Origin of the sequence: Isoptericola sp. b515 (assembly GCF_030588125.1) — a bacterium.
Taxonomy (GTDB): Bacteria; Actinomycetota; Actinomycetes; order Actinomycetales; family Cellulomonadaceae; genus Isoptericola; species Isoptericola sediminis.
The window spans coordinates 471,644-527,103 of the sequence record NZ_JAUQYR010000001.1; the positions used below are offsets into that span (position 1 = coordinate 471,644).

General features: G+C 74.0%; 55 protein-coding genes, 4 tRNA genes and 1 pseudogene (2 of these 60 running past the window's edge). 31 read left to right on the plus strand and 29 right to left on the minus strand.

Annotated features, from left to right (window positions below):
• The 4 genes in view from Q6350_RS02190 to Q6350_RS02205 are tightly spaced (at most 34 nt apart) and all read left to right on the plus strand, a layout consistent with a single transcriptional unit that may run on beyond the window.
• A protein-coding gene (locus tag Q6350_RS02190; RefSeq protein WP_305064940.1) for a carbon starvation protein A crosses the window boundary here: on the plus strand, positions 1–713 show its end. The gene continues 1,012 nt to the left of window position 1, outside the view; 713 of the gene's 1,725 nt are visible here — the last part of the coding sequence; the start codon falls outside the window, past its left edge; the stop codon is at positions 711–713.
• Position 714: 1 nt separating this feature from the next.
• On the plus strand, positions 715–972 hold the full coding sequence (locus Q6350_RS02195; protein ID WP_171246506.1) for a cory-CC-star protein: 258 nt from the start codon (positions 715–717) through the stop codon (positions 970–972).
• A complete protein-coding gene (locus Q6350_RS02200; RefSeq protein WP_304602666.1) occupies positions 963–1,922 on the plus strand; it encodes an ArsA family ATPase in 960 nt (319 codons plus the stop codon). Before Q6350_RS02195 ends, Q6350_RS02200 begins: the two co-directional genes overlap by 10 nt.
• A gap of 34 nt (positions 1,923–1,956) precedes the next feature.
• Entirely contained in the window at positions 1,957–3,264 is a 1,308-nt protein-coding gene (locus Q6350_RS02205) for a M18 family aminopeptidase (protein WP_304606683.1), read from the plus strand.
• Positions 3,265–3,283: 19 nt separating this feature from the next.
• On the opposite strand, the gene Q6350_RS02210 is transcribed toward Q6350_RS02205, so the two are convergent.
• On the minus strand, positions 3,284–4,084 hold the full coding sequence (locus Q6350_RS02210) for a transglycosylase family protein (RefSeq protein ID WP_305064943.1): 801 nt from the start codon (positions 4,082–4,084) through the stop codon (positions 3,284–3,286).
• A 146-nt stretch (positions 4,085–4,230) separates the two neighbouring features.
• Here Q6350_RS02210 and Q6350_RS02215 point away from each other — a divergent pair, with 146 nt between their 5' ends.
• A complete protein-coding gene (locus tag Q6350_RS02215; protein WP_305064945.1) occupies positions 4,231–6,789 on the plus strand; it encodes a DEAD/DEAH box helicase in 2,559 nt (852 codons plus the stop codon).
• A 19-nt stretch (positions 6,790–6,808) separates the two neighbouring features.
• Entirely contained in the window at positions 6,809–7,678 is an 870-nt protein-coding gene (locus Q6350_RS02220) for a CoA ester lyase (protein ID WP_369810797.1), read from the plus strand.
• A gap of 60 nt (positions 7,679–7,738) precedes the next feature.
• Here Q6350_RS02220 and Q6350_RS02225 read toward each other — a convergent pair.
• From Q6350_RS02225 to Q6350_RS02255, 7 genes and pseudogenes are all read right to left on the minus strand, one after another.
• Positions 7,739–8,077 (minus strand): annotated as a pseudogene (locus Q6350_RS02225) (Rv3654c family TadE-like protein); the annotation flags it as partial.
• On the minus strand, positions 8,074–8,424 hold the full coding sequence (locus Q6350_RS02230; RefSeq protein ID WP_304606681.1) for a TadE family type IV pilus minor pilin: 351 nt from the start codon (positions 8,422–8,424) through the stop codon (positions 8,074–8,076). The gene Q6350_RS02230 and the pseudogene Q6350_RS02225, both read right to left, overlap by 4 nt.
• On the minus strand, positions 8,421–8,651 hold the full coding sequence (locus Q6350_RS02235; RefSeq protein ID WP_304602671.1) for a DUF4244 domain-containing protein: 231 nt from the start codon (positions 8,649–8,651) through the stop codon (positions 8,421–8,423). Before Q6350_RS02235 ends, Q6350_RS02230 begins: the two co-directional genes overlap by 4 nt.
• A 104-nt stretch (positions 8,652–8,755) precedes the next feature.
• Entirely contained in the window at positions 8,756–9,367 is a 612-nt protein-coding gene (locus Q6350_RS02240) for a type II secretion system F family protein (protein ID WP_305064949.1), read from the minus strand.
• Positions 9,364–10,011 (minus strand): hypothetical protein, encoded by a 648-nt coding sequence (locus tag Q6350_RS02245; protein WP_305064951.1) that lies wholly within the window; start codon positions 10,009–10,011, stop codon positions 9,364–9,366. Before Q6350_RS02245 ends, Q6350_RS02240 begins: the two co-directional genes overlap by 4 nt.
• The gene (locus Q6350_RS02250) at positions 10,008–11,174 is read right to left on the minus strand and encodes a TadA family conjugal transfer-associated ATPase (protein WP_305064953.1); all 1,167 of its coding nucleotides are present in this window, start codon (positions 11,172–11,174) and stop codon (positions 10,008–10,010) included. The genes Q6350_RS02245 and Q6350_RS02250 overlap by 4 nt, the downstream gene beginning before the upstream one ends.
• Positions 11,171–11,953, minus strand: a complete 783-nt coding sequence (locus tag Q6350_RS02255; protein ID WP_304606676.1) for a pilus assembly protein FlpE — start codon at positions 11,951–11,953, stop codon at positions 11,171–11,173. The genes Q6350_RS02250 and Q6350_RS02255 overlap by 4 nt, the downstream gene beginning before the upstream one ends.
• 139 nt (positions 11,954–12,092) lie before the next feature.
• Between Q6350_RS02255 and Q6350_RS02260 the strand changes: the two genes are divergently transcribed.
• Positions 12,093–12,923 carry an HAD family phosphatase gene (locus Q6350_RS02260; RefSeq protein ID WP_305064954.1) on the plus strand — a complete coding sequence of 277 codons (831 nt, stop codon included), beginning with the start codon at positions 12,093–12,095 and terminating at the stop codon, positions 12,921–12,923.
• A 444-nt stretch (positions 12,924–13,367) separates the two neighbouring features.
• Positions 13,368–15,365: an acetate--CoA ligase gene (gene acs, locus Q6350_RS02265; protein WP_304602677.1), complete on the plus strand. Its 1,998-nt coding sequence runs from the start codon at positions 13,368–13,370 to the stop codon at positions 15,363–15,365.
• A 141-nt stretch (positions 15,366–15,506) separates the two neighbouring features.
• Here the strand turns inward: acs and Q6350_RS02270 are convergent, their stop codons facing one another.
• On the minus strand, positions 15,507–16,271 hold the full coding sequence (locus Q6350_RS02270; protein ID WP_171246517.1) for an AraC family transcriptional regulator: 765 nt from the start codon (positions 16,269–16,271) through the stop codon (positions 15,507–15,509).
• A gap of 75 nt (positions 16,272–16,346) precedes the next feature.
• Between Q6350_RS02270 and mshD the strand changes: the two genes are divergently transcribed.
• From mshD to Q6350_RS02285, 3 genes are all read left to right on the plus strand, one after another.
• Positions 16,347–17,294: a mycothiol synthase gene (gene mshD / locus Q6350_RS02275; protein WP_305064956.1), complete on the plus strand. Its 948-nt coding sequence runs from the start codon at positions 16,347–16,349 to the stop codon at positions 17,292–17,294.
• A 172-nt stretch (positions 17,295–17,466) separates the two neighbouring features.
• Positions 17,467–19,701, plus strand: coding sequence for an RNA degradosome polyphosphate kinase (locus Q6350_RS02280; protein WP_304606674.1), 2,235 nt, complete (start codon positions 17,467–17,469; stop codon positions 19,699–19,701).
• An 8-nt stretch (positions 19,702–19,709) separates the two neighbouring features.
• The gene (locus Q6350_RS02285; RefSeq protein ID WP_304602679.1) at positions 19,710–20,756 is read left to right on the plus strand and encodes an NUDIX hydrolase; all 1,047 of its coding nucleotides are present in this window, start codon (positions 19,710–19,712) and stop codon (positions 20,754–20,756) included.
• 22 nt (positions 20,757–20,778) lie between these two features.
• On the opposite strand, the gene hutI is transcribed toward Q6350_RS02285, so the two are convergent.
• The 5 genes from hutI to hutH are packed head-to-tail and all read right to left on the minus strand — an operon-like array spanning position 20,779 to position 27,835.
• Entirely contained in the window at positions 20,779–21,963 is a 1,185-nt protein-coding gene (hutI, locus tag Q6350_RS02290; RefSeq protein ID WP_305064959.1) for an imidazolonepropionase, read from the minus strand.
• Positions 21,960–23,312: a formimidoylglutamate deiminase gene (locus Q6350_RS02295; protein ID WP_304602681.1), complete on the minus strand. Its 1,353-nt coding sequence runs from the start codon at positions 23,310–23,312 to the stop codon at positions 21,960–21,962. Before Q6350_RS02295 ends, hutI begins: the two co-directional genes overlap by 4 nt.
• Positions 23,309–24,517 carry an allantoate amidohydrolase gene (locus Q6350_RS02300; protein ID WP_304602682.1) on the minus strand — a complete coding sequence of 403 codons (1,209 nt, stop codon included), beginning with the start codon at positions 24,515–24,517 and terminating at the stop codon, positions 23,309–23,311. Before Q6350_RS02300 ends, Q6350_RS02295 begins: the two co-directional genes overlap by 4 nt.
• Positions 24,514–26,187: a urocanate hydratase gene (gene hutU, locus Q6350_RS02305; protein WP_304606670.1), complete on the minus strand. Its 1,674-nt coding sequence runs from the start codon at positions 26,185–26,187 to the stop codon at positions 24,514–24,516. Before hutU ends, Q6350_RS02300 begins: the two co-directional genes overlap by 4 nt.
• 28 nt (positions 26,188–26,215) lie before the next feature.
• Positions 26,216–27,835, minus strand: a complete 1,620-nt coding sequence (hutH, locus tag Q6350_RS02310; protein WP_304602684.1) for a histidine ammonia-lyase — start codon at positions 27,833–27,835, stop codon at positions 26,216–26,218.
• A gap of 105 nt (positions 27,836–27,940) precedes the next feature.
• Between hutH and Q6350_RS02315 the strand changes: the two genes are divergently transcribed.
• Positions 27,941–28,714 (plus strand): IclR family transcriptional regulator, encoded by a 774-nt coding sequence (locus tag Q6350_RS02315; protein WP_304602685.1) that lies wholly within the window; start codon positions 27,941–27,943, stop codon positions 28,712–28,714.
• A gap of 3 nt (positions 28,715–28,717) precedes the next feature.
• Here Q6350_RS02315 and Q6350_RS02320 read toward each other — a convergent pair whose 3' ends face one another.
• The 3 genes from Q6350_RS02320 to Q6350_RS02330 all read right to left on the minus strand — a co-directional run bounded on the left by Q6350_RS02320 (position 28,718) and on the right by Q6350_RS02330 (position 31,198).
• Positions 28,718–29,725: an inorganic phosphate transporter gene (locus tag Q6350_RS02320; protein ID WP_304603086.1), complete on the minus strand. Its 1,008-nt coding sequence runs from the start codon at positions 29,723–29,725 to the stop codon at positions 28,718–28,720.
• Between the two features lie 2 nt (positions 29,726–29,727).
• The gene (locus Q6350_RS02325; protein WP_171246526.1) at positions 29,728–30,348 is read right to left on the minus strand and encodes a DUF47 domain-containing protein; all 621 of its coding nucleotides are present in this window, start codon (positions 30,346–30,348) and stop codon (positions 29,728–29,730) included.
• A 250-nt stretch (positions 30,349–30,598) separates the two neighbouring features.
• Entirely contained in the window at positions 30,599–31,198 is a 600-nt protein-coding gene (locus tag Q6350_RS02330; RefSeq protein ID WP_171246565.1) for a hypothetical protein, read from the minus strand.
• Between the two features lie 122 nt (positions 31,199–31,320).
• Here Q6350_RS02330 and Q6350_RS02335 point away from each other — a divergent pair, with 122 nt between their 5' ends.
• From Q6350_RS02335 to Q6350_RS02345, 3 genes are all read left to right on the plus strand, one after another.
• Positions 31,321–31,773, plus strand: coding sequence for a MarR family winged helix-turn-helix transcriptional regulator (locus Q6350_RS02335; RefSeq protein ID WP_305064962.1), 453 nt, complete (start codon positions 31,321–31,323; stop codon positions 31,771–31,773).
• Positions 31,770–33,431, plus strand: a complete 1,662-nt coding sequence (locus tag Q6350_RS02340) for an MDR family MFS transporter (protein WP_305064963.1) — start codon at positions 31,770–31,772, stop codon at positions 33,429–33,431. The genes Q6350_RS02335 and Q6350_RS02340 overlap by 4 nt, the downstream gene beginning before the upstream one ends.
• Positions 33,432–33,540: 109 nt before the next feature.
• Entirely contained in the window at positions 33,541–34,080 is a 540-nt protein-coding gene (locus Q6350_RS02345) for a MarR family winged helix-turn-helix transcriptional regulator (RefSeq protein ID WP_171246529.1), read from the plus strand.
• Positions 34,081–34,119: 39 nt separating this feature from the next.
• On the opposite strand, the gene msrB is transcribed toward Q6350_RS02345, so the two are convergent.
• Positions 34,120–34,524: a peptide-methionine (R)-S-oxide reductase MsrB gene (msrB, locus tag Q6350_RS02350; RefSeq protein ID WP_304602687.1), complete on the minus strand. Its 405-nt coding sequence runs from the start codon at positions 34,522–34,524 to the stop codon at positions 34,120–34,122.
• 40 nt (positions 34,525–34,564) lie between these two features.
• Positions 34,565–35,980: a DEAD/DEAH box helicase gene (locus tag Q6350_RS02355; protein WP_305064966.1), complete on the minus strand. Its 1,416-nt coding sequence runs from the start codon at positions 35,978–35,980 to the stop codon at positions 34,565–34,567.
• A 168-nt stretch (positions 35,981–36,148) separates the two neighbouring features.
• On the opposite strand from Q6350_RS02355, the gene Q6350_RS02360 reads away from it, so the two are divergent.
• Positions 36,149–36,901: a M50 family metallopeptidase gene (locus tag Q6350_RS02360; RefSeq protein ID WP_171246532.1), complete on the plus strand. Its 753-nt coding sequence runs from the start codon at positions 36,149–36,151 to the stop codon at positions 36,899–36,901.
• Between the two features lie 9 nt (positions 36,902–36,910).
• Here Q6350_RS02360 and Q6350_RS02365 read toward each other — a convergent pair whose 3' ends face one another.
• Complete coding sequence (locus Q6350_RS02365; protein WP_304606667.1) at positions 36,911–37,735, minus strand: DUF1206 domain-containing protein; 825 nt, start codon at positions 37,733–37,735, stop codon at positions 36,911–36,913.
• A 139-nt stretch (positions 37,736–37,874) separates the two neighbouring features.
• The gene (locus Q6350_RS02370; protein ID WP_304602690.1) at positions 37,875–38,159 is read right to left on the minus strand and encodes a Fe-S cluster assembly protein HesB; all 285 of its coding nucleotides are present in this window, start codon (positions 38,157–38,159) and stop codon (positions 37,875–37,877) included.
• Between the two features lie 246 nt (positions 38,160–38,405).
• On the opposite strand from Q6350_RS02370, the gene Q6350_RS02375 reads away from it, so the two are divergent.
• Positions 38,406–38,481 (plus strand) — tRNA-Lys (locus Q6350_RS02375).
• 91 nt (positions 38,482–38,572) lie between these two features.
• The gene (locus Q6350_RS02380; protein WP_305064969.1) at positions 38,573–39,073 is read left to right on the plus strand and encodes a hypothetical protein; all 501 of its coding nucleotides are present in this window, start codon (positions 38,573–38,575) and stop codon (positions 39,071–39,073) included.
• A 36-nt stretch (positions 39,074–39,109) separates the two neighbouring features.
• On the opposite strand, the gene Q6350_RS02385 is transcribed toward Q6350_RS02380, so the two are convergent.
• A complete protein-coding gene (locus Q6350_RS02385) occupies positions 39,110–40,024 on the minus strand; it encodes a F510_1955 family glycosylhydrolase (RefSeq protein ID WP_305064971.1) in 915 nt (304 codons plus the stop codon).
• Between the two features lie 233 nt (positions 40,025–40,257).
• On the opposite strand from Q6350_RS02385, the gene Q6350_RS02390 reads away from it, so the two are divergent.
• The 4 genes from Q6350_RS02390 (at position 40,258) to Q6350_RS02405 (ending at position 44,904) form a co-directional block, all read left to right on the plus strand.
• A complete protein-coding gene (locus Q6350_RS02390; protein ID WP_304602693.1) occupies positions 40,258–40,959 on the plus strand; it encodes a response regulator transcription factor in 702 nt (233 codons plus the stop codon).
• Positions 40,956–42,104 carry a cell wall metabolism sensor histidine kinase WalK gene (locus Q6350_RS02395; protein WP_305064973.1) on the plus strand — a complete coding sequence of 383 codons (1,149 nt, stop codon included), beginning with the start codon at positions 40,956–40,958 and terminating at the stop codon, positions 42,102–42,104. Before Q6350_RS02390 ends, Q6350_RS02395 begins: the two co-directional genes overlap by 4 nt.
• Before the next feature lie 100 nt (positions 42,105–42,204).
• Positions 42,205–42,519, plus strand: coding sequence for an SHOCT domain-containing protein (locus Q6350_RS02400; RefSeq protein WP_304602695.1), 315 nt, complete (start codon positions 42,205–42,207; stop codon positions 42,517–42,519).
• A 339-nt stretch (positions 42,520–42,858) separates the two neighbouring features.
• Positions 42,859–44,904 carry a multicopper oxidase family protein gene (locus Q6350_RS02405; protein ID WP_305064975.1) on the plus strand — a complete coding sequence of 682 codons (2,046 nt, stop codon included), beginning with the start codon at positions 42,859–42,861 and terminating at the stop codon, positions 44,902–44,904.
• A gap of 17 nt (positions 44,905–44,921) precedes the next feature.
• Here the strand turns inward: Q6350_RS02405 and Q6350_RS02410 are convergent, their stop codons facing one another.
• Positions 44,922–45,335 (minus strand): hypothetical protein, encoded by a 414-nt coding sequence (locus Q6350_RS02410; RefSeq protein ID WP_171246537.1) that lies wholly within the window; start codon positions 45,333–45,335, stop codon positions 44,922–44,924.
• A 164-nt stretch (positions 45,336–45,499) separates the two neighbouring features.
• On the opposite strand from Q6350_RS02410, the gene Q6350_RS02415 reads away from it, so the two are divergent.
• Positions 45,500–46,294 (plus strand): glycerophosphodiester phosphodiesterase family protein, encoded by a 795-nt coding sequence (locus tag Q6350_RS02415; RefSeq protein ID WP_305064978.1) that lies wholly within the window; start codon positions 45,500–45,502, stop codon positions 46,292–46,294.
• Here the strand turns inward: Q6350_RS02415 and Q6350_RS02420 are convergent.
• Positions 46,291–47,958, minus strand: a complete 1,668-nt coding sequence (locus Q6350_RS02420; protein WP_305064980.1) for a mechanosensitive ion channel family protein — start codon at positions 47,956–47,958, stop codon at positions 46,291–46,293. The two genes, Q6350_RS02415 and Q6350_RS02420, sit on opposite strands and share 4 nt — an antisense overlap.
• A gap of 49 nt (positions 47,959–48,007) precedes the next feature.
• The gene (locus tag Q6350_RS02425) at positions 48,008–48,607 is read right to left on the minus strand and encodes an antibiotic biosynthesis monooxygenase (RefSeq protein ID WP_304602700.1); all 600 of its coding nucleotides are present in this window, start codon (positions 48,605–48,607) and stop codon (positions 48,008–48,010) included.
• Positions 48,608–48,861: 254 nt separating this feature from the next.
• Here Q6350_RS02425 and Q6350_RS02430 point away from each other — a divergent pair, with 254 nt between their 5' ends.
• The gene (locus Q6350_RS02430) at positions 48,862–49,911 is read left to right on the plus strand and encodes a M15 family metallopeptidase (protein WP_304602701.1); all 1,050 of its coding nucleotides are present in this window, start codon (positions 48,862–48,864) and stop codon (positions 49,909–49,911) included.
• Positions 49,912–49,917: 6 nt separating this feature from the next.
• On the opposite strand, the gene Q6350_RS02435 is transcribed toward Q6350_RS02430, so the two are convergent.
• A complete protein-coding gene (locus tag Q6350_RS02435; RefSeq protein WP_304603087.1) occupies positions 49,918–50,262 on the minus strand; it encodes a metallopeptidase family protein in 345 nt (114 codons plus the stop codon).
• Between the two features lie 76 nt (positions 50,263–50,338).
• On the opposite strand from Q6350_RS02435, the gene Q6350_RS02440 reads away from it, so the two are divergent.
• The 6 genes from Q6350_RS02440 to Q6350_RS02465 all read left to right on the plus strand — a co-directional run bounded on the left by Q6350_RS02440 (position 50,339) and on the right by Q6350_RS02465 (position 52,532).
• A tRNA-Glu gene (locus Q6350_RS02440) sits at positions 50,339–50,411 on the plus strand.
• Between the two features lie 179 nt (positions 50,412–50,590).
• Positions 50,591–50,664 (plus strand) — tRNA-Asp (locus tag Q6350_RS02445).
• 49 nt (positions 50,665–50,713) lie between these two features.
• Positions 50,714–50,786: transfer RNA gene (locus Q6350_RS02450), tRNA-Phe, on the plus strand.
• Positions 50,787–50,982: 196 nt separating this feature from the next.
• Positions 50,983–51,564 (plus strand): carbonic anhydrase, encoded by a 582-nt coding sequence (locus Q6350_RS02455; RefSeq protein WP_305064983.1) that lies wholly within the window; start codon positions 50,983–50,985, stop codon positions 51,562–51,564.
• Positions 51,565–51,789: 225 nt separating this feature from the next.
• Entirely contained in the window at positions 51,790–52,206 is a 417-nt protein-coding gene (locus tag Q6350_RS02460) for a phage holin family protein (RefSeq protein WP_171246541.1), read from the plus strand.
• Entirely contained in the window at positions 52,203–52,532 is a 330-nt protein-coding gene (locus tag Q6350_RS02465) for a DUF3618 domain-containing protein (protein ID WP_304602703.1), read from the plus strand. The genes Q6350_RS02460 and Q6350_RS02465 overlap by 4 nt, the downstream gene beginning before the upstream one ends.
• A 61-nt stretch (positions 52,533–52,593) precedes the next feature.
• Here Q6350_RS02465 and Q6350_RS02470 read toward each other — a convergent pair whose 3' ends face one another.
• Complete coding sequence (locus tag Q6350_RS02470) at positions 52,594–52,848, minus strand: BldC family transcriptional regulator (protein ID WP_171246542.1); 255 nt, start codon at positions 52,846–52,848, stop codon at positions 52,594–52,596.
• A 373-nt stretch (positions 52,849–53,221) separates the two neighbouring features.
• On the opposite strand from Q6350_RS02470, the gene Q6350_RS02475 reads away from it, so the two are divergent.
• Positions 53,222–53,422, plus strand: a complete 201-nt coding sequence (locus Q6350_RS02475; RefSeq protein WP_304602704.1) for a DUF3073 domain-containing protein — start codon at positions 53,222–53,224, stop codon at positions 53,420–53,422.
• A 99-nt stretch (positions 53,423–53,521) separates the two neighbouring features.
• Here the strand turns inward: Q6350_RS02475 and purM are convergent, their stop codons facing one another.
• Both purM and purF read right to left on the minus strand, forming a co-directional pair.
• The gene (gene purM / locus Q6350_RS02480; protein ID WP_305064986.1) at positions 53,522–54,625 is read right to left on the minus strand and encodes a phosphoribosylformylglycinamidine cyclo-ligase; all 1,104 of its coding nucleotides are present in this window, start codon (positions 54,623–54,625) and stop codon (positions 53,522–53,524) included.
• Between the two features lie 43 nt (positions 54,626–54,668).
• Positions 54,669–55,460: the 3' portion of an amidophosphoribosyltransferase gene (purF, locus tag Q6350_RS02485; protein WP_171246545.1), read on the minus strand. 756 nt of this gene lie beyond the right edge of the window; the window shows 792 of its 1,548 coding nt (coding positions 757–1,548); its start codon lies off the right edge, out of view; it ends in the stop codon at positions 54,669–54,671.

The window sequence follows — 55,460 nt, forward strand, 5'->3', positions numbered from 1 at the left end:
TGGCGCTCGGTGCGATCATCGCCGCCACCGCCGGGTTCCGGACGCTGGCCGACTGGGAGGCCGTCTACTCGGCGTTCAACGAGGGCGGCGTCTCCGCGTTCATCGACGGCGGCGCGTCGATCGTCAACACCGGCCTGGGCATCCCCGTGTCGCTGTCGGCGACCATCCTGGCCACGATGGCGGTGCTGTTCGCCGCGACGACCATGGACACCGGCGTGCGGCTGCAGCGCTTCGTGGTCCAGGAGGCCGGCGAGGTCATGGGTGTGACGGTCCGCAAGGGCCTGGCCACGATCGTCGTGCTCGTCGTCGCGGTCGGTCTGACCTTCAGCGCGGGCGGCGACGGCGCGGGCGGCCTGCTCATCTGGCCGCTGTTCGGCACGACCAACCAGCTGCTGGCCTCCCTGACGCTGTCGATCGTGGCCGTGATGCTGCTGCGCCGGAAGCGCAACCCCGTGGTCGTGCTGGTCCCGCTCGTGTTCGTCCTGGCGATGAGCGTGTACGCGCTGATCGTGCAGCTCGGCACGTTCTACGCCGACCAGAACTGCTTCCTGCTCGGGCTCGACGTGGTGATCCTCGTGGCCTCGGCCTGGGTCGCCGTCGAGGCCACGGGTGCGATGATCGCCGCCCGCCGCGGCGAGTTCGACCCGGAGACCGACGAACCGGTGGCCGCCGGGCAGTCCGCCGGGACCACCGCCACCACGCGGGAGTCCTGACGTGGCCGGCACCCTGAGCGCCCTGTCCGCCGGGCTGCGGGAGTTCTACGAGGCGCCCTACCGGCGCACCCTCTCCCGTGCCCGGCGCGACGAGGACGACCTGTTCACGATCGTCGTCCTCGCCGAGGCGCTCGGGGTGCCGAACCCCGCCACGTACTACACCGTCGAGCTGCTGCCGCTGCTGGCCGACCGCGTGCACGAGTGGCACACGCGGCTCGGCATGGACCGTTCCCCGCTGGAGGGAGTCTCGTGCTGCTAGACCTCGCCGCCCGGCGGCAGGTGCTCTTCCTCGGCGGCAAGGGCGGCGTCGGCAAGACCTCCGTCGCCTCCGCCGTCGCCCTGCACCAGGCGCGCCAGGGCCGACGGGTCCTCGTCGTCTCCACCGACCCGGCGCACAACCTCGGCCACCTCTGGATCCGCGAGGTGGGCGACGAGGTCGTGCGGCTCGCCGAAGGGTCCGATGGGCACCTCGACGGCGTGGAGGTCGACCCCGAGCGGACGACGGCGGCGCACCTGTCGGCCGTGCGCACCACCCTCCGGCGGCTGGTGCCCGAGCACCTCGGAGGCGAGGTGGACCGCCACCTCGACCTCGCCCGCGACGCCCCCGGGATGCACGAGGCGGCGGTGCTCGAACGCGTCGCCGACCTCGTGGAACAGGGGACGCAGGAGTACGACCTCGTCGTCTTCGACACCGCGCCGTCGGGGCACACCACCCGGCTGCTGTCGCTGCCGGAGACGATGGGCGCGTGGACCGACGGGCTGCTGCGACGCCGCGAGCGCTCCGAGCGCTTCGGCGCAGCGGCCCAGATGCTGGGCGGGCGCGCCGAGCAGGCCGCCCGGCGGGACGCCGAGATCCGGGCGGTGCTCACCCGTCGCCAGGAACGGTTCGCGCTGCTGCGCGAGGTGCTCACCGACCCCGCCCGGTGCGCGTTCGTCGTCGTGCTCGCGGCCGAGCGGCTGCCCGTGCTGGAGTCGGTCGAGCTGGTCGGCACCCTGGAGGGCATCGGCGTGCCCGTCGGCGGACTGGTGGTGAACAAGCGCTCCCCGGCCGACGCCGGGGACCTGCTGGCCGCCCGCCGGGTCGGCGAGGAGGCGCACCTGGCCACGCTGGGTGAGCACCTGGGACACCTGCCGCGCGACGAGGTGCCGCTGCTGGGCGACGACCTGGTCGGCGCGAGCGCGCTGACCACCCTCGCCGGCCACCTCTGATCCGGCCATCCGCCACCGTGGCAGGATGCGGACCATGCAGGACACCACTCGCACCGTCCCCGACGCCGCCCGCGTACACGCCGAGGACCTCGGCCGGTTCGTCAGCGCGTCCCCGTCCTCGTACCACGCGGCCGCCGAGACGGCCCGCCGCGCGCAGGAGGCCGGGTTCACCCGCCTGACCGAGACCGACGTCTGGGAGGTCACGCCCGGCGGCCGCTACGTCGTCGTCCGGGACGGGTCCGCGATCGCGTTCGTCGTCCCGCCGACGGCGGGCCCGACGACGCCGTTCAGCATCCTCGGCACGCACACCGACTCCCCCGGGTTCAAGCTCAAGCCGAAGCCGACCACGGGTCGCGGCGGCTGGGTGCAGGCCGGTGTCGAGGTGTACGGCGGCCCGCTGCTGAACTCGTGGCTGGACCGCGAGCTCGAGCTGGCAGGACGCGTCGTGACCCGCGACGGCGCCGAGCACCTGGTGCGCACCGGGCCGTTCGCGCGCATCCCGCAGCTCGCGATCCACCTGGACCGCAGCGTCAACGACGGCCTCACCCTGGACAAGCAGCGCCACACCCAGCCCGTGCTGGGGCTGGGCGAGGTCAGCGAGCACGACGTCCTCGGCGAGCTCGCCGCCCGCGTCGCGGGCGGCGCCGTGGACCCGGCCGACGTCCTCGGGTACGACGTGGTCGTCGCCGACACCCAGGAGCCGCGGGCGTTCGGGGCCCGCGGCGACCTGTGGGCTTCCGGTCGCCTGGACAACCTGCTCTCGACGCACTCCGCCCTGACCGCCCTGCTCGCGGCGGAGCCGGACGCCCTCACCGGGGTGGCCGTCGTCGCCGCCTTCGACCACGAGGAGATCGGCTCGGAGTCCCGCTCCGGCGCGGCCGGCCCCTTCCTCGCCGACGTGCTGGACCGCGTGTCCCGGTCGCTCGGTGCGAGCGGCGAGGACCGCCACCGTGCGCTCGCGGCGTCGCTGTGCATCTCCTCCGACGTCGGTCACGCCGTGCACCCCAACTACCCCGAGCGGCACGACCCGGCGAACCAGCCGGTCGCCGGCGGCGGCCCGATCCTGAAGATCAACGCCAACCAGCGCTACACGACCGACGCCCACGGGGCCGCGACCTGGCAGGCCGCGTGCGACGCGGCCGAGGTGCCGACCCAGGAGTTCGTGTCCAACAACACGATCCCGTGCGGCTCGACCATCGGCCCCATCACGGCGACGCGCCTCGGGATCCGGGTCGTCGACGTCGGCGTGCCGATCCTGTCGATGCACTCGGCCCGCGAGCTGACCGCCGTCGTCGACCCCTGGTACCTGATGCGGGCGATGGGCGCGGTGCTGGTGCGCTGACCCGGCCCGGGCGGGTGGCTCAGCGCAGCCCGAGCTTGCTCGTGCAGTGCGGCCACTGCCCCCAGCCGGCGCGCCGCTGGAGGATCTGCGCGCGCTTCGTCTGCTCCTGCGCGCCGTGGTAGTGCGGCAGTCCCGAGCCGCCGACGGCGCGCCAGGTGCTGGACGAGAACTGGTACATCCCGTAGTACCCGTTGCCGGTGTTCAGGCGCACCCGGCCCCCGGACTCGCACTGCGCGAGCTCGCCCCACACGTCGCGCTTCGTGAAGCGTCCCTCGCGCACCCAGCCGGTGCGCCCGCCGGGCAGCTTCACCTTGATCCGGTCCACGTCGCGCTGCGTCGTGCGGGCGCGCTTGACGACCCGGGTCCCGAGGTCGGCATAGGTGATCGTGCGCGACGTCGTGCGGATGTCCTTCGTGACGCGCAAGCGCTTGGTCGTGTAGGTCCGGCCGATGATGTCGCGCAGCGGGACGGACGTGACCCGCTTCTTGCCGACCCAGCCGACCCGGCCGTCGGGGAGGCGGACCTTGAGCCGCTTCGGGTACCGGTCGAGCACGACGAGCCGGGTGCCGTCGTCGGGGCGCGCGATCGTCCGGCTGCTCGGGCTGCGCTTCACCGTCGTGCGGGCACGGTCGGCCTTGACCCAGCGGTACGTCGTCGTGGTGGCGGTCGGCACGGGGCCGACGGCGGCGGGCGCCGCGGTGGCGGTGGACGGCGCCGCGGCGGCCGAGGCGGCCGTCGCCGGGAGGCCGGCGACGGGGACGAGGGCGACTGCGGTCGCCGCGGCCACGGTCGCGCCGAGCCGCCGAAGGGGTGTGGTCATGGCGACCAGGAAACGATGATCACGATCTGATAACAGCCCCGCGCCGTGTTCCTTCACACAACCCTCGCCGCCACTACGCACCCGTGCTCGGGCGAACCGGACGCCTCCGCACAGACCGACCAGGCCGCGGGTGCCACACTGTCGGCGTGCCGTCCCGCGACCCTGCCGCCGTCCCCGGGGACAACCATCCCCTCGTGGACGTGCTGACCGCGCACGGCGCCCGGGCCGACCGCCTGACGCACCTGCGCACCCTCCCGGCGCGCACCGGGGAGCACGCCGACTGGCCCGCGTGGGCCGACCCCGACCTCGTCGCCGGGTGTCGCGCGCTCGGGGTCGAACGGCCCTGGACCCATCAGGTCACCGCGGCCGAGGCCACCTGGCGCGGCGAGCACGTGGCGCTGGCCACCTCGACCGGCTCGGGCAAGTCCCTGGCGTTCTGGCTGCCCGCCCTGACCGCCGTCCGCGACGCCCGGCGGGCCGCGACGCCCGACGCCGGACGGATCGAGGCACGGCACCGGGGCGCCACCGCGCTGTACCTGTCGCCCACCAAGGCCCTCGCCGCGGACCAGCTCTCCGGTCTCACGGGGCTGCTCGACGCCGCCGGCATCCGCGACGTGCGCACCGCCACCTGCGACGGCGACACCTCGACCGAGGAGCGGCGCTGGGTCGTCGACCACGCCGACGTCGTCCTGACCAATCCCGACTTCCTGCACTTCGCGCTGCTGCCCCAGCACCGCCGGTGGACGCGGCTGCTGCGGGGACTGCGGTACGTCGTCGTCGACGAGGGGCACACCTACCGCGGCGTCTTCGGCGCGCACGTCGCGCTCGTGCTGCGACGCCTGGCCCGGCTGGTCGAGCACCTCGGGGGCGCGGCCCCGACCGTCGTCGTCGCCAGCGCCACGACCGCGGACCCGGCGGTCAGCGCCGCCCGGTTGATCGGCGTCGACCCGGACCAGGTCACGGCCGTCACCCGCGACTCCTCGCCGTCGGGGCGGCGCACCGTGGCGCTGTGGCGCCCGCCCGAGATCACCGGACCCGCCGTGGAGCGGGTCGGCGCCGACGGCCTCGACCCGGCGGCGGACCCGTGGGCACTGCCCGACCCCCTGGACCGGGAGGCGCACGAGGCCGACGCCGTCCTGACCCCGTCCGGCGAGGCCGAGCACCCGCGCCGGTCCGCCACCGCCGAGGTGGCGGACCTCCTGGCCGACCTCGCCGCGCACGGGGCCCGGACGCTGGCGTTCACGCGGTCACGGCGCGGCGCCGAGTCCGTGGCGCAGCAGACCCGCGACCACCTGCGCCCGGTCTCCACCGAGCTGGCCGGCCGGATCGCCGCCTACCGTGGCGGCTACCTGCCCGAGGAGCGCCGCGAGCTGGAGCAGGCCCTGCGCTCGGGAGCGCTGCTCGGCCTGGCGACCACCAACGCCCTCGAGCTCGGGGTGGACATCTCGGGTCTCGACGCCGTGCTCGTCGCCGGCTGGCCCGGGACCCGGATGTCGCTGTGGCAGCAGGCCGGACGCGCCGGACGGGCCGGCGCCGACGGGCTGGTGGCCTTCGTCGCGCGCGAGGACCCGCTGGACACCTACCTCGTCACGCACCCCGAGGCCGTGTTCGACGCGCCCCTGGAAGCCTGCGTGTTCGACCCCGCCAACCCGTACGTGCTCGCTCCCCAGCTCTGCGCGGCGGCGCAGGAGCTGCCGCTGCGCAGCGAGGGCCTGGCCCGGTTCGGCGACCCGGCCCGGGTCCGCGAGATCCTCGACGTGCTCGTGGCCCGCGGGGCGCTGCGGCGCCGCCCCTCCGGCTGGTACTGGACGCACGCCCAGCCCGCCGCGGACCTGGCCGACCTGCGCGGCAGCGGCGGGCGTCCGGTGCGGGTGGTCGAGGCCTCGACGGGTCGGCTCCTCGGGACGGTCGACGCCGCGTCCGCCGACGGTCAGGTGCACGACGGAGCCGTCTACGTGCACCAGGGCGTGACGTTCGTCGTGGACCACCTGGACCTCGCCGAGCACGTGGCGCTCGTCGCGCGCCGGGACGTCGACCACGCCACCTGGTCGCGCGAGCTGATGGAGATCAGCCTGGCCGAGCCCGGCGACGCCGAGCACCCCGCACCCGAGGGCGCACCACCCGCCCGCGGCCGTGAGTGGGGACCCGTGACCTGGGGTCTCGGCCCCGTGGAGGTCACCAGCCAGGTCGTCAGCTTCCAGCGCCGGCGCATCCCGGACATGCAGGTCCTGGACACCGAGGCCCTGGACCTGCCGGCCCGCACGCTGGGCACGACGGCCGTGTGGTGGTCGGTGCCGGACTTCGTGCTGCGTGCGGCGGGGGTGGACGAGGAGACGGCACCCGGCGCGCTGCACGCCGCCGAGCACGCCGCGATCGGCCTGCTGCCGCTGCTGGCGACGTGCGACCGCTGGGACCTGGGTGGCGTCTCCACCGCCCGGCACCCCGACACCGGCGAGGCGACCGTGTTCGTCTACGACGCCTACCCGGGCGGTGCGGGGTTCGCCGAACGCGGGTACGAGCTCGGGGCGCAGTGGCTGCGGGCCGTCCGGGAGGCCGTGGCCGCCTGCCCCTGCGCCGACGGCTGCCCGGCCTGCGTGCAGTCCCCGAAGTGCGGCAACGAGAACTCCCCGCTCGACAAGACGGGGGCCGTGCGACTGCTCGACGCCGTGCTGTCCCACGCCCCGGCGGGCGCCCCGACGTCGTGAGACCCCCTACGATCGAGGCGTGACCCCCGAGGACGAACTCACCGCACGCCGTGACCGGCGCGAGAACACCCGTGTCGACCCGGCGAACGCCCGCTCGTGGCTGCTGCTGTCCGCGCTGCGCGCCGACGACTTCGACGCCGCGCAGCTGTCCCGGGCGGACCAGCTCGTGCTGGACTGCGAGGACGCCGTCGACGAGTCGCGCAAGGACGAGGCCCGCCGTCTGGTGCTGGACTGGTTCCGCACCGGCGGACGCGCCTGGGTGCGGGTCAACGAGCGCGGCGCGGCCGCCTGGGCCGACGACATGACCGCGTTCCGCGACGCCGAGGGGCTGTGCGGCGTGATCCTCGCCAAGTGCGAGAGCCCCGACCAGGTGGTCGACACCGTCCAGCGGCTGGGCGGCCACGTCCCGGTCGTCCCCCTGGTGGAGTCCGCCCTGGGGATCGAGGACGCCGTCCGCATCGCGCGCGCGCCGGGCGCGTTCCGGCTCGCCTTCGGCTCCGGGGACTACCGCCGCGACACCGGTGCCGCCAACGAGCCGCTGGCGATGGCCTACCCCCGGTCGCGTCTCGTCAACGCCTCCCGCATCGGCGAGCTGCCCGGACCGATCGACGGCCCGACCGTCGGGTCCAGCCACCCGCTCCTGCGCGAGCAGTCCGGCGACGCCGTGGCGATGGGGATGACCGGACGCATCTGCCTCGACCTGGAGCAGCCGGCGGTCATCAACGAGGTCCTGTCCCCGGCACCGGCGGACGTCGCCTGGGCCCAGGACTTCCTGGCGGAGTTCGAGGCCTCCGGTTCCGTGATCCGCGACGGGTCGGACAAGCCGCGTCTGGCCCGCGCCCGCCTGATCTCCGAGCGCGCGCGACTCTTCCGGGTCGAACCCTCCTGACCCTCGCCGGCCGGCACCCCGCCGGCGCGCTCGCCGCGGCGCCCCGGCGGGTCCGGCCCGGGCGCTCGCCGTGGCGGCGCCGAGACCGAACCGGGAGCCGGGACCGCTGACGGGCCGCCGGACGACCACTTCCACGACGCCGCCGTCGTGCTGCTCGCAGCGGGCGAGCCGGGCACCGTGGTGCACCACCGTCCGGCGGGCCACCGGGCAGGCGTCGTACCCCCACCGGCGCGCCTCGGCACCGGCGATCGCGCCGAGGTCGGCGGCCGTCCGCGCTCCCGCCCGAGCCTGCTGCGTCTCCACCAGGGCCAGCAGCCCGGTCAGGCACAGCAGCACGACGGCGACCAGACCCAGGACCAGCACCGTGCCGGCGCCGCGCTCGCGGTCGACGGCCGTCACGGCTCGACCCAGGCGACGGCCCCGCCGGTCGCCTCCAGCGGGATCCCGGCCAGGACGCCCCCGGCCACCGGACGCGTGACCACGACCCGCACCCAGTCGCCCTCGGGAATCACCGTCACCTCGGCCCCGGCGCCGCCGACCCGCGCCACGGCAGCACGGACGGCGGCCTCGTCCTCCCCGACGGCGACCATCCGCGCGCCCGCCCGCGCCGCGTCCGCCGCACGCAGCTGTGCGGCGGACGCGGCCACGAGGGTGAGCACCGCGACCAGCAGCAGCGCCACGACGGGAAGACCGACGGCCAGCTCGGCCGTCACCGCGCCACGCTCGGACCGGTCGCGGGGGCTCATACCGTCAACGCCGAGCTGATGATCGACTCGAGCATCCCGCGCACCGTGTCGCTCTGCAGCACGAGGATGAGGAGCCCGGCGAACCCGGCCGCCGCGATGGTCGCGATGGCGTACTCGGCGGTGGCCAGCCCCGCCTCCGGGTCGAGGTCGGGCGTCACGGACGCAGCGGGCTCCGGCACCTCGGGCACCGCGGCCCCCGGGCTCTCGGGCGTCGTCTCGACGGTCATGTGTTCTCCTCTCGGTCGCGGGCGGCCGGCCGCGGAGGTCGGCCGCCCGTCGGGACCCGGGCCGGACGGCCGGGGTCGGACCCGCCGGTGGCGGGGGTCGGCGCTCAGCCGGACACGAGGTCCACACCGAGCGAGAGCAGGACGGGCACGAGCCCGAGCAGGACGAAGGCCGGCAGGAAGCACAGGCCCAGCGGGAGCACGAGCCGTACCGCCAGCCGACCCGCCGCCGAGCGGGCCGCGGCACGTCGGCGCTGGTTCAGCTCGGCCGCGGCGGCCCGCAACGACTCGCCCGGTGCGACGCCGTCGGTCCATGCGCTGCGCAGCGCGTCCCGCAGCGGGGCGAGCCGGGCCGTGCCGGTACCGGGCCGCACACCGCCGGAGGCCTCCCAGGCCACGTGCCAGTCGCCGCCGAGCCGCAGGGAGGCCGCCACGGCGCGCAGGGTCCGGCCGTCCCGACCACCGACCGCGGACCCCACGGCCTCCAGCGCCCGGGGGACGCCGACGCCGCTGCGCACGGCCGTGGCGACGAGCTCGAGCAGCACGGCCACGTCGACCGGACCGCCGGGGTCGTCCCCGACGGGACGGCCCGCGCGGTCGGGGCCGCGACTCCCCCGGCGGTCGGCACCGCGCCGGCGTGCGGCCCGCGGACCGACAGGCGTCCACCACCAGGGGGAGAGGCCGACCAGCACGCACGCGCCCACCACGACGGCTGTCACGACGGACCTCCGGCCCGCCGGGCGGCACCGACGAGCCGGGTCGTCCACCACCGGCCGGCGGCCAGCGCGATCCCGCCCGCGACGACCGCTGCGGTGCCGAACCCGCCGTCCGTGGCCGACCCCACCGGGTCGGCACCGAGCACCCCGCCGAGCAGCACGCCCAGCGCCGGCAACCAGACCAGCACGCGCGCGGTGGTCTGCGGTCCGGCCAGCGCCGCGTCCCGTTCCGCCGCGGCCTCGGCCTCGGCGACGAGCGCGTCCGCGACCGACTCCAGGACCTGTCCCAGCGGCGCGCCCACGTCCCTCGACAGGCGTGCCCCGGCGAACACCGCCGCCGCCTGCCGGGGATCGGTCACGACCTCGGCCAGGCGCCCGGTGACGGGCAGGCCGTCGACATCGGTGGACACGTCCAGCCCGCGCGCCCAGGCGGTGGCCGGGGCGGCCCCGGACCGCAGCAGGGCGACCACCCGGGCCAGGGCGACCCGGACGTCGTCGGGAGCCCGGCCCCGCCCGCGGCGTCGAGGCGTTCGTCGGGGGGCGTCCGCCCCGCCCGCGCCCGGCAGGAGCCCGGCGGGCCGACGTCCGCCCGGAGCGGTCACGCACCAGACCGCACCGGCCACGCACAGGCCGGCCAGCACGCTCACGCCACCCACCTCCGCCGCAGCGCGTCCCAACCGTGGCCGGGGACCGGCTCGGCGACGTCGCCCGGACCCTGCCAGGTGGCGACCGGGACGACCTGCAGGTCCCCGTGGCCGTCGCGGTGCACGGTGGCGATCTGGGCCAGGTGGCGCACCCCGCGCCGGCGCTGCAGGTGCAGCACGACGTCGAGGGCGGCCGTGGCCTGCGCGGCGACGGCGGCGCGGGACATGCCGGCCAGCGCCGCGAGCGCCTCGAGGCGCGCCGGGACGTGCTCGGCGGCGTTGGCGTGCACGGTGGCCATCCCGCCGTCGTGCCCGGTGTTGAGGGCGAGCAGGAGCTCGCGCACCTCGGCCCCGCGGCACTCGCCCAGGACGATGCGGTCGGGACGCATGCGCAGCGCACCCCGCACGAGGTCGGCCAGCGTGATCTCGCCGACCCCCTCGACGTTGGGCCGCCGCGCCGCGAGCGCCACGACGTGGGGGTGGACCGGGGCCAGCTCCCGAGCCTCCTCGACGGTGAGCAGGCGTTCGTCGTGGGGGACCAGGCCGAGCAGGGCGGCGAGCAGGGTCGTCTTCCCGGTGCCCGTGCCCCCGGTCACCAGCAGGTTCGCCCGTCCCCGCACGAGCCCGTGCAGCACCGGCACCCACGCGTCCGGCAGGGCGCCGCGCTCCGCGAGCGCCCGCAGGTCGTGGGTCGCCTGTCGCAGCACCCGCAGGGCGATCACCGCGCCCTCGGGGGCGACGGGCGCGACGGCGGCGTGCAGCCGGGTGCCGTCGGGCAGGCGGGCGTCGACGACAGGGCTGGCGTCGTCGAGACGCTGGCCGGCGACGGCGGCCATGCGGACCGCGAGCTCGCGCACGGCACCCGGGGACGCGAGCGCCAGGTCGGCACGCTCCAGGCCGTGGCCCCGGTCCAGCCAGACCTCCTCGGGCCCGTTGACCAGGACGTCCGTGACGCCGGGCGTCTCGAGGAGCGGTTGCAGCGGACCGGCGCCGACCAGCTCGGCCCGGGCCGCGCGGGTGAGGTCGGCGAGCGCGTCGGACCCGAGGACCCGGCCGGTGGACCGCAACGCCGCGGCGACGTCAGCGGCATCGGGCGGCGTGGTGCGGCCAGGACCGCCGAGCCGGGTCCGGACGTCGTGGAGAAGCCGGTCGTCGAGCGTCGTCACGCCGCCTCCCGTCGGGCCGCGGTGCCGGTCAGCGCGTCCACGAGCCGGGTCGCCGCACGTCCGAGCGGCGCCCGGCGTCCCGTGCTCGGGCCGTGGCCGCGTTCCAGGCGGCCTGCGAGCCGCGGGTCCCAGCCGACGGTGGCGACCACCGGGTGGCCGAGCACCTCGCCGAGCCCGCGCTCGTCGACCCGGCCGTGCGCGGGCCGGCAGGCGACCGGGAGGACGTGCGGGGCACCGACGTCGTCCAGCTGTCGCAGCGCGGCCAGCGCTCCGGCGACGCCGCCGGTGCGCAGCGGGGTGACCAGGACGACGGCGTCCGCCGCGCCGACCAGCGTGGCCGCGGCCGCGGTGCAGATCCAGGGGCGGGGCAGGTCGAGCACGACCCGGTGCCCGGTGCGCAGGACGGCCGTCGTCGTGTCCAGCACGACGGCCTCGTCGGGTGCGGTGGCGTCGCGGTGCCCTCCGGACAGGACGGGGACCGCACCCCACCGGGGCAGGGCGGCGACGAGGGCGTCACCGTCGACCGTGCCCCGGGCGCCGGCGAGGTCGCTCCAGCGGGCACCCGCGGCGCCGTCGATCCCGAGGTGCACGTCCAGACCGGCGCCCGGGACGTCCAGGTCGACCAGCGCGGTCGCCCCCACCCGCCGCCTCAGGGCGCGGGCGAGCGCGGCGGCGAGCAGCGAGGTCCCGGCCCCGCCGCAGGCTCCGAGGACCCCGACGAGACGTGCGGCGGACGGCACGGGGGGCACGCCGTCCGCAGGGGTGGTGGTGAGGTCCATGGCGGCCACCGTGCCGGGCCGGACCACACCGTCGCGGGCCACGACGCGGCCGCCGGGGACGACGAGACCTGGGGGTGACGTCCCCGAACGCTCCCGCGGCCCTGCCGACCTCCTCCAGGACGGCGCTAGGCTCGCCCCCATGAGCACCTCGCCGCTGGAGCCGCAGCAGCAGGGGGGCGGCACGTCGACGGGCCGACGGGTCGCCGCGTTCTTCGACCTGGACAAGACGATCATCGCCACGAGCTCCACCGCGGTGTTCTCCCCCTCGTTCCTCGCCGGCGGGCTCATCACGCGCGGCGACGTGCTGCGCAGCGCCTACGCGCACTTCCTCTACATGGCCGGCAGCGCGGACGCGGACCAGACCGAGCGGATGCGCCAGCACCTGTCGGACCTGGCCACCGGGTGGGACGTGGCCCGGGTGAAGCAGATCGTCGCCGAGACCGTGCACGAGCACGTCGACCCGTACGTCTACGCCGAGGCGGTGGACCTCATCACCGAGCACCACGAGGCCGGGCACGACGTCGTCGTCGTCTCGGCGTCCGGCACCGAGCTGGTGGAGCCGATCGCCGCCATGCTCGGGGCGGACCACGTGGTCGCCACCCGGATGGCGGTCGCCGAGGGCCGGTTCACCGGGGAGATCGACTTCTACGCCTACGGGGAGAACAAGGCGACGGCGATCCGGGACCTCGCCCGGAAGCGCGGCTACGACCTGGACCGCTGCTACGCCTACTCGGACTCGGTCACCGACGCGCCGATGCTGGCCGCGGTGGGGCACGGGCACGCGGTCAACCCCGACCGTGCGCTGCGCCGGATGGCCGCCGAGAACGGGTGGGAGATGCTGACCTTCACCCGCCCGGTGGCGCTGCGCCCGCGGGTGCGCCCGGTCCCGGTGCTGGCGGCGGTCGGGCTGCTCGGCGCGGTGGGCCTCACGTGGTGGTGGCGCCGTCGCCAGGGACGCGACCTCGCCTGACGCGGGCGCTTGCGGTGGACGTCCCCCGGGCGTTTGATGGACGGGTCAGGACGGCACGCGGGACCCACGCTCAGGAAGTCCACGTCGAGGACTCGTCGAACGGGCTGGACCCGGTACGGCGATCGAGGACAAGGCGCCTGCTACCCGTGTCCTGTCCGGCGTGAACGGCGTCCCGGCCACCGTGCCCGGGCGCCGTTCGCGTGGTGGGTCGGGACCGTCGCCCGAACGGCACCCCACCCGGTCACGCACCGTCCGGGCGCGACCACGACCGCTCGGCGGACCAGGGCGACCGCTCGCGGAACGGCGCCGCCGAGCGGATTGCGGAGCATTCCTTACTTTCGCCGTCCCGGGCGTGATCCCGGTCACGGTGCGGGTCTAGACTCGCCTGTGATGCGGCCCGGAGAGGCACGCGGACGGACGGAACGCGACGACGCGGAGGAACCAGTGACCGACACCCAGTCCAGCAGCCCGAGCCTGGAGAACCTGCTCCACGAGACCCGCACCTTCCCCCCCAGCGGGGAGTTCGCCGCCCAGGCGAACGCCCAGCCGTCGCTGTACGACGACGCGGCGGCCGACCGCCTCGAGTTCTGGGCGCGCCAGGCCCGCGACCTCGTCACCTGGCGGACGCCCTTCACCGAGACCCTCGACTGGTCCGGTGCGCCGGTGGCCCGCTGGTTCGCGGACGGCACCCTCAACGCCGCCTACAACGCGGTCGACCGGCACGTCGAGGCCGGCCTCGGCGACCGGGTCGCGATCCACTTCGAGGGCGAGCCCGGCGACACCCGCACCGTCACCTACGCCGACATGCAGCGCGAGGTGTCCCGCGCGGCCAACGCCCTGGCCGCGCTCGGGGTCGAGTCCGGCGACCGCGTCGTCATCTACATGCCCATGCTCGTCGAGTCGGCCGTGGCCATGCTCGCCTGCGCCCGGATCGGCGCCGCGCACTCGGTCGTGTTCGGCGGGTTCAGCGCCGACGCCCTGCGCAGCCGCATCGCCGACGCCGAGGCCAAGGTCGTCATCACCGCCGACGGCGGCTACCGCCGCGGTGCACCCAGCCCCCTCAAGCCCGCGGTCGACGAGGCCCTGCGCGGCGAGGGCGCCGAGAGCGTCGAGCACGTGCTGGTGGTCCGCCGCACCGAGCAGGACGTCGACTGGACCGAGGGCCGGGACGTGTGGTGGCACGACGTCGTGGACACCGCCGACGACGTCCACGAGCCCACCTGGGTGGAGGCCGAGCACCCGCTCTTCATCCTGTACACCTCCGGGACCACCGGGAAGCCGAAGGGCATCCTGCACACCACCGGCGGGTATCTCACCCAGGCCGCCTACACGCACAAGAACGTCTTCGACCTCAAGCCGGAGAGCGACGTCTACTGGTGCTCGGCGGACATCGGCTGGGTCACCGGGCACACCTACATCGTCTACGGACCGATGCTCAACGGCGCCACCCAGGTGATGTACGAGGGCACCCCGGACACCCCGCACAAGGGCCGCTGGTGGGAGCTCGTCGAGAAGTACAAGGTCTCGCTGTTCTACACCGCCCCGACCGCGATCCGGGCCTGCATGAAGTGGGGCGAGGAGATCCCCGCCGGCTTCGACCTGTCCTCGCTGCGGCTCCTCGGCTCGGTCGGCGAACCGATCAACCCCGAGGCGTGGATGTGGTACCGCCGCGTCATCGGTGGTGACACCACCCCGATCGTGGACACCTGGTGGCAGACGGAGACGGGCGCCATCATGATCAGCCCGCTGCCCGGCGTCACCGCGACCAAGCCGGGCTCGGCCCAGGTCCCGCTGCCGGGCATCAGCGCCGACGTCGTCGACGACGAGGCGAAGCCGGTGCCCGACGGCGGAGGCGGCTACCTCGTGCTGTCCGAGCCGTGGCCGTCGATGCTGCGCGGCATCTGGGGCGACCTGCAGCGGTTCAAGGACACCTACTGGTCCCGGTTCCCCGGCCTGTACTTCGCCGGGGACGGCGCCAAGAAGGACGAGGACGGCGACATCTGGCTGCTCGGTCGCGTGGACGACGTCATGAACGTCTCCGGGCACCGGCTGTCCACGACCGAGATCGAGTCGGCCCTGGTGTCCAACGACCTCGTCGCCGAGGCCGCCGTCGTCGGGGCGTCCGACGAGATGTCCGGCCAGGCGGTGGTGGCGTTCGTCATCCTGCGCGGCGAGCACGCTGACGAGGCCTCGACCGACGAGGGATCGGCGCGCATCGAGAAGACGCTGCGCGACCACGTGGCCAAGGAGATCGGCCCGATCGCCAAGCCCCGCAGGATCCTCGTCGTGCCCGAGCTGCCCAAGACCCGGTCCGGCAAGATCATGCGTCGCCTGCTGCGCGACGTCGCCGAGAACCGTGAGGTCGGCGACGCCACGACGCTGGCGGACTCGTCGGTGATGAACCTGATCCAGGCCGGCCTCGGCAAGCCCTCGGAGGACTGAGCCGGAGCGAGCCCACCACGACCGCGAGGTCGTACCGTCCGCGTCCCCGTCGTACCCCGCGGGTGCGACCGCGACGCGGACGGTACGACCTCGCCGTCGTCGGCGGATGTGGCTCACGTCGGCCGGGTCACGTCAGCCGGGTCACTCCGTGGCCAGCGCCCGGCTCTTGCGCCGGTAGACCGACGGCGTCTCCCCCGTCAGCCGCACGAAGGTCCGGGTGAACGACGGCTGGTCGTAGAACCCCGCCCGCACCGCCACCTCGGCGAGGGTCAGGTCGGTCTGCGTCAGCAGGGTGGTCGCGTGGTCGACCCGCGCCCGCAGCACGAACTGCTTGGGGGTCAGCCCGAAGATCCGTCGCATCCGACGGTCCAGGGCGCCGGTCGTGCAGCCGGCGACCTCGGCCAGCTCGGCCTGGGTCACGCCCACGCCCAGACGGTCCTCGACGACCTGCACCACGCGGGCCATGGACCCGATCACCTGGTCGTGCACGTCGCGGGTGTTCAGGTCCCGGGAGGTGGACACGAGCCCGAGGACGACGCCGTCCCGCTGCACGGGGAGCTTGGTCGTCAGGTACCACCCCGGCACACCCCCGGGGCGCCGGATGAGCTCGAGCTCGTTGCGCAGCGGCCAGGCCTCGCTGAGCACCCTGCCGTCCTGCTCCTCGTAGCGGGCGGCGAGCTCGGGCGCGAACAGCTCGGCCGAGGTGCGGCCGACGACGTCGCGGGGCGAGCGACGGTTGGCGCGGTCCACGAAGGTGCGGTTGACCAGCACGTACCGGCCGGTGACGTCCTTGGCGCAGAACATCGTGCCCGACATCTCGTCGAGCAGGTCGACGAGCTCGGGGGACAACGCGTCGATGAGCCGCTCGGCCTCGGGCCACAGCTCCACGGGTGCGCCGATCGCCATGGCGTCGGACGCTACCACCGGCGCGGACCCTCGCCGGAGCGCCGGCGGGCACGGGCCAGGGGCCACAATGGTCGGGTGCGACTTCCCGTCCCGATCGAGATCGGTCCCCTGTCCCCGTCCGCCCAGGACGCCGTGCGCACCCTGGCCTCGACGGCCGCGGCCCACGACGGCGTGGACCCGCTCTCGGAGCAGCCGCTGCTGCGCCTCGGCGACGACGGCGCGGACCTGACCCACGCTGTGGTCCGGTCCCGGGCGGGCGCGACGATCGGCTACCTGCAGGTGGACCGCGGGGGCGACGTGGCCGGTGCGGAGATGGTCGTCCACCCCGAGCACCGGCGCGCCGGCGTGGGCAGCCTGCTGCTGCGGACCGCGGAGCGCGACGCGCGGCTGCCGGAGCGGTCCGGGGCCCCCGACCAGCGGGGCAAGCCGTTGCGGGTGTGGGCCCACGGCGACCTGCCCGCCGCCCGGGCCTTCGCGGAGTCCCACGGCTACGCCGTCGTGCGCGAGCTGCTGTTCCTGGCCCGCCCGCTCGACGGGGCGGGCGACGCCGCCGACGCCCCCGCCGTGCCCGACGGCTACGTCCTGCGTCCGTTCCGGCCGGGCGAGGACGACGACGCCTGGCTGGCGCTCAACGCGCTGGCGTTCGCCGACCACCCCGAGCAGGGGCGCCTGGGCCCCGACGACCTGAGGGCCCGGCTGGCCGAGCCGTGGTTCGACGCGGCCGGGTTCCTCGTGCTGGACCGTCCGGACGGCCGGCCGGCCGGCTTCGTGTGGACGAAGGTGGAGACCGACCAGCCGGCAGGGCAGGCCGACGGCGAGATCTACGCCCTCGGCGTCGACCCGGGCACGCAGGGCGAGGGACTCGGGCGGCTGCTGACCCGGGCGGGGCTGCAGCACCTGGCGGCCGTGGGTTGCACGCGCGCCGTGCTGTACGTCGAGGGCGACAACGTCCCGGCGCTGCGCACCTACGAGCGGGCCGGGTTCACCCGGGCCGCGGTGGACGTGCAGTACGCCCGCCCCTGACCCGGTCGACGCCTGCGTCACCCACCGGTCGGCAATCAGTGCCACGATGGGGCGTATGACAGGCTCCTCCACCCCCGCGGCGCGTCGACGCGACGCCCGTGGCCGGTTCGTGGCTGCCGCCACCTCCACCTCGTCCGAGACCCGTACGACAGCGAAGGCAGGACCCCGCCGGATGGATCCCGAGCTCGCCGCCCACATCGCCGAGCACATCGCCGAGGAGCCGGACCAGGACCAGGTCGTCGAGGAGTCCCTGCACCAGCCGGAGCTCCCCGAGGACCGGTTCGCCGACCGCGAGCTGAGCTGGCTCGCCTTCAACGAACGGGTGCTCGAGCTCGCCGAGGACGAGTCCCTGCCCCTGCTGGAACGCGTGCGGTTCCTGGCGATCTTCGCCTCGAACCTGGACGAGTTCTTCATGGTCCGGGTCGCCGGCCTGAAGCGCCGCATCGCCACCGGGATCGCCGTCACCGCGGCCTCGGGCCTCAGCCCGCGCGAGGTGCTCGCCGGCATCGGCGCCAAGGCCCACGAGCTGATGGACCGGCACGCCCGGGTGTTCCGCGACGACGTCTCGCCGGCCCTGCACGACGAGGGCATCACGCTCGTGCACTGGGACGAGCTGCTCGAGAAGGAGCAGCAGCGCCTGCACAAGTTCTTCCGCAAGCACATCTTCCCGGTGCTCACGCCGCTGGCCGTGGACCCCGCGCACCCCTTCCCCTACATCTCCGGGCTGTCGCTCAACCTGGCCGTCGTGGTGGCCAACCCGCTGACCGACAAGGAGCACTTCGCCCGGGTCAAGGTGCCCCCGCTGCTGCCGCGGTTCATCGCCGTCGACGACCGGGGCCGCCCCAGCGCGCCGACACCGACCCAGAAGGGTGGGACGCAGAAGTCCTTCGTGCCGCTGGAGGAGGTCATCGCCCAGCACCTGGACTACCTCTTCCCCGGGATGGAGATCCGCGAGCACCACACCTTCCGCGTCACCCGCAACGAGGACGTGGAGGTCGAGGAGGACGACGCCGAGAACCTCCTGCAGGCGATGGAGAAGGAGCTGCTGCGGCGCCGCTTCGGCCCGCCGGTCCGCCTCGAGCTGCACGAGGAGATCTCGCCGCGCATCCGCGAGCTGCTGGTGCGCGAGCTCGGCGTGGTCGAGGAGGAGGTCTACCAGCTGCCCGGGCCGCTCGACCTGACGGGTCTCAACGTGCTGGCCGACATCGACCGCGCGGAGCTGCACTACCCGCCGTTCGTCCCGACGACGCACCGCCAGCTCGCCGAGGTGGAGTCGGCGATGCCCGGCAACGTGTTCGCCGCGATCCGCGAGCGGGACGTGCTCCTGCACCACCCCTACGACTCGTTCTCGACGTCGGTGCAGACGTTCCTCGAGCAGGCCGCGGCCGACCCGAAGGTGCTGGCGATCAAGCAGACGCTGTACCGCACGTCGGGCGACTCCCCGATCGTCGACGCGCTCATCGACGCCGCCGAGGCGGGCAAGCAGGTCCTGGCCCTGGTGGAGATCAAGGCCCGGTTCGACGAGCAGGCCAACATCTCCTGGGCCCGCAAGCTGGAGGAGGCCGGCGTCCACGTCGTGTACGGCATCGTGGGGCTGAAGACGCACTGCAAGCTCTCCCTGGTGGTGCGCCAGGAGTCGGACGGGCTGGCCCGCTACTGCCACGTGGGCACGGGCAACTACCACCCGAAGACGGCGCGGCTGTACACCGACCACGGCCTGCTGACCTGCGACCCGGACGTGGGCCAGGACCTGACCCGGCTGTTCAACCAGCTCTCCGGGTACGCGCCGCACTCGAAGTTCCACCGCCTGCTCGTGGCGCCGCGCACGGTGCGCAGCGGGCTGATCGAGCGGATCGACCGCGAGGCCGAGGCCGCGCGTGCCGGGCACGAGGCGTGGGTGCGGATCAAGGTCAACTCGGCGGTCGACGAGGCGACGATCGACGCCCTGTACCGCGCCTCCCAGGCCGGGGCGAAGGTCGACCTCGTGGTCCGCGGCATCTGCGCGCTGCGCCCCGGGGTGCCGGGGCTCAGCGAGAACATCCGGGTGCGGTCGATCCTCGGCCGGTTCCTGGAGCACTCGCGCATCTTCGCGTTCGCGAACTCGGTCGGCCCCGCCATCGGCGAGGGCGAGAGCAACGGGCCGGAGGTCTTCATCGGCTCGGCCGACCTGATGCACCGCAACCTGGACCGCCGGGTCGAGGCGCTCATCCGGGTCAAGGACACCGGCCAGATCCTCGAGCTGCTCGAGCTGATGAACGACTCGATGTCGGCCCGGACCGCCGCGTGGCACCTCGAGCCGGACGGCACCTGGCGGCGCCAGGTCGAGGACGACGAGGGCCGCCCGACGGTGGACCTGCAGTCCGTGCTGGTCGACCGTCACCGCCGGCGTCCGCCGAGCTCCCGCTGAGCCGCCCGATGAGCACCACGTCCCAGTCCGGACGCGTCCTGCGCACCGCGACCCCGTTCGTCGACCCGCTGGGGCCGACGTCCGTGCAGCACGCCCCGGTGATCCAGACCGCCGGTGCGGTCGTGTGGCGCATCCGTCACGACCGCCTCCAGGTCCAGCTCGTCCACCGCCCCCGCTACGACGACTGGTCGTGGCCCAAGGGCAAGCACGAGGAGGGCGAGTCGCTGGCGACCACCGCCGTGCGGGAGGTCACCGAGGAGACGGGCAAACCCGTGGTCCTCGGGCTCCCGCTGCCCGGTCTGCAGTACCTGACGCCGGAGGGCCGGGTGAAGCGGGTGCACTACTGGGCCGCGCGCCGCGCCTCGGCCAAGCACGACTCCCGGGCGCTGGCCGCGCGGACGCCGGTCGCCCCCGCCTCGAAGCGGGAGATCGACAAGGCCGAGTGGCTCGACGCCGAGGACGCCGCCGAGCGGCTGACCCGGAGCACCGACCGCGGGCCGCTGGACGCGCTGGTCGAGGCGCACCGCGACGGCCAGCTGGCCACGCACGCCGTCGTCATCGTCCGGCACGGACGGGCCCTGCCGCGCGCCAACTGGTACGGCGTCGAGCAGGACCGTCCGCTCACACCCCTGGGGCACGGGCAGGCCGCCGCCCTCGTGCCGGTGCTGGCCTCCTACGGCGTGGACGCGGTGATCTCCAGCCGCTGGGAGCGCTGCGCGACGACGATCGACCCGTACGTGCGCGCCGCCAACCTGCGCCCGGAGTACAGCGACAACCTCGGCGAGGCCCAGCACGAACGCTCCCCGGCGCGCGTCGCGGCGGCGGTGCGCGACCTGCTGGAGGCCGACCGGGCCTCGGTGCTGTGCACGCACCGCCCCGTGCTGCCGACGGTGCTGGACGTGCTCGGCCAGCACTCGAGCCGGTCGGTGGCCTCCACGCTGCCGCGGCGCGACCCCTACCTGGAGCCGGGCGAGGCGCTCGTCGCGCACGTGGCGCGCACGCCGAAGGGCCCCAAGGTGGTCGCGGCCGAGCGGGTGGCTCCGCAGGTCTTCTGAGGCTCCGCCCGCACCGGACCGGTCAGCCGACGGGGCGCCCGCCCTGCAGGACCGTGCGGACGATCGGCACGCCCGGGCGGTAGGCCAGGTGCACGTGCGAGGGCGCGTCGAGCACGACGAGGTCGGCCCGCGCCCCGGGCCGGAGCGTCCCGACGTCGTCGCGCCGCAGGGCCGCGGCTCCCCCGGCGGTGGCGGCGTGCACGGCCTCCAGCGGTGTCAGACCCATCTCCCGCACGGCGAGCGCCACGACGAACGGCATCGACGAGGAGTAGCAGCTGCCGGGGTTGCAGTCGGTGGCCAGGGCGACGGCGACGCCCGCGTCGAGGAGCGCCCGCGCGTCCGGGTAGGGCGAGCGGGTGGAGAACTCCACGGCGGGCAGCAGCGTCGCCACCGTGCTCGACCCGGCCAGGGCCGCGACGTCGTCGCCGGTGAGGTAGGTGCAGTGGTCGACGCTGGCGGCACCGACCTCGACGGCGAGCCGGACGCCGGGACCGGGCCCGAGCTGGTTGCCGTGCACGCGGGGCAGCAGCCCGGCACGGATCCCGGCCTCCAGGACCTCCCGGGACTCGTCGGCGTCGAACGCCGTGGCTGCGGCGGGTTCGCAGAAGACGTCGACCCACCGCGCGTGGGGTGCGCAGGCGGCGAGCATCGGCCCGGTGACGAGGTCGAGGTAGGCACGACGGTCGAGCTCGGCCGGCACGGTGTGGGCGCCGAGGAACGTCGTCTCGTCGGTGAGCTCGCGCGCCAGGCGCAGCATGCGTTCCTCGGTGGCGACGTCCTGGCCGTACCCGCTCTTGATCTCGACGGTCGTGGTCCCCTGGGCGAGCATCTCCGCCACGAGGCGTCCCGCGCCGTGGCGCAGCACGTCGTCGGAGGCGGCCCGCGTGGCCGCCACGGTGGTGGCGATGCCCCCGCCGGTGTAGGGCTCGCCGGCCATCCGGGCGGCGAACTCCGCGGACCGGTCCCCGGCGAAGACGACGTGCGAGTGCGAGTCCACGAACCCGGGCACCACGCAGCGTCCCTCGACGTCGAGCCGGTCGTCCGCGGCCGGGGCCCGTGCGGCGGGGCCTGTCCAGACGACCCGACCGCTGGAGACCACCAGCGCGGCGTCGGTCAGGACCCCCGACGGGCCGTGCGCGGGGTCGTGGGCGACGAGCTCGCCGATGCCCGTGACGAGCAGCGTGCGGTCCTCGGCCGGTTCCGTCATCGTCCCTCCTCCACGAGGTCCCAGATCCTCGCGATCGACGTCCGCAGGGCGGAGGCCACGTCCAGGTCGACGTGCCGCCCGTCGCGGACCACGGTGCGTCCGTCGCGGACCACGGTCCGCACGTCGCGGGCCCCGGCGACCAGCGCGGCCTGGGCGGGGTCGGTACCCGCCGTGGCCGGCGTGTCGAGGGCCACGGCGACGAGGTCGGCCCGCGCCCCGACCTCGATCCGGCCGGCGTCGTCCCAGCCGAGCGCGCGGTGGCCCGCCGCGGTGGCCGCCTCGACCACGGCGGCGGGTGCGAGCACGCCCCGGCGGCCGGTGCGCAGCCGGGCGTGCTCCTCCAGCCCGCGTGCCTCGGCGAGCAGGTCGGCGGCCACGTGCTGGTCGGAGCCGACGCACAGCGGCACCCCGGTCGCGGCGAGTCGGTCGACGGGGGCGAGTCCGTCGGCCAGGTCGCGTTCGGTCGTCGGGCAGACGCACACGGCGGTGCCGGACGCGGCCAGCCGGGCGACGTCGTCGGCGTCCAGGTGGACGCCGTGCACCACGGTGGTGCGCGGGCCGAGCGCACCGGCGGCGTCGAGCACCCCCGTGGGGCTCGTCCCGTGGGCCGTCCGTGCCGCCCGGTTCTCGCCGGGCTGCTCGGACAGGTGCGCGTGCAGCGGGGCCCCGTGCTCCCGCGCCCAGGCCGCGACGACGGCGATCTCCTCCGGGGCGAGGGCCCGCACCGAGTGCACGGCCGCCCCGACGCGGACGTCGTCCGCTCCCGCCCAGGCCGACCGGAGCTCCTCCACGCGGGTCCGCCAGGCGTCGGCGTCCCCGTCGCCGAAGCGCCGCTGCGCGGGCGCGAGCGGCTGGTACGAACCGTCCTCGAGACCACCGTGGAGGTAGCAGGTGTCGAGCAGCGTCAGGCGCACACCGGCCCGGGAGGCGGCCCGCCGCAGCGCCCCGGCCATGGCGTGCGGGTCGTCGTACCGGCCGCCGTCCGGCGCGTGGTGCACGTAGTGGAACTCCCCGACCGCCGTCACACCCGCGAGCGCCAGCTCCGCGTAGGTCGCCGTGGCCAGCTCCTCGTACGCCGCGGGGGTCAGGACGTCGGCGACGGCGTACATGCGCTCGCGCCAGGTCCAGAAGGATCCGCCGTCGTCGTGCGTGCGTCCGCGCAGCGCCCGGTGGAAGGCGTGCGAGTGCGCGTCCGCCAGCCCGGGCAGGACGACGCCGGGCAGCACCGTGTCGGTCGGGTCCGGCGTGGTCCCGGGTTCGACGGCGGTCACCCGGCCGGCGTCGGTCTCGACGCGCACCCCGGCGGCGAGGCCGCCCGGCAGCCACGCGTGCTCGCACCAGAAGCTCACGCGGCCTCCCCCAGGAGGTCGGTCAGGACGTCCGCGAGCGCCGCGACACCGGCCTCGCAGTCGGCCGCCTCGGCGTACTCGGTGGGGGTGTGGGAGGCACCCGTGGGGTTGCGGACGAACAGCATCGCGGTCGCCACGCCGGTGGCGGCGAGGATGCCGGCGTCGTGCCCGGCGCCGGTCCCGATCACGGGCGCGGGTGCGCCCCCGGCGGGTCGTCCGACGACGTCGGCCAGGCGGGCGGCCAGGGCCGGGTCGAACACGGTGGCCGGGGACCAGGACTCCTCGACGGGGCCGTAGCCCGACAGGTCGGCGAGGACCCGGTGCACGGCGTCCTCGCGGGGTGCCCGGGAGTCGATCCAGGCCCGGACCCGCGAGGGGATCGCGTTGACGCCGTTCGGCTCCACGGAGACCTTCGCGACGGTGGCGAGCGCGTCGGCCGACCCGGCGGCGGCTCGGACCTCCTGGATCAGCCCGGCCAGGTCCAGCATCGGGTCGTGCCGGTGGGCCAGCGGCGTCGTGCCCGCGTGGTTCGCCTCGCCGTGCAGGTCGACCCGCCAGCGGCCGTGCGGCCAGATCGCCGACGCCACCGCGACGGGCGATTCGTCGTCGCCGTGCAGGTCCGCGAGGTACCGCCCCTGCTCCACGTGCAGCTCGACGAAGGTGCCCACCCGGGCCAGCGCCTCGGTGTCGCGCCCGTAGCCGACCGGGTCCAGGCCCGCCCCGGCCAGCACGTCGGCGAGGGTGTCCCCGGCGTCGTCACGCAGACCGAGCAGACGGTCGGCACCCGCGGTGCCCGTCACGGCCCGGGACCCGAGGCAGGCCAGCCCGAACCGGGCGCCCTCCTCGTCGGAGAAGTTCACGACGCCGAGGGGCCGGGCGGGGCGCACACCGCGGGCCCGCAGCAGGTCGACGGCCGCGAAGGCGCTCGCGACGCCCAGCGGGCCGTCGAACGCGCCGCCCCCGGGCACCGAGTCGAGATGGCTGCCGGTGACGACGCCGGGGCCGTCGGCGTCCGGGTCGCCCCACCACGCCCACTGGTTCCCGGCGCGGTCCACGGTGACGTCGAGCCCGCGAGCGGCGGCCTCGGCGACGAACCACTCGCGCAGGGTGAGGTCCGCCGTCGTCCAGGCGAAGCGGGCGTACCCGCCGCTCGGGGCCCGTCCGACGTCGGCGAGGTCCCGCAGGAGTCCCGCGACACCGCTCACGCGTCACCCCGCATCGGCAGCTCGAGGCCACCACGTTCAGCCGCGGCGAGGGCGTCGTCGTACCCGGCGTCGGCGTGCCGCAGCACGCCCGTGGCCGGGTCGTTGGACAGCACCCGCTCGAGCTTCTGCGCGGCCAGGTCGGTGCCGTCGGCGACGGTCACCTGGCCGGCGTGGATCGACCGCCCCATCCCGACGCCGCCGCCGTGGTGCAGCGACACCCAGGTGGCGCCGGAGGCGGTGTTGACCATCGCGTTGAGCAGCGGCCAGTCCGCGATCGCGTCGGAGCCGTCCGCCATCGCCTCGGTCTCGCGGTAGGGCGAGGCCACCGATCCGGAGTCGAGGTGGTCGCGCCCGATGACGATCGGCGCGCTGATCTCGCCGGACTCGACCAGCTCGTTGAAGCGCAGCCCCGCCCGGTCGCGCTCGCCGTGCCCGAGCCAGCAGATGCGCGCGGGCAGCCCCTGGAAGGCGACCTTGTCCTGGGCGGCGCGGATCCACCGGTGCAGGTGGTCGTCGTCGGGGAAGAGGTCGAGCACGGCCCGGTCGGTGGCCGCGATGTCGCGCGGGTCCCCGGACAGCGCCGCCCACCGGAACGGCCCCTTGCCCTGGGCGAACAGCGGGCGGATGTAGGCGGGCACGAAGCCCGGGAACGCGAAGGCCCGCTCGTAACCGCCCTGGCGTGCCTCGTCGCGGATCGAGTTGCCGTAGTCGAACACCTCGGCACCGGCGTCCTGGAAGCCGACCATGGCCTCCACGTGCCGGGCCATCGACTCGCGGGCCCGGTCGGTGAACTCCTCGGGCTTCGCGGCGGCGTACTCGGCCCAGTCGGCGACGTCGACGCCCACCGGGAGGTAGGACAGCGGGTCGTGCGCGGAGGTCTGGTCGGTGACGACGTCCACGTCCGCGCCGCGGCGCAGCAGCTCGGGCAGCACCTCCGCGCTGTTCCCGGTCAGCCCGACCGACAGCGGCCGGGCGGCGGCCTTCGCCTCCTGCACCCGCTGCAGGGCGTCGTCGAGGGAGTCCGCGACGACGTCCAGGTAGCGCTCGCGCACGCGCCGGTCGAGACGCGCCCGGTCGACGTCGACCACGAGGCAGACACCCCCGTTGAGGGTGACGGCGAGCGGCTGCGCGCCGCCCATGCCGCCGCAGCCGCCCGTGACCGTCAGCGTCCCGGCCAGCGTGCCGCCGAAACGCCTGGCGGCCACCGCGGCGAGCGTCTCGTAGGTGCCCTGCAGGATGCCCTGCGCGCCGATGTAGATCCACGACCCGGCCGTCATCTGCCCGTACATCGTCAGCCCGAGCTGCTCGAGACGGCGGAACTCCGGCCAGGTGGCCCAGTCCCCCACGAGGTGGGAGTTGGCGATGAGCACCCGCGGCGCCCACTCGTGGGTCCGCAGCACCCCCACCGGTTTGCCGGACTGCACGAGCATCGTCTCGTCCGCGCGCAGGTCCGTCAGCGTGCGGACCATCGCGTGGAAGCTCGGCCAGTCCCGGGCGGCACGGCCCGTGCCGCCGTAGACGACCAGGTCGTCGGGACGCTCGGCGACCTCCGGGTCGAGGTTGTTCTGCAGCATGCGCAGCGGCGCCTCGGTCTGCCAGCTCCGGGCGGTCAGGGTGGTGCCGCGCGGGGCACGGACCGGCACGGGGGTGCCGCGGTCGTAGGTCGTCATCGGTGACTCCTCGGGTGGGTCGGGTCGGTCAGGCGAGCTCGCCGACGGCGGCGGTCGCGGCGTCCAGCACGGCCCCGCCGACCACGAGGTCGACGACGGCGTCGATCTCCGGCGTCAGGTACCGGTCGGGCCCCGGGCCCGCGACCCGGGTGCGCAGCAGGTCGCGGACGGCGCCGGTGCCCGCGGCCGGCCCGTGGGCCGGGTCCGCGGCGGCGCGCAGGTCCAGGGCCCGGGCGGCGGTGAGCAGCTCGATCGCCAGGACCCGGCTCAGCCCGTCGACGGCGCGGCGCAGCTTGCGGGCACCGGCCCAGCCCATGGAGACGTGGTCCTCCTGCATGGCCGAGGACGGGATCGAGTCCACGCTCGCCGGCGCCGCGAGACGCTTGAGCTCGGAGACGATCCCCGCGGCCGTGTACTGGGCGATCATCAGCCCCGAGTCCACGCCGGGGTCGTCGGCCAGGAACGGCGGCAGGCCCTCGTTGCGCGCGACGTCGAGGAACCTGTCGGTGCGGCGCTCGCTGATGCCGGCGACGTCGGCCACCGCGATCGCCACGAAGTCCAGGACGTACGCCACGGGGGCGCCGTGGAAGTTGCCGTTGGACTCCACCCGGCCGTCCACCGTCACCACCGGGTTGTCGATCGCCGCGGCCAGCTCCCGGTCGGCGACGAGGCGCGCGTGGTCGAGGGTGTCGCGGGCGGCGCCGTGCACCTGGGGCGCGCAGCGCAGCGAGTAGGCGTCCTGGACGCGGGTGCAGGACGGTGTCCCGTCGGGCTCGAGCTCGCGGTGGCTGGCCATGAGCGGGGACCCGGCGAGCAACGCCCGCAGGTTCGCCGCCGACGCCGCCTGCCCCGGGTGGGGGCGCATCGCCACGAGATCGGCCGCGTACGGGGCGTCGGAGCCCAGCAGCGCCTCGACGCTCTGCGCGGCTGCGACGTCGGCGGCGGCGAGCAGGCCCTGCAGGTCGTCCAGGGCCAGGCAGAGCTGGCCGAGCATCCCGTCGGTGCCGTTGATGAGGGCCAGCCCCTCCTTCTCCTGCAGGGCCAGCGGCTCGATCCCGGCCGCGGCCAGCGCCTCCCCGGCCGGGTGGCGGGTGCCCGCGGCGTCCCGGACCTCGCCCTCGCCGAGGGCGGCCAGGGCGACATGGGCGAGCGGTGCGAGATCGCCGGAACAGCCCAGGGAGCCGTACTCGTGGACGACGGGGGTGAGCCCCGCGTTCAGCATCGCCGCGTAGGTCTCGGCGACCTCGGGACGGACACCCGTGCGGCCGGTGCACAGCGTGGCCAGGCGCAGCAGCTGCAGGGCGCGCACCACCTCGGTCTCCACCTCGGGCCCGGACCCCGCGGCGTGGGAGCGCACGAGGGAGAGCTGGAGCTGGGCCCGCGACCCGGCGGGGATGTGCCGGCGGGCGAGGGCGCCGAACCCGGTGGACACGCCGTAGTGGGGGACGACGTCGTCCGCCAGCGCGTCGATCACGGCCCGGGAGCGCGCCATCGCGTCCCGGGCCGCGGCACCCACGGAGACCGGGGCGCCGTGGCGTGCGACGGCGACGACCTGGTCGACCCGCAGGGGGGACCCGTCCAGCAGGACCGTGGTGGTCCCCCGGCCGTCGGTGACGGGGGACGGCGGCGAGGGGTGCGTCGTGCTCATGCCCTCATCGCACACCCGCCGACGGTCGGCGGGGAGCCGTCGGACGGCGATAGTGTCTGGGATACCAGACAGTACGTCCCGGTCGGCCGAGGGAGGTGGTGCGGCGTGGCAGGCAGCAGCGACGTCCCCGCGGCGCGCGCCACGGCGCGCCTGCTCGCCCACCTGGCCGCCCAGCCCGGCCCGGTCCCCGCGTCGTCCGTGGCCGCGAGCCTCGACCTGCCCCGGTCCTCCGTCTACCACCTGCTGTCCGTCCTGGCCGACGAGGGGTTCGTGACCCACTACCCGGAGGAGCGCCGCTACGGACTCGGGGTCGCCACGCTCGGCCTCGGCACCGCCTACACGCGTCAGGCACCCGTGACGCGGCTGGCCCGCCCCGTGGTCTCCCGGCTGGTGGAGGCGACCGGCGAGAACGGCCACCTCGCGCTCCTCAACGGACGTGAGGTGCTCTACCTGGTCGAGCAGCGGGCACCGGGCCGCCCGCCGCTCGTGTCCGACGTCGACGTCCGCCTGCCCGCCCACCTCACGGCGTCCGGGCGGGCGGTCCTCGCCCATCTGCCCGCCGCCCAGGTCCGGGCCGCCTACCCGACCACCGGGGCGTTCAGCGACCGCACGGGACGGGGGCCGCGCACGCTCAGCGAGCTGCGGACGGTGCTGCGCGAGGTCCGGCGGCGGGGGTACGCGGTCGAGGACGGCGAGGTGACCGACGGGTTCGCCTCGGTGGCGGACGTCGTCGTCGACCACCTCGACCGGCCGGTGGCCGGGCTCGCCCTGACCTTCCGGTCCGCCGACCGGGGCCCCGAGGACCGCGAGCGGCTGGCCGACCAGGTGTCCCGGGCGGCCGCCGCGATCAGCACCCGGCTGGGCGCCCGGCCCCGGTGAGGGTCAGCCGCCGACGAGCGGCAGCAGCGCCAGCGTCGCCGCCGCCGCGAGCAGCGCGGCCACCGGGGCGGTGAGCAACCAGTAGATCGCGATCGTGCGGACCACGCCCCAGCGCACGGCGGTCCAGCGCCGGGTGGCGCCGGCGCCCATGATGGCCGAGGTGATGGTGTGCGTGCTCGACACCGGGGCGTAGAGCACGATGGCGTTCGCGTACAGCACGACCGCCGAGACCGACTCGGCGACGAACCCGCGCGCCGGGTCGAGGTCGATGATCCGCTGACCGAGCGTGCGCATGATGCGCCAACCGCCCGCGTAGGTGCCGATCCCCATGGCGGTGGCCGCCGAGATCTTGACCCACAGCGGGACGCCGCCGCTCGTCGTGGCCGCGCCGACGGTGATCAGCGCGAGCCAGATGACACCCATCGTCTTCTGCGCGGACTGCAGTCCGTGCCCGAGCGCCATGGCGGCGGCCGAGGCGGTCTGCGCGAGGCGGAACCGCCGGTTGACCCGTGCCGGGGCGACGTTCCGCAGCAGCCACATCAGCGCGAGCATGAGACCGAAGGCGCCGACGAACCCGACCGCCGGGGACAGCAGCATCGGCAGCACGACCTTGTCGACCACCTCGGCGCCGTACACCGCCATCCCGCCGGCCAGCCCGGCGCCCAGCAGCCCTCCGATGAGCGAGTGGGTCGAGGAGGTGGGCATCCCGGACCACCAGGCGTACAGGTTCCACACGATCGCGCCGAGCAGCGCGCTGAGCACCACGACGAGGGACTGCAGGGCGGTCGCGCCGTCGAGGTCGACGATCGAGGTCGCGATGGTCTCGGCCACCTCCGTGCCGAGCAGGGCGCCGACGAAGTTCATGCCCGCGGCCATCGTCACCGCGATGCGCGGGGTCAGGGCCCGCGTCGAGACGGAGGTCGCGATCGAGTTCGCCGCGTCGAGGAAGCCGTTGGTGTAGGCGAACCCCAGCGCGACGACCACGATGACGACGACCAGCGCGACCTCCACCGTCACGACTCCTTGACGCTGATGGACTCGACGAGGTGGGCCACGCGCTCGAAGGCGTCGGTGGCCTCCTCGAGGGTGTCGACGATCTCCTTGAGCTTGATGAGCAGGATCGGGTCGGCGACCTTGTCGAACAGGTGACCGAGCAGGGAGCGGTGCAGGTTGTCGCCCTGGTTCTCGAGCCGGTTGATCTCCACGCAGTACTCGGGGAGCTGGTCGAGCTTGCGCAGCCGCGGCATCGCGTCCGCGGTGAGCTCGGCGCAGCGCTGCAGCACCTGTACCTGCTCGGAGACGGCCATCGGCAGCTCGGAGACCTTGTACAGCACGATGAGGTGCCCCGCCTCGTCCATGGCGTCCATGCAGTCGTCCAGGGCGGAGGCCAGGTGGTACAGGTCGTCCCGGTCGAAGGGCGTCACGAAGGTCTGGTTGAGCCGCCGCTTGATCGAGTGCGTGACGTCGTCGGCGAGGTGCTCCGCCTCGGCGAGGCGGGCGACGATCTGCTCGCGCTCCGGCCGGGAGGCGCCCAGCAGCTCGGCGAGCAGCGAGGCACCGGTGACGGTGTGCCGCGCGAGGGCGGCGAGCAGCTCGTAGTAGGTCGAGTCGCGCGGAGTGAGGCGCAGACGCACAGAGACCCCCGGTGGGAAAGAACGCTTTGGTCAGTCACAGGGTAGGACCCGCCCCGGGGCAGCGCGTACTCCGGTCACGGAGATTCACCGCTCCGTGACGGTGGGAGGAGAAGAAGTGCGACGCCGGACCGGGAGCGCCTCTCGGCGCGTGGCCGCTCGAAGCGGCTGAAGATGGAGCCCGGGGCTACCGCGGCCCGGCGCCGCCCCACCATCGTAAGGGCGCGACCCGCACACGTCGAAACCTCTCGCCTCAGTCGAGCGATCCCGCACGCCACAGCGCCGCGGCGTGCTCCAGCTCCTCCGCCGTGCGCGTCAGGTCGCTCGCCCCGCGGGTCATGCGGGCGGCGGCGTCCGGGTCGGCCGTCTCGCGGGCGTCCGCGTCGTAGGCCGCGCCGGTGGCCAGGATCCGGCAGAAGGCGGCGGCCCGCTCGAGCGCGACGGCGAGGTCGCCGCCGTAGACGCCCGAGAGGACGCGGTCGGCCAGCTCGCGCAGGTCGCTCGGGGTGGGCGGCCGCGGCACCCCCGCGACGACCTCGTGGACGGGCGCCACGTCGACCCCGAGGCGGTAGCGCAGGCCGATGGTCCGGGGGTCCCGGCGCACCCACTCGCGCAGCGCGTACAGCCGCCAGAGCGCCCCGGGAAGGGACGCGGGGGCGGCGTCGGACCACAGCTCGGCCACGACGTCCAGCCCCTCCTCCTCCACGAGCCGGACCAGGCGTGCGACCACCTCCGGGTCCTCGGCGGCGCGCGCGGTGTGGACCACGGCGCGGGCGGTCGTGTGGGCCACCTCGTCGCGGCGTGCGGGATCGAGCTCTCCCGGCAGGCTCTCGGCCTCGACCGGGTCGAGCATCGCGGGGCGGCGGAAGCGGGGGCGGTCGGTCACCCCACCAGTCTCGCAGTCGGCGACCGGAATATTTGCATGCTGCAAGCACTTGACTTATTGTTTCTCGAAGCAACGAAAGGGGGTGCGCGATGTCCGACGACGCCACCACCGCTCTCGTCACGGCCCTCGAGCGGCTCAGCCGGGCCCAGCGCGAGGCCGCGGCCCGCATCGCCGGCGACCTCGGGCGCCCCCGCGCCGCGCTCGGCGTCGTGCGACTGCTGCGCGTCCGCGGCCCCGTCCAGCTCTGCGAGGTCGCCGACACCCTGCGCGTGGACGCCTCGGTCGCCAGCCGGCAGGTCGGCGCGCTCGTCGAGGGCGGCTACGTGCGACGCACCGTCGACGAGACCGACCGGCGCGCCCGCACCCTCGAGCTCACGGACGCCGGCCACCGGCTCGCCGCCCAGAGCGACGACCGGTTCGACGCCTTCGTCGCCGAGGCCTTCGCCGACTGGTCGGCCGAGGACCTCGCCGACGCCATCGACCACGTCCGCGACGTCGCGGACGCCATCAGCTCCGTCAGCCAGGAGGCCCCTCCCCGATGACCGACACGTCCACCCGATCCACCCCGACCGACACGCCCGCGACGAGCCGCGCCCCGGCGATGACCCGCCGCGAGACGCTGGAGGCCCTCTCGGGCATCCTGCTCGGCGTCTTCGTCTCCCTGCTCGCCACCACCATCGTCTCGACCGCGCTGCCGCGGATCGTCGCCGACCTCGAGGGCTCCCAGCACGCCTACACCTGGGTCGTCACGGCCATGCTGCTGACGATGACGATCTCCACCCCCCTGTGGGGCAAGCTCGCCGACCTGACGAACCGCAAGACGCTCATCCAGGTGGCGCTGCTCATCACCGTGGTCTCCGCGGCGTCGGCCGGGTTCGCCCAGAACATGGAGATGCTCATCACGTCCCGCGCCCTGCAGGGCGTCGGCGCCGGCGGGCTGATGTCCCTGGCGACCGTGCTGATGTCCGACATCATCAGCCCCCGCGAACGCGGCAAGTACATGGGCCTCATGGGTGGTGTCATGGCCGTGGCGCAGATCGGCGGCCCGCTGCTCGGCGGCGTCATCACCGACTCGATCGGCTGGCGCTGGACGTTCTTCGTCGGGGTGCCGTTCGCCGTCGTGGCCCTGGTCGTGCTCCGCACGACCCTGCACCTGCCCGCCAGGCCGCCGCGCACCGTGCGCATCGACGCCGCCGGCGCCGCGCTCATCGCCCTCGGGGTCGCCCTCCTGCTGCTGTGGGTCACCTTCGCCGGCGACCAGTTCGACTGGGCGTCCTGGCAGACGGCCGCCATGGTGGGCGGCGCCGTCGTCGCCCTCCTCGCCGCGGCCCTCGTCGAGCGCCGCGCACCCGAGCCGATCATCCCCCTGCACCTGTTCCGCAACCGGACGTTCGTGCTGTCCGTCGTCGCCTCGGCGGCGGTGGGCGTGGCGATGTTCGGCACCGCGGTGTTCCTCGCCCAGTACCTGCAGCTGGCCCGGGGCATGACACCCACCCAGTCGGGTCTGCAGACGATCCCCATGGTGGTCGGCACCATGGTGGGCGGGATCGTGCTCGGCCGGATCATCTCCCGCACGGGCCGCTACAAGGCGATCATGATCGGCGGGGCCGTCGTGCTGACCGCCTCCCTGTTCGGGATGTCGACGATCGGGACCGGCACCAGCCCGGTCGTGGTCTCCGTGTTCCTGTTCGGGCTCGGGCTGTCCGTGGGCGCGCTCATGCAGAACCTCGTGCTCGCCACCCAGAACACGCTCGGCCTGCGCGACATGGGCGCGGGCACGGCCACCGTGGCGTTCTTCCGCTCGCTGGGCGGCGCGATCGGCGTCTCGGCCCTCGGCGCCGTCCTGGCGGCCGACGTCCGTGACGAGATCACGCGCGGCCTGGCCGGGCTCGGGGTCCCCGCCGGGACGCTCGGCGGGTCCAGCGGCTCCGTGCCCGACATGTCCACGCTGCCGGCACCGGTCGCCGACGTCGTGTCCTCCGCCTACACCGAGGGGATCACCGGGATCTTCCTCGTCGCCGTCCCGATGGCCGTCGTGGCGCTCGTGGCGATCTGCTTCATCGTCGAGATCCCCCTCGGCGAGCGGTCCGGCATCGAGCAGACCCGCGACCTCGTCGCGGAGCAGGAGGCGGCGACGGACCCCGCTCCCGTCCCCGCCGCGGAGGATCGGACCACGCCCGCCGTCGACCCCCGGGAGTGACCGGCACCCGGCCCGGCAGGGGGAAATTCACCCGCTCCAGGGGGCCGGAGCTCAAATCGTGACCTCCGGAACGTCCCGAGAGCGTCGAGGGACCGCCATGATGGGGCACATGCACGACAGCGCTGCGCCCACGACCCCGCCGGACCCGACGACGGACCCCCTGGGTGCCCTGGAACGCGAGGTCCGCGTGCTGATCCGGCGGGCCCAGTCGACGGCCGCCCAGATGGCCCGGCTCATCCACCCGGAGCTCGACGCGTCGGCCTACCCGCTGCTCGCCCACATCGCCCAGTACCCGAACAGCCGCGGGTCCGACCTGGCGGCACACTTCGGCGTCGGCCGCGCCACCGTCTCCCGGCAGCTCAGCCGGATGGCGGACCTCGGACTGGTGCACCGCGAGACCGACCCCGAGGACACGCGCGGGCAGTGCATCACGCTCACCGACGACGGCGTCGCCCGGTTCGAGCACGCCCGCGACGCACGGATCGGCATGCTCGAGGGTGCCCTGGCGTCGTGGTCCGAGGAGGACATCGCCGAGCTCGCCACGCTGCTGCGCCGCTACTCGGCCGACGTGGTCCGCTGGCTGGGGACCCGTCAGGGCGAGGAGTCGCCCGCCACGTCGGGCACGCCGTCCGTCGCGACGGCGGGCTGACCGCGGGGCCGCCCCGGACGGGCGGCCCCCGACGGTCGCTCAGCCCTCGACGGGCTCGAACGTCATGCTGACCGAGTTCATGCAGTAGCGGTCACCGGTCGGCGTCTGGGGTGCGTCGTCGAACACGTGGCCCAGGTGGGACCCGCACCGCGCGCAGCGCACCTCGATGCGCACCATCCCCAGGGACCGGTCCTCGATCAGCTCGACGCGGTCCTCCGCCAACGGGGTGTAGAAGGACGGCCACCCGCAGTGGGATTCGAACTTGGTCTCGCTGCGGAACAGCTCGCCGCCGCAGCCGCGACAGCGGTACACGCCCTCGCGCTGCTCGTCGAGGAGCTCACCCGTCCACGGCCGCTCCGTCCCGGCCTGGCGCAGCACCGAGAACTCCTGCGGGGACAGCTCGATGCGCCACTGGTCGTCAGTCTTGGAAACGTCGTAGCTCATGTCGGCGCCAACACCGCACGTCCGAGCGGTGTTCCCCGGCTCAGCGCTGCCGCGAGCCGCCGGACCGCGACGGCCGCTGCCGACCCTGCTGACCCTGACGCGGCTGCGCGGTCGCGCCCTGGCTGCCCTGGCCACCACGGCCCCGGCGGCGACGGCGACGACCGTCGCCCGTGCCACCGGCGCCGGCCGTCGCGGCCTGCCCCGACGGCTTCTTCCCGGACGCGCGGCCCGCCTGCTGCTGCGGCGGCGTCTCGGACGGGGCCACGTAGGGGGCGACCTCGCCGACCAGCGCGGTCAGCGTCGCGTCACCGGGCGCGGCGGGCTGCGGGCGGGCGGTGATCCGCGCCTTGCGGGTCAGGTCGCGCACGTCGCCACGCTCCTCGGGGAGCATCACGGTGACGACGTCGCCGCCCGAGCCGGCGCGCGCCGTGCGCCCGGACCGGTGCAGGTACGCCTTGTGCTCGGCCGGCGGGTCGACGTGCACGACGAGCTCGATCTCGTCGACGTGGATGCCGCGCGCGGCGATGTCCGTCGCGACCATGACCTTGACGTCACCCGTCGAGAACGCGGCCAGGTTGCGTTCGCGCGCACCCTGCCCGAGGTTGCCGTGCAGGTCCACGGCCGGCACCCCGGCGGCGGTGAGCTGCCGGGCGAGCTTCTTCGCCTGGTGCTTCGTCCGCGTGAACAGCACCCGCCGGCCCGTCCCGCGGGCGAGCTCGTGGACGACCTGCTTCTTGGACTCCTTGTCCGCCACCGCGAGGATGTGGTGCGTCATCTTCGGCGGCGCGGCCGCGGCCTCGTCGACCGAGTGGGTCACCGGGTTCTTCAGGTAGCGCTTGACCAGGACGTCGACGCCGTTGTCCAGCGTGGCCGAGAAGAGCAGGCGCTGGCCGGTGCGCGGCGTGCGGTCCATGATCCGCTTCACGCCGGGCAGGAACCCGAGGTCGGCCATGTGGTCTGCCTCGTCCAGCACCGTGATCGCCACGTCCTCGAGCGTGAGCACCTTCTGGTTGAGCAGGTCCTCGAGACGCCCCGGGCACGCGATGACGACGTCGACGCCCTGACCGAGGGCCGTGACCTGGCGGGACTGCGCGACGCCGCCGAAGATCGTCGTCGTCCGCAGGCCGAGCGCCTCGGCGAGCGGCTTCATCGTCGCGTCGATCTGGTTCGCCAGCTCACGCGTCGGGCACAGCACCAGCGCGGTGGGCCTGTTCGGCACCCGGCGCGGGCGGCCTGCCGCACGCTCCCGCGCGGCACGCTGCGCCAGCCGGGTCACGACGGGCAACGAGAACGCGAGCGTCTTGCCGGACCCGGTCCGGCCGCGGCCGAGGACGTCGGATCCCGCGAGCGTGTCGGGCAACGAGGCCGACTGGATGGGGAAGGGGGTGGTGATGCCCGTCCGGGTCAGGTGCTCCACGACGGGGGCGGGCAGGCCGAATGCGGCGAAAGAAGTCAACAGAAAAGCCTCTCCGGACGTCGACGACGTCCACGGTCGGGGTCCGCCGCACGCAATCCGGGGGGATCTCCACGACGCCGGGCGCGCGGGTGTCGCAGCCGCCCTCGGGTCCCATTGTCACACGGCCCGTCGCTCGGACCCGCCGTGCCCCGGGCTCGACGTGGTGGAATGGCGGCCGTGGACGACTTCCTCACGACCGCCGGCGACGTGCTCGCGCAGATCTGGACCGCCGCGACCACCGCCGTGGACCCGCCCGACCGCACGGTGGTGATCGCCGCGGGCCTGGTGGCGCTGGCGGTCGTCGCCGTGTCCCCGGTGTGGCGTGTCGCACGGCACGTCATCACCATCGCGCACGAGGGGGCGCACGCGGTCGTGGCGATGCTCACGGGGCGGCGACTGGACGGCATCCGCCTGCACTCGGACACCTCGGGGCTCACGGTCACGGCGGGCCGCCCCCGGGGCCTGGGCATGATCCTCACCGCGTTCGCGGGATACGTCGGCCCCGGGCTCGTCGGCCTCGGCGCGGCCTGGCTGCTGCGCGCCGGGTACGCCGTCGGGCTGCTCTGGCTCCTCGTCGTGCTGCTGGCCCTGCTGCTGCTGAAGATCCGCAACTGGTTCGGCCTGTGGTCCGTGCTCGTCAGCGGCGCCCTGCTGGTCGGGGTGTCCTGGTGGCTCGACCCGACCGTGCAGTCCGCCGTCGCGTACGCCGTGACCTGGTTCCTGCTCCTCGGTGCGGTGCGGCCCGTGGCCGAGCTGCAGTCGCAGCGGGCCAGGGGCCGCGCCCGCACCTCGGACGCGGATCAGCTCGGACGGCTCACCGGCGTGCCGGGGATCGTCTGGGTCCTGATCTTCTTCCTGGTGACGGTCGGTGCACTGGTGCTCGGCGGGTCGTGGATCGTCGGACCGGTCACGACCGCCTGAGCGGTCTCGTCAGAGCTTCGCGTAGCGGGCCCGGGCGAAGGAGTAGACGCCGTACGCGGCGATCCCGACACCCAGGACGACGAGCAGCGCGACACCGAACGGCTGCTCACGGACCGTGGTCAGCGCCTCCTCCATGCCACCGGCCTGGTCGGCGTCGTGCGTGACGGCCGCGGCGACGAACAGACCGCCCAGGACGCCGAGCGCGATGCCCTTGGCGATGTAGCCCACCTGGCCGAGGCGGACGACCGCGTTACCCACTGCGCCACCACCGGTGCCCCGCAGGTCCTCGAGGAACTTCTTGGTCGCGCCCTTGTAGATGTGGTAAATCCCGACGCCGATGACGGTGAGACCGACGGCGCCCACCAGCAGCACGCCGCCGGGAGCCCCCATCACGGAGGCGGTGAGGCTCTCCTCCTTGTTGCCACCGCCGCCCGACCCGCTGCCGGTGGCGTACTGACCCGCCGTGAACGCGAGCACGGCGTAGAGGATGCCCTTGCCCGCCGCCTTGACGCGGGCGCCGGCCTCCTTCTTGTCCGACACGCCGGGGACACCGATGATCGCCTCGGTGAGTTCCCAGAGCCCGAGCGCCGCGAAGCCGACGGTCGCCGCCCAGAGCAGGATCTCGCCGCCCGGCGCCTGGCTGACCTGCTGCATCGCACCCGACGAGTCGGCCTGCCCGGAGGAGGACCCGAAGGCGAGCTGCACCGCCAGCCAGCCGATGATCAGGTGCAGCAGACCCGAGGCCGCGTAGCCGGCCCGAGCGAGGGTGCGGACGGCCGGATGGTTGCGGGCTTGCCGGGCAGCGCCCTGGGCACTCTGGGACGTGGATGACACGTGGACACCTCCTGGTCGCCGCGACGGTCGCGGCGTGCCGTTCACCATGGCGCACATGTCCGCTCGGCGCCATGCGAGACGAAGGACGGCGGGCCGCCCTCCTTCGGGAGGACGACCCGCCGTCGCGGAGCTGGGGAGCTCAGGCCTGCGGCGTGAGCACGAATCCCGGTCCCTCGGGGGAGGGCTCGGCGTCGAGCTGCAGCGCGTCGAGAGCCGGCGCCGAGCTGGAGTCGACGAAGACGTTGGTCTCGCCGGACTCGTCGACCACCTGGTCCTCGGGCTGGGGCGCGGGGACGAGCGCGAGCTCGAAGTTGCCCGGCTGCTCGGCGGACTGCGCGATACGCAGACCGCCCTCGGCCGGGACGCCGGCCTGCTCGGCCAGCGAGTCGACGGCGGTGCGGGCGTTGTCCGTCACGGTGAGCATGGGAGCTCCTCTCGTCGGGTACGCGACTCGTCCACCGAATCAGGACCACGCGGCGAACGCAACGGTTCGCCGCGATCGCCGGAGAACGTCCCGGCCTGTGAGACTGCAGGTGACAGACCTGCCGGCGGGGCTTATGTTGCCCTCCCGACCGCAATGTGAGACTCCTCGCAGCACACGGCGGCGCAGCGCCCGCCGGCGCGCGGCGCCAGTAGGCTGGCCACAGCCTCCGGCCGGACGGTCGGCGGCGGGCCTCTAGCTCAATCGGCAGAGCAACGGACTTTTAATCCGTGGGTTCAGGGTTCGATCCCCTGGGGGCCCACCAGGCGCCACGGCGGCCGCGCCGCCGAGGCCCGCGGGTCCGTCACTGGCATGATCACCCTCACGAGTCACCGGCAACGGCGGGAGGCCCTGCAGTGTCCGAGGCAGATCACGACGACGCGGAAGCACGTCTCGCTGCGCGGGAGTTCTTCGCCTCAGCGCTCTACATGGCCCTGGTCCTCCTGGCCGCGCTGGTGGCCGTGCCCACCGACCGGCTGCCCTCGGACGAGGCGGTGGCCGGGCTGCTGGTCGGCAGTGCGATCGGCCTGACCCTGGCGCACTGGCTCGCCTTCCGCCTGGCGTCACACCTCACCGAGGGAGGCGGTTTCGCGACGGAGTCCGCCGCCCGGGAGGCCGGCGCCCAGATCGCCGGTGGTGTCGCCGTCGCTGCTGTCGCTGCCCTTCCGTTCCTTCTCCTCGACGGCGCGGCCGCGCTGATCGGCTCGCTCGTGCTGCTGGCCACGCTCCCCGCGGTGACGGGCGTGACGATCGCGCGGCTTCGAGGGAGGCCCTGGCTCACCAGTCTCGTCACGGGCGCGGTTGCGCTCACGCTCGCTGCCGTCGTCGTCCTGGTCAAGAGCGCCGTGGGGCACTGACCCCGGTCTCGGAAGAACGCACCGCCGTGCGGGCGGTCAGACCGACAGGAGGAAGAGAGTCGTCTCGTCGACGGCATAGGCGGTGGAGCGGTCGAGCGTGGCGATCGCCTGCGCCGACGCGATCTCCTCGTGCTCGGTCCACTGCCGGCCGTCGGCGCTGACCCAGGCCGTCCCGTCGACGTCCACACCCCACAGCGAGCCGTCGACCCCGGCGGACACCTGCCGCAGCAGCGGCGCCCCGTCCACCGGGGCGAAGGAGGCCGCTCGGTCCGTGCTGTGCATCAGGCCGTCCGGGGTGGCGGCCCACACCTCGTCACCGACCGCGGCGAGGGACGCGGCCGCCATCCGCGGCCCCTGGTCCCAGGTCGACCCGCCGTCGGTCGAGACGATCAGCCCGGTGACGCCGTCGAAACCGACGAGGTAGTCGTCGGTGACGGCCAGGGCGTGGAAGTCGATCTCGCCGGTCAGGGACACCGGGTCCCAGGTCTCGCCCCCGTCGTCGCTGCGCAGGAGCCCGAGCGGGTTGGGCAGCGGGCTGCCCGGACCGGGGTGGCCGGAGGACACCAGACGTCGGGTGCCGGGCAGCCCGGTCATGCCCATGAGGTCGTCCTGCGGGCCGACGGCGGTCACGCTCCCCTGGTCGTCGATGACGCGCACGCCCTCGTGGGTCCCGGCGCGCACGACACCCTCCTCGTCCACGACCAGGCCGTGGACGTGGCTGATCGCCTCGTCGAGCGCCACGGTCCGCACGCGCGGACCGTTCTCCTCGGGTGCCGGGGAGGACGGTGACGGGGAGGACCCGGCCGCGGTGTCCGACGACGGGGAGGACGAGAGCGTCGGTGTCGACGTCCCACCGGTGACGGCATCTCCCCCCTCCTGCTCGGCGGCGCCGCACGAGGACAGGACCAGGGAGAGCACGGCGGCGAGGGCGAGGACGGCGGGGCGGTTCATGGGGGGAGCTCCTCGGGTCGGTGGTGGGATGCGTGCGGGCGGTGACGCCGGGCGCGACACCCGGAGCCGAGGATCGCGGGGCTCGGCACATGACGATCGTGGCCCCGTCAGGAGGAGAGAACGCCGCGAGTTCGATGAAGGTTCCATCAAGGCGGCCTACCGAGGACCGTCCGGACCCCGCCCGGGGTGCCGCCGGGTCCTAGCATCGAGGGGGACGACGAAGGAGAGTGGCGATGGCGGACCGGGTCCGGGCACTGGTCGTCGAGGACGAACGCGCGCTGGCCGACGTGATCGCCGGCTATCTGCGCCGGGAGCAGTTCGACGTTCTCGTCACCCATGACGGCCCGGCCGCGGTCGAGGCGGCCCGCACCCACGCACCGGACCTGATCATGCTGGACATCATGCTGCCGGGATTCGACGGCATCGAGGTCTGCCGCCGGGTGCGCACCTTCAGCGACGCGTACGTCGTGATGCTCACGGCCCGCGACGAGGAGACGGACAAGGTCGTCGGTCTGTCGGTCGGCGCCGACGACTACGTGGTCAAGCCGTTCTCCCCGCGCGAGCTGGTCGCGCGGGTGCAGGCGATGCTGCGCCGACCACGCTCCGCGGCTCCCGACCGGGCGGCCGCGACCCGCGTGCTCGCCCTGGGGGACGTGACGGTCGACCCCGAGTCGAGGCAGGTCACCGTCGACGGCCGGGAGGTCGACCTGACCCGCACCGAGTTCGACCTGCTGGCCACCATGGCGGCACGACCGCGCACGGCGTTCAGCCGCGAGCAGCTGATGGAGGCGGTGTGGGGGCCGGGCTGGTTCGGCGACGAGCACGTCGTCGACGTCCACGTCGGGCATCTGCGCCGGAAGCTCGGTGACGATCCCGCCGTGCCCCGCTACATCCGTACCGTTCGCGGCGTCGGCTACGGGGCGGTCTCGCGGTGAGCACCGCCCGGGCGCGCGGGCCGCGACGCCGGATCCGGGACGGCCTGGCCGTGCGTCTGATGCTGGCGCAGCTCCTGGTGATCACCGCCGGGGCGGTCACGCTGCTGGGGACCGCCTTCCTCGTCGCCCCGGGGCTGTTCTCCGACCACCTCGCCCGCGCCGGAGCCCCGGACGAGGAGACGCTCGGCCATGTCCGGTCCGCGTTCACGGACGCCCTCGGCATCGCCCTGCCGGTCGGAGCCCTGATGGCGCTCGCGGCCGCCGGACTGGTCTCGTGGGTGCTGGTGCGACGTCTGGTCCGCCCGATCGAGCAGCTCGCCGACTCGGCGGACGCCATCGCGACGGGACGCGGCGAAGTGCCGGTCCCCGTCGCGGCGTTCAGCTCCGAGATGCGGCAGCTGTCGGACTCCTTCGAGCAGATGGCGCGGCGGCTGGCCGACGTCGACAGCGGCCGCGCCCGCCTGCTCGCCGACCTCGCCCACGAGCTGCGGACGCCGTTGGCCACGCTCGAGGCCTATCTGCAGGGAATGCAGGACGGTGTCGTCCCGCTGACCGACGAGTCGTGGGACACCGCCCAGCAGCAGGTCGACCGGCTGCGTCGCCTCAGCAGCGACGTGCGCGAGGTCGCGGCCGCCCAGGAGCACGCGCTCGACCTGCGTCGCGAGCCGCTGGACATGGTCGAGTCCGCCGCCTCCGCCGTCGCACTCGTGGAGCCACGAGCAGCGGCCGCCGGCATCACCGTGGCGCTGGTGCCCCCGCAGGTACCGACGGCCGAGGTGCTCGCCGACCGTGACCGGATCGGGCAGGTGCTGGGGAACCTGCTGGACAACGCCGTGCGCCACACGCCGCCCGGCGGGAGGGTCGACGTGGGCGTGGCCCGGGGCGACGACCAGGTCACGGTGACCGTGACGGACACCGGGCCGGGCGTCCCCGCCGAACAGCTCGAGGCGATCTTCGAGCGGTTCCACCGCGGTGACCCCTCGCGCACCGCCGACGGGTCGGGCAGCGGGCTCGGCCTCACCATCGCCCGGGCCGTCGTGGTCGAGCTCGGTGGCCGGATCGAGGCGAGCAGCCCGCAGGGCACCGCCGGCGGGGCCCGGTTCACCGTGCGACTGCCGGCGCTCGGTCCTCCGCAGGCGACTTGATCGTTTCTTCACCCGGCGGAGATCGATCCGCCGGGGGGCCGCGACATCCTCGAAGGAGTCGGTACCAGCGGGGGCCGGCCGGACAGCGGAGGGAGGAATCGTGATCGGCATCGCACCGGGCACCCTGGTCGCCGACGACGGCGGGACCGGCTGGGGCCACATGGGAGACGGCTGGGGCATGGGCGGGGCCGGCGGGTGGATGATGCTCGTCTGGGTCGTCGTCTGGGTCGTGGTCCTGGGACTGATCGTCTGGGGCGTGGTCGCCCTGACCCGCAGCGGCCGGCGCGACGACGGCGCGGCACCCCCCACGCCCACCGAGGTCCTGGAGATGCGCTTCGCCCGCGGGGAGATCACCGACGAGGAGTACCGCCGGGCACGGGAGACGCTCGAGGACCGCAGGAACGACGGTCGATAGCGCGGGCGGTCCCCCTGCTCCGGTGCGCCGCGGCCCGCAGGACGTCGGGGCCGCGACGCGTCGATCCGATCCTTCGGTCGCCTTGTCGGTCAGGTCCCCCGTTTCGCCCGAACCCTCCGGGGCGGGACCGGGTGATTTCCGGCCGACCACCGAGGTTCGGGACTTTTGGCACCTTGACGGTCCTCGGGGCCGGGCGAACGATTTCTCGTAGAGGCAGCGACCTTCGAGGGGGAGGGGGCGCATCGCGCGACACCGACGACGGTGTCGCCCAGGGTTCCGGTCACGTTCGCGACGCCACAGCTGCCCTGCGCCCCGAACCTTGATGACGAAGGCACGATCATGGAGCTGAGCAGGCGAGATTTCCTGAGAATTGCCGGTGCCGGCGCCGGCGCCGTGGCGCTGAGCAGCGTCCCGGTGCTCCCGACCGCCGCACCCTCGAGATACGCGGCGTTCGCGGCACCGCTCACCGCCGGGCTGAGCGACCCGGCGCTGCAACCGAAGTTCACCGAGCTGGTGCCGAACGCACTGGATCCGGGATTCCTCTTCAAGGACCTCAACGAGAGAGGCGGGCCGGCCTCGCGGCCGAACTTCAGACTCCGGGCCCGACAGACCGTCCAGCAGACCGGGCTCATCGAACCGAAGAACGGGCGCCGCCTCACGACCCCGGTCTGGGGCTACGGCGACAGCACCGTCTCGTGGCCGGGACAGACCTTCCAGGTCACCAGCGCGTCAGCCGGCGGAGCGGACGAGACGACCGTGCGTTGGGAGAACGAGCTCCCGAACCGGCACCTGCTGCCGGTCGACGAGAACCTGCACTGGGCCTACTCGCTGCACGATGCCGGCTCGGCGAACGGCGTGGACTACCGGCAGTACAGCATCAGGAAGAACGGCGTCCCGATGATCACCCACCTGCACGGGGGCAACACGGACTTCCAGTACGACGGCAACCCGGAGTTCTTCTACGGACGCCAGGGGCTCGTCACCGGGCCGCAGTGGGACTTCGTGGACGGCGGGTTCACCAACACGTTCCGCTACGACAACGCCGTCCCCGCCGGGAACCTCTGGTACCACGACCACACGCTGGGCATCACGCGGCTCAACGTGTACGCGGGTCTGGCCGGCTTCTACTTCGTCCGGGACGAGGTCGACACCGGGACGGCCGACAACCCGCTGGGCCTTCCGGCGTTCCCCTACGAGCTCGCCTACGCGATCCAGGACCGGATGTTCACCGACCGTGGAGCGCTGTTCTACCCGGCCTTCCCCGGCGACCCGTTCTACGCCGAGTTCATCACCGAACAGGGCATCGTCCTGGATCCCGCGCTGTTCCCCGGGGGCGGTCCCACCGCGCTCGCCGAGTTCTTCGGCGACCACATGGTCGTCAACGGCAAGATCTGGCCCAAGGCGGACGTCGAGCCGCGGAACTACCGGATGCACCTGCTCAACGGCTGCGACTCACGCTTCCTCGTCACCCAGTTCGTCGCCGTGAACGCCGGGGCGACCGACCCCAGTTCGGGAACGCCCGTGCCGTTCTGGGTGATCGGCTCCGACCAGGGGCTCGGCACACCCGCGCAGACCGACACGCTCGTCATCGAGCCGGGCGGGCGCTACGACGTGGTCGTCGACTTCTCCCAGGTGCCGGCGGGCAGCCGGGTGATCCTGAAGAACCTCGGCGGGGACGCCCCCTTCGGTGGGGCCTTCGGAGGTGACCTCGACCCGGACGACCTGTTCCCGGACCGGCAGACCGACCGGATCATGGCGTTCGACGTCGTCGTCCCGCTGTCGGACGTCCCGGACGACTTCGACCCGAACAACCTGTCCGGCTACGGGGGCGTCGGGCCCGAGGACAGGACACGACGTGTCGCCCTGTTCGAGGGGACCGACGAGTTCGGCCGGCTCCAGCCGCTGCTGGGGACCGTGGCGAACGACATCAGCGGGACCAACGTCGCGACGGCGTACACCTGGTTCCAGCCCCCGACGGAGACCCCGACGGCGGGCGACACGGAGATCTGGGAGGTCTACAACTTCACGGCCGACGCGCACCCGATCCACCTGCACCTCGTCAACTTCGAGATCCTCGACCGGCAGGACTTCGAGTACGACATCACCGGGACCCAGACGACGACCCAGCACAACGGCACCACCGGGGACGCACCGGAGATCTCGAACATCCGCAACCTCACGCCGGCGTCGGTGGGGAGCGAGTACTTCGAGAACGCCCCGAAGGACATGGTCACCGCGTTGCCCGGGGATCCCGACGGTGCTCCGCCGACCGGGCAGATGGTGAGGATCAAGGCCGACTTCACCAAGAGCGGCCGGTACGTCTGGCACTGCCACATCCTGTCGCACGAGGACCACGAGATGATGCGGGTCCTCCAGGTGGGCTGACGTGAGCTCTGGAACGCTCAGGTGGCGCGGAAGAACGCGTTCGCCCGGGCGTTCCAGAGCATCACGATGATCAGGAGGGCGAACAGCCCGGACAGGAGCGCGGACCAGAACCCTGCGTACTCCCCCCAGACGATGACGACCCAGAGGGAGAGCACCACGCGCAGCGCCATCAGCAGGGTGACCAGGAACCGCGAGAAGCGGTTCCCGTTGCCGAGGCCGACCGCGACCAGGGCGACGACGAGGCCCAGGGCGATCTCGACCCAGGCGTAGACGGGGGCGTCGCTCGCGCCGATGCCGGCATCGGCGAGCACCTCGTCGGTGGCGAGCAGCATGAGCACCCCGCCGACGACCGAGGCGATGGCGACCAGCCAGGTCAGCACCACGACGAACGTGACGCTGCCGGGACGGGTGACGGGACCTGGAGCGGACATGGGAACCCTCCCTGGGTCGTGCTGCAGCCGCGGCGCCGCCGGGTGCGCGGTACGGACGCTGACCACGCTAGACAGCGTCCCGTGCGCTCGCGCGGCGGAGCCCCTCGGCCCGGTGCGACGCACGCGGGGTGACGCCGGGGCCGGCACGGCGCAGGATGGTCGTCGTGACCACGCTGCTGCCCGACCACCCGGACCCCGACCGTCCCGTCGTCGTCGCCCACCGCGGCTACTCGGCCGTGGCGCCGCAGAACACGTTCGCCGCCTTCGACGCGGCGTGGCGTGCCGGCGCCCCGGCCCTGGAGCTCGACGTGCGGCTCAGCGCCGACGGCGTCCCCGTCGTCATCCACGACCCGGTCGTCGACCGGGTGACCGACGGTTCCGGCGCCGTCGCCGACCTCGACGTCCACACCCTCCAGGGCCTCGACGCCGGGGGCCCGTTCTCGTCGGCGTTCGCCGGGCAGCGCATCCCGCTCCTGCAGGACGTCCTGGCGTTCCTGGCCGCCCGGCCCGGCATGGACCTCCTGTGCGAGTACAAGGGCCCCTGGACGACGGAGCAGGTCGCCCCGACGACGTCCGCGATCGATGCCGCCGGGCTGGCGGGGCGCTGCATCGTCCAGGGGTTCCACCGCGGGACGGTGGCGGCGCTGCGGGAGGCCGCACCGCACCTGCCCCGTGGGCTGCTCTGCGAGGAGGTGCCGGTCGACCTCCTGGACGCCGCAGCCGAGCTCGACGTCGTGACCGTCAACCCCGCCGTGGCGTCGGTGCTGACCGATCCGGCGCTCGTCCCACGGGCGCAGGCGGCGGGCCGCCGGGTCATGCCCTGGACCGCCAACTCGTCCCGGGAGTGGGAGCTCCTGCTCGACGCCGGCGTCGACGGCGTGGTGACCGACCGGCCCGGCGAGCTGCGCGGATGGCTCAGCGGGCGGGCGCGGCGCGGGGCGGGCTCGGTCGCCGGCTAGCCGCCGTCACCGCCCTCGACCGGGCCGCCCTCCCCGGAGTCCCGGGACAGCCCGGACCGACGCATCCGGCGGTGCGCCTCGTCGTCGGCGGGGTCGTCGGACTCCGCGGCGGCGCCGTCCTCGGAGGTGCCGTCCGCGGCGACCCGCGGGTCGTCGGGCGTGCCGCTGCTGTCGTCGTCGATCGCGATCTCCCCCGTCAGCCGGCGCTCGGCGTTCTCCTCGCGCTCCTCGATGACGTCCTGCCCCGGACCGTTGAAGGTCCGCGACCGCTCCTCGGCCGACTCGCTGCCGCTGTACAGCCCCGGACGGTCGACGCTGTCGAGCACCATCGTCGCGTCGGCCGCGGCACCTGGCGTCGGCGCCGGCTCCTCCCAGCGACGGTCGCGCAGCCGGCGGAGCAGACCCCGCTCGCGGACGGAGGTCCGGCGGGGCCCGGAGGTCGCCGTGCGACCCGGGACGACGATGAGGCCGTCGTCCTCGTCCTGCTCGGCCCCGGGCGAGAGGGCCGCGGTGTCATCGGGCTCCGGCTGCGTCGTGTTCTCGCTCGGGGCTGCGTTGTCCTCGACGGCCGGCAGCACGTGGTCGGCCTCCTCGAAGCGGGTCCGCGGGATGGCGTACGGAGCCTCGCGCTGCAGCCAGGACACCAGGCCCTCGCGCACGGTGCACCGCAGGTCCCACAGGGTCGGCGAGTCCTGTGCGCTGACCAGGGCACGGACGCGGACGTACCCGGACGTGGCGGAGGTCACCTCGAGGATGCCGAGCCGCTCGTCCCACAGGGACGAGGCGCGCAGGATCCGCTCCAGCTCGGCCCGCATCGCCGCCAGCGGGACGCGGAAGTCGACGTCGAACTCCACGGTGCCGAGCAGGTCGGCGGCCCGCCGCGTCCAGTTCTCGAAAGGCGTCGTCGTGAAGTAGGTGCTGGGCAGGATGATGCGCCGGTCGTCCCACACGTGGACGACGACGTAGGTCAGGGTGATCTCCTCGATCCGGCCGAACTCGCCCTCGAGCACCACGACGTCGTCCACGCGGATCGCGTCGGTGAACGCGATCTGCATGCCGGCGAAGGTGTTCGCCAGGCTCGACTGCGCGGCGAGGCCGGCGACCAGCGAGAGCACACCGGCCGAGGCCAGGATCGAGGCACCCGCGGTGCGCATCTGCGGGAACGTGAGCAGCACGGCGGCGATCGCGAACACGACGACGACCGCGACGGTGAACCGCCGCACGATGGAGATCTGGGTCTCCACGCGGCGTTTGTGCCGGTCGTCGTGGCTGCCGGCGAGCCGGGCCAGGGTGCGGTCCTCCACGACGAACGCCATGGCGCCGACCAACCAGGCCCCGGCCAGGATCGCGGTGATGACCAGCGTGTGCTGGACCACGCCGTACCAGGCCTGGTCCCGGTCCGCCGACACGGTGACCGCGACCCACACGGCGACGGTCATGAGCAGCGCGCGCAAGGGCTTGCGGAGCCGGGTCGCCATGTCGCGCAGCAGCGGCCGACGCCGGGCCAGGCGCCGGATCAGCGCCGACACCACGGTCACCAGGAGGTACGCCACCACCAGCGCGGCCCCGGCCCAGGCCAGGGTCACGGTCAGGGAGACCGTCGCCTCGACCGTCTGGTCGACCGTCTCCTCGTCGATTCCTCCGCCATCACCGTCCAGGAACATGAGGATCAGCCTAAGGACGCCAGGCGGATCGTGCGCAGCCGTCGGCGGGTCAGGACGTGGTCGGGGCGAACCGTCGGCGTGGGGGGCGGTGCAGCCAGGTGCGGAGCCGGCCGGTCACCCAGGGCAGCACCCAGAACGACATGATCGGGGTGAGGATCAGCGTCGTGACGAGCACCTGGAGCACCAGCGGCAACCCGTCGAAGGCGGGGACCAGCCAGGCCACCAGAGCGGTGAACGTCAGGTTGACGGGGAAGAACCCGAGCCAGATCGCGATCGACTGCTTCCACCGGGGCGGAGCCGGCAGCAGCGGTGGGCCGGACGGCTCGTCCTGGCGCAGGGGCGGGTCGAACCATCCCTCGATGCCGGTCCGCTTCGTGACGGCGTGCTCGGTGACGAGCCCCTCACCCTCCGCGAGCCAGTTTCGGCGATCGGCGGAGGTCTCCCAGGCCTCGAGACGCTCGGCGTCGGCGAACCGGTAGAGCATGATCCAGTCCGTCGACCCCTCGGCGGCGCGGATCCACCCGGAGCCCAGGAACCCGGGCCACCGGTTGGCGAGCCGGACACCCGCCTGGACCCAGGCGGTCACCTCGGGCACTCGTTCGGGGCTGACGATACGGTGGATCGACACGGTCACGGGTGTGGGCGTCATGCCCGTAGTGTTCGTGGTGCGGTGCCCCGGGGCGAAACCGGGATGCCTGACCGGGACGCTTCCGTTCAGGATGCGGACCACCACCGCCATCGGGTGCGGGATGCGGCTTTCGCCCCCTCTTCACCGACGCGGCGCACTTCGCCCGCGAGACTCTCGACCGATCGTCCCCTCCTCGGCAGAGTGCTGTCACATCGAGGCACCACGATGGTCTGCGGCCCGAAACCCGGACCCCGAGTACTTCCAAGGACATCCCCGTGATCGCACCTCGCTTGACCCTGCCCTGGCGCCGGACCGGCAGCCACGTCGCGCCCCGGCACCGGATCGGCGCGACGCGCAGCCCCCGCACCGCCGTCGGCGGCGCCATGGCCGGCCTGGCCCTGACGGCCGCCGTCGCGACCGCCGTCACCCCCGGCATCGCCGGCGCCGAGACGGGCACCCCCGCGCAGACGCGCGAAGCCCCGAGCACCGCGCCGTCGGACGACCCGACCGCGTCCGTCGTCACCTCCGACGACAGCGCCACCCTCACCGCGACGGCCGCCCTGCACCGGGCCGAGACCGTCGTCCAGCAGACCGAGTCCCTGCCGCGCAAGCAGGAGCGCCGGATCGAGCGCCGCGCGGAGAAGCTGTCCGCGATGCTCGAGACGCGCTCGGAGGCCGGCGCCTCCCGTGCCGCCGAGCGCGCCCCGTTGTCGGCGGCCGACCAGGGCTCGGCGACGACGAAGGCCACCGAGAAGTCGCTGACGACGGCAGCCCAGGAGCTCACGAAGCTGCTGGACCGTGCGCAGACCTCGGCGGTCGACGTCGAGGCGGCCCCGCCGACGCCGCGCGAGGTCGCGAAGGAGCAGGCGACCAAGGCCGAGAAGGCCGCGAAGAAGATCTCCCGGCACGCGGACTCCCTCGACGGGTTCGCCAACGGCAAGATCCCCGGCGGCAAGCTGAAGAACCTCTCCTTCGCCAGGGGCGAGACCCTGCGCGCCGACGCCGCGGCGCAGCTCGAGCGGCTCAACGTCGCCTACCGCGCCAAGTTCGGCCGGAACCTGTCGGTCAACGACTCCTACCGGTCGTACTCCTCGCAGGTCGCCACCCGCGCGAGCAAGGGTTACATGGCGGCCGTGCCGGGCTACTCGAACCACGGCTGGGGCGTGGCCGTCGACCTCGGGGACGGCGTCGAGTCCTTCGGCACCGCCGAGTACACCTGGATGCGCAAGCACGCCCCGGAGTTCGGCTGGGACAACCCCGCGTGGGCCCGGGCCGACGGACGCAAGCCGGAGGCCTGGCACTGGGAGTACAAGCCGATCGGCTGACCGCGGTCAGCCCCAGCCGAGCTCGTGCAGGCGGTCGTCGTCGATCCCGAAGTGGTGGGCGATCTCGTGCACCACGGTGACGGCGACCTCCTCGGCGACCTCGTCCGGCGAGGAGCAGATCGCCAGGGTCGGGTGCCGGTAGATCGTGATGCGGTCCGGCAGCGAGCCGGCGGCCCAGCCCTGGTCCCGTTCGGTGAGCGGCACCCCTTCGTACAGCCCGAGGAGATCGGGGTCGTCCGCCGGGGCGTCGTCCTCGACCAGCACCACGACGTTGTCCATCAGACGGGTCAGCTGTTCCGGGACCTGGTCGAGGCCCTCGGAGACGGCGGCCTCGAACTCCTCGCGCGACATCTCCACCACCGGTCCATCCTCCCCCACGGGCGGAGGCGACCCGGTCGGCGGGTGACCGGTATGCTGTCCCCGGCCGGCCCCCATCGTCTAGCGGCCTAGGACCCCGCCCTTTCACGGCGGTAGCACGGGTTCGAATCCCGTTGGGGGTACTCAGCAGGCGCCCCGGCGTCCGCACGGGTCGGCTGTCGGCGTGGCCTGCGCCACGTCCGACACCGGCATCAGGAGTGTTTCTCCTGGTCAGGATCCGATTTTCAGATCCGGGCCAGCATGGGGTACGCTTCTTCTCGGCTCGAAACGAGCACCTCGATCGGGAGATCATCTCGATCATGGCCCTGTAGCGCAGTTGGTTAGCGCGCCGCCCTGTCACGGCGGAGGTCGCGGGTTCAAGTCCCGTCAGGGTCGCGCATGAGCGCCCGGAACGTCGGCAACGGCGCCCGGGCTTTCGTGTCCTGGCTCTGTAGCTCAGTTGGTAGAGCGTTCGACTGAAAATCGAAAGGTCACCGGATCGACGCCGGTCGGAGCCACCCCCAACAAGACCCCCCGGACCTCAGGTCCGGGGGGTCTTGTGTTGCGGCCGTCGAGCACTCGTCCTGGACCGAACGCCCGGCCTGCTTCCGGCCTCGTCGTAGTCGCCCCTCGTGCGGCGATCGACCCCCGCCACGACATAGCCTGGTGGACGAGCGTCGCACCGATCCCGACCCCGCCGCACCGGAGGACACCATGTCTGTGCTCGACGAGATTCTCGACGCGAACCGGTCCTACGCCGCCGACTTCGGCGCGCGGTCCGAGCTGGCGCTGCCGCCCGCGCGCGGCTTCGCCATCCTCACCTGCATGGACGCCCGGCTCGATCCTGCGAAGTACGCGGGCCTCGCCGAGGGCGACGCCCACGTCATCCGCAACGCCGGCGGGCGGGCTTCCGACGACGCCATCCGCTCCTTGGTGATCTCGTACAAGCTGCTCGGCACGCGCGAGTTCTTCGTGATCCACCACACGGACTGCGGCATGGAGTTCTTCACCGACGAGGTGATGAGCGGGCTGCTGGCGCAAAGCCTCGAGACCGCCGAGCTCGGGCCCGACGGCTTCCGCGACGTCGGGGAGGGTCCCGGCACGAGCGCCGGCGCAGACATCGACTGGCTCACGATCTCCGACCAGGCCCAGGCCGTCGTCGACGACGTCGTGCGCATCAGGAACAGCCCGCTCGTACCGGGCCGGATCCCCGTCCACGGGCTCGTGTACGACGTCCGCACCGGCCGACTGGTCGAGATCGAGGCCGCCACCGCAGCCGGTCGCGCCACCGACTGACGACGCGACCCTCGGTCCCGACCGCGCCGTCGGCCTCCGGCCGGCGCACCGGGTCGACGCCGGTCGGAGCCACCCCACCAAGACCCCTCGGACATCGCGTTCGGGGGGGTCCCGTCGTCGTCCCCGGAGGTGCGGCGCGACGACGCGCCGGGCCGTTGGAATTGCCTGGACCGGCCAGGACGGGTTGAGTGGTACCCACGAACGCGTCGAGGAGGGGAACTGTCGATGACGGACTGGGACGACGGGCGGACTCCGCCCGCCGAGCGGCCCCCGAGCGTGGGCCGGCTCGTGGAGAAGATCTCGGAGCAGGCCACCCGCCTGGTGCGGGCCGAGATCGCGCTCGCGAAGGCGGAGGCGGCGGAGAAGGCGAAGCGGTCCGGCATCGGTGCCGGTCTGATCGCCGTGGCGCTCGTCGTGGTGCTCTACGCGGTCGGCGTCCTGATCTGGTCCGCGATCCTCGGTCTCGCCGAGGCCTGGCCCCTGTGGCTGTCCGCCCTGGTGGTCGGTGTGGCGCTCGTGCTGTTCGCCGGACTGCTCGTGGGCATCGGTGCCGCTCAGCTCAAGCAGGCGAGCACCCGGCCCGAGACGATCGACCGGGTCAAGGAGGACGTCAGCACCGTCAAGGAGGGGATGAAGCGGTGAGCCAGCAGTCCACGACCGACCCGGCGATGCAGAACGGCGTGCCGGCACGGAGCCGTGAGGAGCTCCAGGCCGACGTCGTCGACGCCCGCCGCGAGCTGGGTGACGCCCTCGACGCGCTGACCACGCGCCTCTCCCCCGCCCACCAGGCGTCACGGCTGGCGCACGGCACGAGACAGGCCGCGACGGACGCGCGGGGCCTGTTCGACGGGACCGGTCTGCCCGACGACGCACCCCGGTCGCGCAACGTCAAGATCCTCCTGGGTGCGGCGGCCCTGGGCGCGGCAGCCCTGACCGCCCTCGTCGTCCGGGCGGTCGCTCGACGCTGAGCGACGCCGGCGCGCCGGCCGTCCGGGCTCCCTCGTCGGGCGCCCGCGCGGCTGGTGCGCCCTACTTGTTCTGGTCGCCCGCGCTGTCGGGCGTGCCGCCCGCGTTCGCCGCGGCCTCGGCCTCGGCGGCGTCCGACGCGGCACCGAGCAGCGCCCGGACCTCGGACTCCTTGTAGCGGCGATGGCCACCCAGCGTGCGGATCGACGAGAGCTTGCCGGCCTTGGCCCACCTCGTGACCGTCTTCGGGTCGACACGGAACAGGCTGGCCACCTCGGCGGGCGTCAACAGGACCTCGGAGTCACCGTGGAACGACATCCCCTGCACCTCCTGGCATGCGACCGGTCCGGACGGCGCCCGGACAGCTCGACGGCCGTGTCTTGCCATTGTGGGCAGAAAGTGGGATTGAGGCGACTTGAACCGTCGAGCCCGCCTCGCACCGCTGGTCCGGGCTGTCCGCGACGTCCCCCGTGCCGGACACCTGGCCACACCCCGATCGCCACGTGACATACGTCACGACGCGGCCCCGACGTGACGTCCACCCAGGACACGACACCATCGGAATGGCGGATCGAGTGGAGGGAATGCCTGAGCACCATGTACCGTTGGAACCTGAACAGACGAAATCTTCTCTCGGGGCCGCGCGTCTGGGACGTCGCCGCCCCGCTCCTACGTTGAGGGGGTCGGAGCCATGGGCCGCGGCCGTCAGAAGGCTAAGCAGACCAAAGTTGCTCGCGCGCTGAAGTACTACAGCCCTGAGACGAATTACCACGCGCTGGAGCAGGAGCTGAAGGCCTCCCAGACCGACGTCGTCACCGACGACCGGTGGGGAAGCGCCGCGGACTCCGCCTACGACAACGACGCGGACTGGGACGACGACCGACGATACTGACGCTCGACGGCACTCGGAGCGTCTCGGACGATGACCGAAGGGCCGGACGGTGAGCACCGTCCGGCCTCTCGTGCACCTGGGGCCGGACGGCGCCGCCGCTCAGCGGTAGTCGCCGACGAGCCGCACCGCGCCCGCCCGGACTCCCTTCGTTCCCGCGACGAGGTCGTCGCCGGCGTCCGCGGGGTCGAGGTCGGCGACCGTGCCCAGGGTCCAGGCGTGCACCCCCCGCTCCTGCAGCAGCCTGAGGGCGGCGTCGGCGCCGTCCGCCGCGACGACCGCCACCATGCCGACACCGAGGTTGAGCGTGTTCTCCAGGTCGCCCCGCGGCACGTCGCCCAGGTCGCGCACCGCGCGGAAGACCGCGGGCACCTCCCAGCTGGACCGGTCGACCGTGGCGACCGTGCCCACCGGTAGCACCCGTGCCAGGTTCGCCGCCAGTCCGCCGCCGGTGACGTGCGTGAACGCGTGCACCTGCGCGGCCTCGTCGCGGGCGAGCGCCAGGCAGTCGGCGGCGTAGACGCGCGTCGGCTCCAGCAGCTCCTCCCCCAGCGTCCGGCCGAACTCCTCGACGTGCCGGTCCAGCTCCCAGCCGGCGTGCCGGATCACGGCACGCACCAGCGAGTAGCCGTTGGAGTGGACACCGCTGGATGCCATGCCGATCAGCACGTCCCCGGCCCGCACCCGGTCCGGTCCGAGCACGTCGTCGGCCTCGACCACACCGGTGGCCGCGCCCGCCACGTCGTACTCGTCGGCGGCGAGCAGCCCGGGGTGCTCCGCGGTCTCCCCGCCGACCAGGGCGGTCCCGGCGACCTCGCAGGCGCGGGCGATCCCGCGGACGATGTCGGCCACCCGGTCGGGGACGACCTTGCCGGTCGCGATGTAGTCGGTCATGAACAGCGGCTCGGCACCCACCACGACGATGTCGTCGACGACCATGCCCACGAGGTCGAAGCCGATCGTGTCGTGGACGTCCAGGGCCTGGGCGATGGCGACCTTCGTGCCGACGCCGTCCGTCGAGGTCGCCAGCAACGGCTTGCGGTAGCGCGTCAGCGCCGATGCGTCGTACAGGCCCGCGAACCCCCCGACACCACCGAGCACCTCGGGCCCCTGGGTGCGGCGGACGGCGTCCTTCATCAGCTCGACGGCCCGGTCACCGGCTTCGGTGTCGACGCCGGCGGCGGCATAGGTGAGGCGTTCGGTCACGTGTTCTTCAGACTCCTGGTCGGACGGTGGCGGGGTCGCCGGGTCACGGGTGCTCGAGCGCCGACTGGCCGCCCACACCGACGGAGAGCTGGGACAGCCCGTCCTCCGGGGCGCCGAGCGGCAGCTCGGACTGCTCGAGCAGGTGCTTGCCGAGCCGGTCCTCCTCGGGCAGCTCGATCGGGTACTCCCCGGTGAAGCACGCCGCGCACAGCCGCGAGGCGGGCTGCTCCGTCGCGGCGATCATGCCCTCGGTCGAGATGTAGCCCAGGGAGTCCGCCCCGAGCGACTGCCCGATCTCGCTCGGCGTCAGGCCGTTGGCGATGAGCTCGGCACGGGAGGCGAAGTCGATGCCGTAGAAGCACGGCCACTTCACCGGCGGGGACGAGATCCGCACGTGCACCTCGGCGGCGCCGGCCTCACGGAGCATCCGGATCAGCGCGCGCTGGGTGTTCCCCCGCACGATCGAGTCGTCGACGACGACGAGGCGCTTGCCGCGGATGACCTCCCGCAGCGGGTTGAGCTTCAGGCGGATGCCGAGCTGGCGCAGGGTGTCCGACGGCTGGATGAAGGTCCGGCCGACGTAGGCGTTCTTCGTCAGCCCCTGACCGAACGGGATCCCGGACTCGGCCGCGTACCCCGTCGCGGCGGGCGTGCCCGACTCGGGCACGGGCATGACCAGGTCGGCGTCCACGGGGTGCTCGCGCGCGAGCACGCGTCCCATCTCGACCCGGGCGGCGTGCACCGGTCGGCCCTGGATGGTGTTGTCCGGGCGGGCCAGGTACACGTACTCGAACACGCAGCCGGCGCGCTCGACCGGGGCGAACCGGGTGGACCG

Bases quoted from the DNA above. Each gene is read 5' to 3' on its own strand.
- Q6350_RS02205 (WP_304606683.1), top strand. From the start codon at position 1,957: ATGCAGGACACCACTCGCACCGTCCCCGACGCCGCCCGCGTACACGCC.
- Q6350_RS02210 (WP_305064943.1), bottom strand. From the start codon at position 4,084: ATGACCACACCCCTTCGGCGGCTCGGCGCGACCGTGGCCGCGGCGACC.
- Q6350_RS02230 (WP_304606681.1), bottom strand. From the start codon at position 8,424: ATGAGCCCCCGCGACCGGTCCGAGCGTGGCGCGGTGACGGCCGAGCTG.
- Q6350_RS02235 (WP_304602671.1), bottom strand. From the start codon at position 8,651: ATGACCGTCGAGACGACGCCCGAGAGCCCGGGGGCCGCGGTGCCCGAG.
- Q6350_RS02255 (WP_304606676.1), bottom strand. From the start codon at position 11,953: ATGGACCTCACCACCACCCCTGCGGACGGCGTGCCCCCCGTGCCGTCC.
- Q6350_RS02260 (WP_305064954.1), top strand. From the start codon at position 12,093: ATGAGCACCTCGCCGCTGGAGCCGCAGCAGCAGGGGGGCGGCACGTCG.
- Q6350_RS02270 (WP_171246517.1), bottom strand. From the start codon at position 16,271: ATGGCGATCGGCGCACCCGTGGAGCTGTGGCCCGAGGCCGAGCGGCTC.
- Q6350_RS02280 (WP_304606674.1), top strand. From the start codon at position 17,467: ATGGATCCCGAGCTCGCCGCCCACATCGCCGAGCACATCGCCGAGGAG.
- Q6350_RS02285 (WP_304602679.1), top strand. From the start codon at position 19,710: ATGAGCACCACGTCCCAGTCCGGACGCGTCCTGCGCACCGCGACCCCG.
- hutI (WP_305064959.1), bottom strand. From the start codon at position 21,963: ATGACGGAACCGGCCGAGGACCGCACGCTGCTCGTCACGGGCATCGGC.
- hutU (WP_304606670.1), bottom strand. From the start codon at position 26,187: ATGACGACCTACGACCGCGGCACCCCCGTGCCGGTCCGTGCCCCGCGC.
- hutH (WP_304602684.1), bottom strand. From the start codon at position 27,835: ATGAGCACGACGCACCCCTCGCCGCCGTCCCCCGTCACCGACGGCCGG.
- Q6350_RS02330 (WP_171246565.1), bottom strand. From the start codon at position 31,198: ATGCTCGACCCGGTCGAGGCCGAGAGCCTGCCGGGAGAGCTCGATCCC.
- Q6350_RS02335 (WP_305064962.1), top strand. From the start codon at position 31,321: ATGTCCGACGACGCCACCACCGCTCTCGTCACGGCCCTCGAGCGGCTC.
- Q6350_RS02340 (WP_305064963.1), top strand. From the start codon at position 31,770: ATGACCGACACGTCCACCCGATCCACCCCGACCGACACGCCCGCGACG.
- Q6350_RS02345 (WP_171246529.1), top strand. From the start codon at position 33,541: ATGCACGACAGCGCTGCGCCCACGACCCCGCCGGACCCGACGACGGAC.
- msrB (WP_304602687.1), bottom strand. From the start codon at position 34,524: ATGAGCTACGACGTTTCCAAGACTGACGACCAGTGGCGCATCGAGCTG.
- Q6350_RS02360 (WP_171246532.1), top strand. From the start codon at position 36,149: ATGGCGGCCGTGGACGACTTCCTCACGACCGCCGGCGACGTGCTCGCG.
- Q6350_RS02370 (WP_304602690.1), bottom strand. From the start codon at position 38,159: ATGCTCACCGTGACGGACAACGCCCGCACCGCCGTCGACTCGCTGGCC.
- Q6350_RS02385 (WP_305064971.1), bottom strand. From the start codon at position 40,024: ATGAACCGCCCCGCCGTCCTCGCCCTCGCCGCCGTGCTCTCCCTGGTC.
- Q6350_RS02390 (WP_304602693.1), top strand. From the start codon at position 40,258: ATGGCGGACCGGGTCCGGGCACTGGTCGTCGAGGACGAACGCGCGCTG.
- Q6350_RS02405 (WP_305064975.1), top strand. From the start codon at position 42,859: ATGGAGCTGAGCAGGCGAGATTTCCTGAGAATTGCCGGTGCCGGCGCC.
- Q6350_RS02410 (WP_171246537.1), bottom strand. From the start codon at position 45,335: ATGTCCGCTCCAGGTCCCGTCACCCGTCCCGGCAGCGTCACGTTCGTC.
- Q6350_RS02420 (WP_305064980.1), bottom strand. From the start codon at position 47,958: ATGTTCCTGGACGGTGATGGCGGAGGAATCGACGAGGAGACGGTCGAC.
- Q6350_RS02425 (WP_304602700.1), bottom strand. From the start codon at position 48,607: ATGACGCCCACACCCGTGACCGTGTCGATCCACCGTATCGTCAGCCCC.
- Q6350_RS02435 (WP_304603087.1), bottom strand. From the start codon at position 50,262: ATGTCGCGCGAGGAGTTCGAGGCCGCCGTCTCCGAGGGCCTCGACCAG.
- Q6350_RS02455 (WP_305064983.1), top strand. From the start codon at position 50,983: ATGTCTGTGCTCGACGAGATTCTCGACGCGAACCGGTCCTACGCCGCC.
- Q6350_RS02460 (WP_171246541.1), top strand. From the start codon at position 51,790: ATGACGGACTGGGACGACGGGCGGACTCCGCCCGCCGAGCGGCCCCCG.
- Q6350_RS02470 (WP_171246542.1), bottom strand. From the start codon at position 52,848: ATGTCGTTCCACGGTGACTCCGAGGTCCTGTTGACGCCCGCCGAGGTG.
- Q6350_RS02475 (WP_304602704.1), top strand. From the start codon at position 53,222: ATGGGCCGCGGCCGTCAGAAGGCTAAGCAGACCAAAGTTGCTCGCGCG.